40 protein-coding genes and 1 pseudogene are annotated in these 54616 nt (G+C 34.7%); 23 read left to right on the forward strand and 18 right to left on the reverse strand.

Features of this window, described 5'->3' with window-relative positions:
• On the forward strand, window positions 1-463 hold a 463-nt coding region (locus Q0800_RS02190; protein ID WP_299127217.1), incomplete at its 5' end, for a carboxymuconolactone decarboxylase family protein.
• 94 nt (window positions 464-557) lie between these two features.
• Here Q0800_RS02190 and murF read toward each other — a convergent pair.
• Both murF and gldJ read right to left on the reverse strand, forming a co-directional pair.
• The gene (gene murF / locus Q0800_RS02195; RefSeq protein ID WP_299127219.1) at window positions 558-1838 is read right to left on the reverse strand and encodes a UDP-N-acetylmuramoyl-tripeptide--D-alanyl-D-alanine ligase; all 1281 of its coding nucleotides are present in this window, start codon (window positions 1836-1838) and stop codon (window positions 558-560) included.
• 153 nt (window positions 1839-1991) lie between these two features.
• A complete protein-coding gene (gldJ, locus tag Q0800_RS02200; RefSeq protein ID WP_299127293.1) occupies window positions 1992-3677 on the reverse strand; it encodes a gliding motility lipoprotein GldJ in 1686 nt (561 codons plus the stop codon).
• Window positions 3678-4000: 323 nt separating this feature from the next.
• On the opposite strand from gldJ, the gene porU reads away from it, so the two are divergent.
• From porU to Q0800_RS02260, 12 genes and pseudogenes are all read left to right on the forward strand, one after another.
• The gene (gene porU, locus Q0800_RS02205) at window positions 4001-7852 is read left to right on the forward strand and encodes a type IX secretion system sortase PorU (RefSeq protein WP_299127220.1); all 3852 of its coding nucleotides are present in this window, start codon (window positions 4001-4003) and stop codon (window positions 7850-7852) included.
• Between the two features lie 63 nt (window positions 7853-7915).
• On the forward strand, window positions 7916-9166 hold the full coding sequence (gene porV / locus Q0800_RS02210) for a type IX secretion system outer membrane channel protein PorV (protein WP_299127223.1): 1251 nt from the start codon (window positions 7916-7918) through the stop codon (window positions 9164-9166).
• Window positions 9167-9245: 79 nt separating this feature from the next.
• Complete coding sequence (gene cdd / locus Q0800_RS02215) at window positions 9246-9728, forward strand: cytidine deaminase (protein WP_299127226.1); 483 nt, start codon at window positions 9246-9248, stop codon at window positions 9726-9728.
• 88 nt (window positions 9729-9816) lie between these two features.
• Window positions 9817-10818, forward strand: a pseudogene (gene pdhA, locus Q0800_RS02220) (pyruvate dehydrogenase (acetyl-transferring) E1 component subunit alpha).
• Between the two features lie 3 nt (window positions 10819-10821).
• Window positions 10822-12498: a pyruvate dehydrogenase complex dihydrolipoamide acetyltransferase gene (locus Q0800_RS02225; RefSeq protein ID WP_299127229.1), complete on the forward strand. Its 1677-nt coding sequence runs from the start codon at window positions 10822-10824 to the stop codon at window positions 12496-12498.
• Between the two features lie 114 nt (window positions 12499-12612).
• Entirely contained in the window at window positions 12613-13638 is a 1026-nt protein-coding gene (locus Q0800_RS02230; protein ID WP_299127231.1) for a M28 family peptidase, read from the forward strand.
• Window positions 13628-14314: an SDR family oxidoreductase gene (locus tag Q0800_RS02235; protein WP_299127234.1), complete on the forward strand. Its 687-nt coding sequence runs from the start codon at window positions 13628-13630 to the stop codon at window positions 14312-14314. The genes Q0800_RS02230 and Q0800_RS02235 overlap by 11 nt, the downstream gene beginning before the upstream one ends.
• Window positions 14314-14958, forward strand: coding sequence for an HAD family hydrolase (locus tag Q0800_RS02240; RefSeq protein WP_299127236.1), 645 nt, complete (start codon window positions 14314-14316; stop codon window positions 14956-14958). Before Q0800_RS02235 ends, Q0800_RS02240 begins: the two co-directional genes overlap by 1 nt.
• Window positions 14959-14990: 32 nt before the next feature.
• Window positions 14991-19025 carry an FG-GAP-like repeat-containing protein gene (locus Q0800_RS02245; RefSeq protein ID WP_299127237.1) on the forward strand — a complete coding sequence of 1345 codons (4035 nt, stop codon included), beginning with the start codon at window positions 14991-14993 and terminating at the stop codon, window positions 19023-19025.
• 24 nt (window positions 19026-19049) lie between these two features.
• Window positions 19050-19643 carry a SprT-like domain-containing protein gene (locus Q0800_RS02250; protein ID WP_299127238.1) on the forward strand — a complete coding sequence of 198 codons (594 nt, stop codon included), beginning with the start codon at window positions 19050-19052 and terminating at the stop codon, window positions 19641-19643.
• Window position 19644: 1 nt separating this feature from the next.
• A complete protein-coding gene (locus Q0800_RS02255) occupies window positions 19645-20730 on the forward strand; it encodes a mannose-1-phosphate guanylyltransferase (protein WP_299127239.1) in 1086 nt (361 codons plus the stop codon).
• 72 nt (window positions 20731-20802) lie between these two features.
• The gene (locus Q0800_RS02260; protein ID WP_299127241.1) at window positions 20803-22326 is read left to right on the forward strand and encodes a DUF389 domain-containing protein; all 1524 of its coding nucleotides are present in this window, start codon (window positions 20803-20805) and stop codon (window positions 22324-22326) included.
• Here Q0800_RS02260 and Q0800_RS02265 read toward each other — a convergent pair whose 3' ends face one another.
• Window positions 22327-23094, reverse strand: coding sequence for an ATP-binding cassette domain-containing protein (locus Q0800_RS02265; protein WP_299127243.1), 768 nt, complete (start codon window positions 23092-23094; stop codon window positions 22327-22329). It lies immediately after the preceding gene.
• Window positions 23094-23831 carry an ABC transporter permease gene (locus Q0800_RS02270; protein WP_299127245.1) on the reverse strand — a complete coding sequence of 246 codons (738 nt, stop codon included), beginning with the start codon at window positions 23829-23831 and terminating at the stop codon, window positions 23094-23096. Before Q0800_RS02270 ends, Q0800_RS02265 begins: the two co-directional genes overlap by 1 nt.
• A gap of 106 nt (window positions 23832-23937) precedes the next feature.
• On the opposite strand from Q0800_RS02270, the gene pafA reads away from it, so the two are divergent.
• Window positions 23938-25593 carry an alkaline phosphatase PafA gene (gene pafA / locus Q0800_RS02275; RefSeq protein WP_299127246.1) on the forward strand — a complete coding sequence of 552 codons (1656 nt, stop codon included), beginning with the start codon at window positions 23938-23940 and terminating at the stop codon, window positions 25591-25593.
• A gap of 8 nt (window positions 25594-25601) precedes the next feature.
• Complete coding sequence (locus tag Q0800_RS02280; protein WP_299127247.1) at window positions 25602-26408, forward strand: DNA/RNA non-specific endonuclease; 807 nt, start codon at window positions 25602-25604, stop codon at window positions 26406-26408.
• Between the two features lie 53 nt (window positions 26409-26461).
• Here Q0800_RS02280 and Q0800_RS02285 read toward each other — a convergent pair whose 3' ends face one another.
• From Q0800_RS02285 to gcvP, 4 genes are all read right to left on the reverse strand, one after another.
• Window positions 26462-27313, reverse strand: coding sequence for a glycosyltransferase family 2 protein (locus tag Q0800_RS02285; protein WP_299127248.1), 852 nt, complete (start codon window positions 27311-27313; stop codon window positions 26462-26464).
• A gap of 3 nt (window positions 27314-27316) precedes the next feature.
• Window positions 27317-28213, reverse strand: a complete 897-nt coding sequence (locus Q0800_RS02290) for an FkbM family methyltransferase (RefSeq protein WP_299127249.1) — start codon at window positions 28211-28213, stop codon at window positions 27317-27319.
• 11 nt (window positions 28214-28224) lie between these two features.
• On the reverse strand, window positions 28225-29283 hold the full coding sequence (locus Q0800_RS02295) for a ketoacyl-ACP synthase III (protein ID WP_299127251.1): 1059 nt from the start codon (window positions 29281-29283) through the stop codon (window positions 28225-28227).
• Window positions 29284-29389: 106 nt separating this feature from the next.
• Window positions 29390-32239 (reverse strand): aminomethyl-transferring glycine dehydrogenase, encoded by a 2850-nt coding sequence (gene gcvP, locus Q0800_RS02300; protein ID WP_299127252.1) that lies wholly within the window; start codon window positions 32237-32239, stop codon window positions 29390-29392.
• Window positions 32240-32360: 121 nt separating this feature from the next.
• Between gcvP and Q0800_RS02305 the strand changes: the two genes are divergently transcribed.
• On the forward strand, window positions 32361-33194 hold the full coding sequence (locus Q0800_RS02305) for a hypothetical protein (protein ID WP_299127254.1): 834 nt from the start codon (window positions 32361-32363) through the stop codon (window positions 33192-33194).
• Here the strand turns inward: Q0800_RS02305 and Q0800_RS02310 are convergent.
• From Q0800_RS02310 to Q0800_RS02350, 9 genes are all read right to left on the reverse strand, one after another.
• Entirely contained in the window at window positions 33177-33434 is a 258-nt protein-coding gene (locus tag Q0800_RS02310) for a hypothetical protein (protein WP_299127256.1), read from the reverse strand. The two genes, Q0800_RS02305 and Q0800_RS02310, sit on opposite strands and share 18 nt — an antisense overlap.
• Before the next feature lie 31 nt (window positions 33435-33465).
• Window positions 33466-34020, reverse strand: a complete 555-nt coding sequence (locus tag Q0800_RS02315; protein ID WP_299127258.1) for a sigma-70 family RNA polymerase sigma factor — start codon at window positions 34018-34020, stop codon at window positions 33466-33468.
• Window positions 34021-34084: 64 nt separating this feature from the next.
• Window positions 34085-34960 (reverse strand): class I SAM-dependent methyltransferase, encoded by an 876-nt coding sequence (locus tag Q0800_RS02320; protein ID WP_299127259.1) that lies wholly within the window; start codon window positions 34958-34960, stop codon window positions 34085-34087.
• Window positions 34961-34971: 11 nt separating this feature from the next.
• Window positions 34972-35406 (reverse strand): hypothetical protein, encoded by a 435-nt coding sequence (locus Q0800_RS02325; RefSeq protein WP_299127260.1) that lies wholly within the window; start codon window positions 35404-35406, stop codon window positions 34972-34974.
• Window positions 35403-35732: a hypothetical protein gene (locus Q0800_RS02330; RefSeq protein WP_299127261.1), complete on the reverse strand. Its 330-nt coding sequence runs from the start codon at window positions 35730-35732 to the stop codon at window positions 35403-35405. The genes Q0800_RS02325 and Q0800_RS02330 overlap by 4 nt, the downstream gene beginning before the upstream one ends.
• A 60-nt stretch (window positions 35733-35792) precedes the next feature.
• Complete coding sequence (locus tag Q0800_RS02335; RefSeq protein WP_299127263.1) at window positions 35793-36296, reverse strand: ArsR family transcriptional regulator; 504 nt, start codon at window positions 36294-36296, stop codon at window positions 35793-35795.
• 108 nt (window positions 36297-36404) lie between these two features.
• The gene (locus Q0800_RS02340) at window positions 36405-38435 is read right to left on the reverse strand and encodes a M3 family metallopeptidase (RefSeq protein WP_299127266.1); all 2031 of its coding nucleotides are present in this window, start codon (window positions 38433-38435) and stop codon (window positions 36405-36407) included.
• 181 nt (window positions 38436-38616) lie between these two features.
• Complete coding sequence (gene purE, locus Q0800_RS02345; RefSeq protein ID WP_299127269.1) at window positions 38617-39096, reverse strand: 5-(carboxyamino)imidazole ribonucleotide mutase; 480 nt, start codon at window positions 39094-39096, stop codon at window positions 38617-38619.
• A 3-nt stretch (window positions 39097-39099) separates the two neighbouring features.
• Complete coding sequence (locus Q0800_RS02350; RefSeq protein ID WP_299127270.1) at window positions 39100-40254, reverse strand: 5-(carboxyamino)imidazole ribonucleotide synthase; 1155 nt, start codon at window positions 40252-40254, stop codon at window positions 39100-39102.
• Between the two features lie 155 nt (window positions 40255-40409).
• Here Q0800_RS02350 and Q0800_RS02355 point away from each other — a divergent pair, with 155 nt between their 5' ends.
• The 3 genes from Q0800_RS02355 (at window position 40410) to Q0800_RS02365 (ending at window position 43166) form a co-directional block, all read left to right on the forward strand.
• Window positions 40410-41522 (forward strand): adenylate kinase, encoded by a 1113-nt coding sequence (locus Q0800_RS02355; RefSeq protein ID WP_299127272.1) that lies wholly within the window; start codon window positions 40410-40412, stop codon window positions 41520-41522.
• A gap of 82 nt (window positions 41523-41604) precedes the next feature.
• Window positions 41605-42603 carry a GTPase ObgE gene (obgE, locus tag Q0800_RS02360; protein WP_299127274.1) on the forward strand — a complete coding sequence of 333 codons (999 nt, stop codon included), beginning with the start codon at window positions 41605-41607 and terminating at the stop codon, window positions 42601-42603.
• Window positions 42604-42644: 41 nt separating this feature from the next.
• Window positions 42645-43166: a DUF4136 domain-containing protein gene (locus Q0800_RS02365; protein ID WP_299127276.1), complete on the forward strand. Its 522-nt coding sequence runs from the start codon at window positions 42645-42647 to the stop codon at window positions 43164-43166.
• 593 nt (window positions 43167-43759) lie between these two features.
• Here Q0800_RS02365 and Q0800_RS02370 read toward each other — a convergent pair.
• Entirely contained in the window at window positions 43760-49963 is a 6204-nt protein-coding gene (locus tag Q0800_RS02370) for an MG2 domain-containing protein (RefSeq protein ID WP_299127279.1), read from the reverse strand.
• A 150-nt stretch (window positions 49964-50113) separates the two neighbouring features.
• On the opposite strand from Q0800_RS02370, the gene Q0800_RS02375 reads away from it, so the two are divergent.
• From Q0800_RS02375 to Q0800_RS02390, 4 genes are all read left to right on the forward strand, one after another.
• Window positions 50114-51067, forward strand: coding sequence for a tetratricopeptide repeat protein (locus tag Q0800_RS02375; RefSeq protein WP_299127281.1), 954 nt, complete (start codon window positions 50114-50116; stop codon window positions 51065-51067).
• A 117-nt stretch (window positions 51068-51184) separates the two neighbouring features.
• Window positions 51185-51877, forward strand: coding sequence for a TetR/AcrR family transcriptional regulator (locus Q0800_RS02380; protein WP_299127284.1), 693 nt, complete (start codon window positions 51185-51187; stop codon window positions 51875-51877).
• Entirely contained in the window at window positions 51864-53525 is a 1662-nt protein-coding gene (locus tag Q0800_RS02385) for an ATP-binding cassette domain-containing protein (protein ID WP_299127287.1), read from the forward strand. Before Q0800_RS02380 ends, Q0800_RS02385 begins: the two co-directional genes overlap by 14 nt.
• Window positions 53526-53536: 11 nt before the next feature.
• Window positions 53537-54616, forward strand: a 1080-nt coding sequence (locus Q0800_RS02390) for a biotin/lipoyl-binding protein (protein ID WP_299127290.1), incomplete at its 3' end; no start/stop codon positions are given.

The following is a 54616-nucleotide window of genomic DNA, read 5'->3' on the forward strand; positions in this document are numbered from 1 at the left end:
ACCTAACCTTTATGCAACATACGCATACTCAGAAAATGCATTGAAAAACTATCTAGACTTTTCAGGAGCTAAGACATCGCTTAAAGGAAAAGAAAAAGAAGCTATAAGTCTGGCGGTAAGTCAAGCAAACAATTGTGAATACTGTCTTTCTGCACACACGGCTTTAGGAAAAATGAACGGTTTTACAGATGACCAAATATTAGAACTAAGAGCTGGTAAGGCGTCTTTTGATAGCAAACTAGATGCGCTCGCGAGATTATCAAAGAATATCACAGAAAATAGAGGAAATACAGATGCAACGGTACTTGAAAACTTTTTTAACGCAGGATGGACTAAAGAAAATTTAATCGATACTATTTCCATAGTAGGTGATAAGACCATTTCAAATTACATAAACAACACAACGCAAATACCTGTAGATTTTCCTGTAGCAGCACCACTTGAAGCAGAATTAGCCTCCTAAAAACAGTAATTTTTTAATAGTAGATTTCGATGAGAAAGGCTCGTTTTAATTAATATAAACGAGTCTTTTTTTATTATAATCATTTACCAAAGTATTAAATAAACTCTAAAATACGTTCTAAAGCCATGCCACGAGAGCCTTTAATTAGTACTGTGGCATTTTCAAGATTAAGTTTTTTTAATTCGGGTTGTAGGTCTTCAAAAGATTCATATTGGCTTGTAGATGCTTTAGTTTTGGTCTTAAAGAAATTTTGTCCTACTAATATGATATGTTTACTAAAATTATCTTCTGCAAAATCTACTATAGTTTGGTGTTCTTGCTTTGCTTCATTGCCTAATTCAAACATGTCACCTAAAAAGAGGTACTTATGTTTCGTATTTAATTGTACAAGATTTTTTAATGCCGCCAACATGCTTGTAGGATTTGCATTATAGGCATCTAAAATTATTTTTGTGGTGCCTTTATTAATAATTTCAGAGCGGTTGTTGTCTGGTTTATAACCTTCAATGGAGTTCTTAATAGTCTTTGGCGAAACATTAAAATATTGACCTATAGCAATGGCTACAGCTATATTTCCAAAATTATAATCTCCAATAAGTTGACTTTTAATGTTTAAGTTCATATAATCTATTACAACAAATGGGTCTGCATGCTTAAATTCAACAATACAGTCATTCGTTTGACGTTTACCAAAATTATAGATATTGTTGTACTCTCCAATTTGCTTTAATTGTTTATGGTCATCTGTATTGATAAAAGCTTTGCGATTATTTTTTTTGAGATAATCATACATTTCAGACTTACCCTTAATTACGCCTTCTACACCACCAAAACCTTCGAGATGTGCTTTGCCAAAATTGGTAATTAACCCATAGTTTGGTTCTGCTATGCGACACAAAAATTCTATTTCTTTTCGGTGGTTGGCACCCATTTCTACAATACCAAAGTTTAATGCGCTGTTAAATGATAGAAGTGTTAATGGTACACCTATATGATTATTAAGATTGCCAATAGTGGCACTAACGTTGTATTTAGCGGCTAGTACAGAATAAATAAGTTCTTTAGTTGTTGTTTTACCGTTACTGCCTGTTAACGCTATTATAGGAATATCTACAATAGATCTATGATAATTAGCAAGCTTTTGTAATGTGGTAAGGACATCATCTACTAAAATACATTGGTCATTTATTAGTGCATCTTGTTGGTCTAAAACACAATACTTTGCGCCATTATCAAAGGCTTTTTGTGCAAAGTTATTGCCGTTAAAACTAGCGCCTTTAAGGGCAAAGTAGATACAATCGGTTGTAACTTTGCGCGTGTCAGTAGATACACCTGCACTATCTGTAAATATTTTATATAATAGCTCTAATTCCATCGTTTTAATTTCTCGTTAGATTATTAATAGGTTTTAATTGGTGTTGCTATTAGTTTGCAAAAGCTATCTAAATGAGGTACAACTTTAATGGCTTAAAAATAAAAAAGTCCTGATAATTTTATCAGGACTTTTTAAAATATCATTTCTTACTTTTTAATGACGTTTCTTTCCAGCTTTTTGGGTTTTAGATCCTACTCTAGACACGGCACATCTAAAGCCGATGTAATCTGTTGCCATGTCTTGTGGGAAATAACGACGCTGCGCTGGGTCTATCCAGTATGCTCTGTCTCTCCAAGAACCTCCTTTAAAAACTCTAACCTCATCGTTTATCAACGATGTTCTGTTGTTAGACTTATCGTATTGTCTCACCATTTTGTATTGTCCGTCTAAAGAGTCCATTTCTACTCTGTGGTCTGGTGAGTTATACATTTTACGTGTCGTATTGTTTCTTTCATCTCCTTCATCAAAGCTCTCTCTGTAATATCTAGAAGAACGCTTATCTCCATCTCTAAAGTTTCTGTTGTCACTCTTATCAAATTGTGTTCTTAAATAAGTGTCTTTGCCATCTACAGGAATTTTAGCAATTTCTCCTGGTAAATTTCTAGCTATGATTTTACCATTACTAAGTGTGTCGTAAACAATTTCGTCAACAGTAACCACTTTTACAGTACCGTCTTCGTTTAATGCATTTTTAGTGTAGACGTTACCTCTATAGTAGTTAAAATCATTAAACTCATCATCTACAATAGGACGATAAACGTCTGCTACCCATTCTGCAACATTACCAGCCATGTCATATAAACCAAAATCGTTTGGTTGATAAGACTTTACTTCTGCTGTAATATCTGCTCCATCATCGGACCATCCTGCTATACCGCCATAATCACCTTTACCTTGCTTAAAGTTTGCAAGTTGATCTCCACGATTAACACGTTTCCCAGATCTGGTGTATTGCCCATCCCATGGGTATTTTTTACGTCCTCTGTAAACATTAAACTCTCTAAGTTCACTTAAGCCTAAAGCTGCATATTCCCATTCAGCTTCTGTTGGTAGTCTGTATTTAACAGGGATTAAACCTGTTTCTCTATTAGCATAAACATTTATAGGATTTCCATCGGCATCAGTTTGTGGTCTACGTTTACCTCCTTCTAATACCTCTGAGTTACCACCATAAGTTTGCGTTGGAGCATTTGTATAGGTATCTACATCAAAAGTACTTTCTGCACTTAAATCTGTATACTGAGCATCTCTTTTAATATAACCAGACTCTTGTAATGACATTTCTGCTACACGGTTAGATCTCCAATTAGCATACTCAACAGCTTGGATCCAACTTACACCAACAACAGGGTAGTTAGCATAACCAGGATGACGTAAATAATTTTCTGTCATCATTTCATTATAACCTAAGCGATTGCGCCACACCAAAGTATCTGGTAATGCTCCTTTATATATTAAGGCATAATTTGGATCATCTGGTGGGTAAACACTTTTTAAATAATCTAAATAGAATAGATAGTTTAAATTGGTTACCTCATTTTCGTCCATATAAAACGACTGAATATGTTGTTGGTTTGGAGTATTATTCCAATCGTGCATAGGATCATCCTGCACCTTTCCCATTGTAAAGGTTCCTCCCTCTACAAAAGCTGTTCCAGGTGGTGTTTCTTGTTCTTTAAAGTTTGTGTTGTATTGAAAGCCACCTTGCTTGGCGTTAATCTTCCAGCCTGTAGCGCTATCTACGTTGCCAGAATTAGATGAGCGTTTACAACTAACAATGCTTGCGCACAGTGCTAACGCTACTAATAATTTTAAGTTTGAGACATGTTTCATATCCATAGGTTTAAGTAAGCTCATTAATTTAGTCCTGCAATATAGTAATTAAAGGTAAACTGACAACTTTTTTTTACATCTAAATGCAAAAAAATGTGTATTTCATCCCTTTTTTTATACATAATAACGGATTTTTTGCCCTTTATCGATGTATTTTGCTCCATTAATAACGACGATTAAAATGAAATATTGTTGTATTTTTGAAATTAAAATGAAATCATCATAATAACGCACAGTAAAGGGCGTTATTTTAGTGTTAGTGTTAAATTATTTGGTTAGAAATAATTTAGATACAAACACAAACATAAAAACAACCAATATCTTAATTGATGAAAAATTGCTATATTTTTCTCTTACTAATTTCTTTTGTGTCTTTTGGCCAACAAAAATCCTTTAAACTTAATTGGGAGGGTGTACGCACACTTCAAACTGAGTTTAGTAAAATTGAAGTGCCAAATTTTGATACTAACCATTTTAGTTATGATGATAAGGACGGTCTTGTTTTTTTTGCAGAATGGGATAATGGTGCAGGTGTAGTTAGCAAAAAGTCTACAACCTTAAGTAATGTGGTTTATCAGTCTATTAGTGCTTCAGAGTTAAAAGATCTAGATCCAAAACTCATTCCCAATAAACTTGTCTTTAATATTTTTAATACAAATGCTAGAGGAAAACAAGGTGTATCTTTTAAGTTAAGTCCTATTATTAAGGACAATGGTAGATATAAAAAAGTGATGTCTTTCACCATTAATTATAGTATAAGCAAAAAATCATCTAACCTAATTGCTAAAAACGCAATTTCTAATTCGGTATTAAGTTCGGGTAATTGGTATCGTTTTTACATAGAAGATACCGGAGTGTTTCAATTAACTAAAGCGTTTTTAAATAGATTAGGTGTTAACACTAATGCTGTAGATCCAAGAACAATTAAAATCTATGGTAATGGCGGGCGAATGTTACCCTTGCTAAATGCTGTTAATTACCCTATAGACCCAGTAGAAAATGCGATTAAATTTATTGGTGAAGAAGATGGTAGTTTTGACAACGGTGATTATATTTTGTTTTACGGAGAAGGTCCAAACACTTACAATGCAGAAAGCCAAACTAATATTAACCTTTATACAGATAAAACGTATTATTATGTCAATGTGAGTCCTGGTAATGGTAAGCGTATAGAGGCTATGCCAACAATAAATGCTTCTGCAGATTTTCAGTTAGATACGTTTCAAGATTATCAATTTTATGAAGTAGATGAGTATAACCTGGCAAAGTTAGGTAGACGTTGGTTTGGTGATAAATTTGATATAGAAAATGAACGGACTTACGAATTCTCCTTTCCAAACTTGGTAGCAACAGAGCCTGTAAATTTTGGTATCGAAGTGGGTTCGATCTCGGAAACTCCAGGTACGGAAATGAAAATTTCGATTAACAATAATGTAGTCTCTACCTTAAATCTTGGTATTATTAATCCTGGTTCTGTTTTAGGAACAGCGAGATCTTATAATGAAAGTATTAATATATCTGCCGATGATATTGAGGTAACCATTGACTACAATAACAACGGTAACCCTTCATCTAGCGGTTACTTAGATTATATTAACATAGAGGCCACGCGGCAATTACGTTACGAGGGTGAGCAGTTGCGCTTTAAAAACAGGAGCGTTAACACCACTTCGGGTATAGCGGAATATGTAGTGTCCAATGCGGCAGCGGTAAGTGAAATTTGGGATGTTACGGATCGCTTTAATGTTACTAATGTTATAAATACAGATAATTTAGCAGCATTATCCTTTAAAGCACAGTCTGGTGAAGCACGGCAATACGTTGCATTTTCTAACAGTAATTTTTTGCAACCTATTAGAGATAATAGATCTTCAGTAGCAAATCAAAATCTTAAAGGCACTATTTTTAATAGCCATCAAGGAGGGTTTCAAGATATCGATTACCTTATTTTAACACCAAGTGTTCTACGATCTCAAGCTGAGCGTTTGGCTCAAATAGATAGAGAACAGTACGGTTTAACGGTTAAGGTGGTAGAACTACAAACCATTTATAACGAATTTAGTACAGGGAGCCAAGATATTGCAGCGCTTAGAAACTTTGTAAAGTATGTTTATGACAATGCAAGTACACCAGATAATAGACTGAAATACCTTTGTTTGTTTGGTGAAGGGTCTTACGATTACAAAAACCGAATACGAAATAACACCAACTTAGTACCGTCTTGGTATTCTACAGGGAGTTTTAATTTAACGAGTTCTTTTGTGTCTGACGATTTCTATGCTATGATGGATGATAACGAAGGCGCTATGACTACGGCAAATAGAATGGATATTGCAGTGGGTAGAATATTAGCCGAAGACGTACAACGTGCCAAGGATATGGTAGATAAAATAGAATCCTATTATCAGCCAGAGGCTTATGGCAGTTGGCGAAATAATGTACTTTTAGTGTCAGACGATGTTGATATACAGTGGGAGCGCATTTTACAAGAAACCACAGATGGTCTAGGAACAACCTTAGAAGGAGCAAAACCGTTTTTTAATGTTACCAAGCTGCATACAGATGCTTTTGAACAAGAATCTTCTGCCGCAGGTAATCGGTATCCTAAAGTAAATAAAGCGTTTAGAGATGCTATTGAAGTTGGCGCTTTAGTCGTTAATTATTTTGGGCATGGAGGTGAAAGTGGACTTGCGAAGGAGCGAATTTTTGATCAGTTTGATGCCCAAGAAGTAAATAATGTTTGCAAGTTTAACCTCTTTGTAACCGTAACATGTGAGTATACTAAGTTTGATGATCCTGAAAGAGATACAGCTGGTGAATTTACATTTTGGAACAAAAATGGTGGAGCTATAAGTTTAATCACTACTACACGACAAATTTTTGTAACAACGGGTGTAATCTTTAATAACGCATTAGATAATTATTTGTTTGCTTTTGGCTCTAACGATTATCCAGCAATAGGTGAAGCATTACGACGCGCTAAAACAGACAATAGCATCGCAAATCTACCACAAAAGCGATTGGTATTCTTAATCGGTGACCCTGCAATGAAACTTGCATTTCCAAAACCAAATATTACATTAACTAAAATTAACGACGTAGAAATTACACAGCAGGTTGATGTATTAGAAGCTTTAAGTTATGCTAAATTAGCAGGTGAAGTTACAGATGAAAATGGTAATATTTTATCCAATTACAATGGCACGCTTACGGCCACAGTTTTAGATAAACAAATAGAACGACAAACTTTAGCTAATGATGGTATTGAGGATAGCAGTGGTAATGCCATTGTTTTAGATTTTACAACTTTGGGAGAAGTTATTTTTAAAGGCCAAGCGAGTATTACAAACGGCCAGTTTGAGTTCGATTTTATTGTACCAAGAGATATTGGTATACCTGTGGGTAATGGTAAAGTGAGTTTTTATGCACAGACCGCAAATTCAACCTCCGATCAAACAGGAGCTAATTTTGATATCCAAATCGGTGGTATAAACGAAAATGCACCCGAAGATAATATTGGGCCAGTTATCAATTTATTTATGAACGACGAAAACTTCGTCTCAGGTGGTATAACTAATGAGTCACCGAGCCTACTGGCAAAATTACGAGATGATAATGGTATTAATACAGCAAGTGGTATAGGTCACGACATTACCGCAATTATAGATGGAGACGAAACAAACCCTATTGTATTAAACGATTACTACCAAGCCAATGTAGACGATTATACTAACGGAACCGTATCGTATCCGTTTAGAGATTTAGAACCTGGGCTGCATACGCTGACTTTAAAAGCTTGGGACGTTTATAATAATTCGTCAACGTCAGAAATTCAGTTTACAGTGTTCGATCAAGATGAAGAACTCGTTATAAATAATGTACTTAATTATCCAAATCCTTTTGTAAATTATACAGAATTTTGGTTTAATCATAATAGTATAGAGCCTTTAGACGTCTCAGTACAAATATTTACAGTGTCTGGTAAATTGGTAAGGACTTTAAATGGACAAACAAGTGGTGGTAGTAAGTCCGTAAGTTCGCTATCAAAAGATATTATTTGGGATGGTAGAGATGATTTTGGAGAAAAAATAGGAAAAGGAGTATACATCTATAAACTAAAAGTAAGATCTAATCGTTTAAATAAACAAGTTGAGAAGATTGAAAAACTTGTCATACTCTAATATTAAATTATATTTGTTAACGAATTAATGCTAGTATTTAGGCATTAAGAATCAATAGTAAACATGAAGAAATACGCATTAACTCTAATTACATTTATTCTAATAACTAACCTGTCTTTTGGGCAAGAAACCGTGCAGTTAGTGCCAAATGATAATGATAGTAGAGTCATAACAACAGGCTTGCCCTTTATGCTTATTGCGCCAGATGCAAGGTCGGCTGCTTTAGGAGATATGGGTGTGGCAACTTCTGTCGATGGATTTTCACAACAATACAACCCAGCAAAATATGTTTTTTCCGAAGCTAAATCTGGAGTTGGTTTAAGTTATACTCCCTATTTAAGTCGATTAGTAAATGACATATCTATAAGCTATGCTACATATTTCAATAGAATTAATGAATTTAGTGCTGTTTCAGCAAGTTTTAAATACTTTTCTTTAGGAGAAATAACGTTAACCCAAGACGAAAATGATCCTGGTATAAACGTTAAACCAAACGAGTTTGCTGCTGATGTAGCTTATACGTTAAGATTAGCGGATCAGTTTGCTATGTCGGTAGCCTTAAGATTTATGCGATCTGATTTAAGAATAAATCAAGTAGATCCTAATGCCAACGCTGCAAATACATTTGGCGCAGATATAACTGGCTATTACCAGAGCGAAGAAGAAGCTTACAATGATTTTAATGGAAGATGGAGAATGGGATTTGCAATACAAAATTTAGGGCCAAAATTTACTTATGATGATGGTGGTAGAGAAAATTTTCAACCAACAAACCTTAGATTAGGTGCTGGTTTTGATTTTATTTTTGATGAATATAGTAAACTAGGACTCACAGCCGAAGTTTCAAAGCTTTTAGTGCCAACACCACCAATTACTGGTGATAGATTGGTATTTACAGATAATAATGATAATGGTGTTTTTGATGCAGATGAGGACGATCTTAATGAAGAGGCTACGCAACGAAATATTATATTAGAAGGCCAGGACAATAATGTTGGTTTCTTAAGCGGTATATTTCAATCATTTGGCGATGCGCCAGGTGGTTTTAGTGAAGAGCTTAGAGAGTTTACTTGGTCTTTGGGAGCTGAATACACCTATCAAGAAAATTTTGCATTTAGAGCAGGATATTTCAATGAGGCAGAAGATAAAGGAGCTCGTAAGTTTTTTGCATTGGGAGCAGGTTTTAAGTATACTACAATCAATTTAGATTTATCTTATTTATTTTCAGCGTCAAGAGTACAAAGTCCATTAGAGAATACACTACGTTTTTCATTGACCTTTAATTTTGGTGATGGTGAGTATGATGAGTACTAGAATTTTAAAACAATAACGAAGATATATAAAACTATTGCTGGCTCAGTGATAGTTTTTTTGTCTCATAACATCTCAAATAATGAAGGCAGTTAAAATAGAAACCACACTAGAGATTTATAATACCATTAAGGATCTTCCACAAGAGATTCAAAATTTAATGGAAGCTGCCGTAAAAGCAAGAGAAAATGCATATGCACCCTATTCTAATTTTAAGGTAGGAGCTGCTATTCTTTTACAAAATCAAAAGGTGGTTACCGGTAGCAATCAAGAAAACGCATCGTATCCTTCTGGTCTGTGTGCGGAGCGTACGGCAATTTACTATGCAGGCGCTCAATATCCTAAAGCTAAAATGCTAAAAATAGCAGTAACAGCTTCCTCTCAAAATCAAATTACAGACACGCCAATTCCGCCATGTGGGGCGTGTAGACAGGCCATAGCAGAATATGAAATAAAGCAAAATCATCCCATTGAAATTTATTTTATGGGAGTAAAAGGTAAAGTTGTAAAATCAAATTCACTAGCTAATTTATTGCCTTTAGCATTCGATCACAGTTTTCTATAACGTTTTCGGTCAAAAATTACCTTTATCAGTTTTATCTTTAATGTGTAATATGTTATTTTTGTTGTTTCGATTAAAAGAAATTATAACCATGCAAAAAATAACTAAAGAAGTTTACCTTAAATGGTACGAAGACATGTTGTTTTGGCGAAAGTTTGAGGATAAACTTGCAGCTGTATACATACAACAAAAAGTAAGAGGTTTTCTTCACTTGTATAATGGCCAAGAAGCGGTATTAGCAGGAGCTTTACATGCTATTGATCTTACAAAGGACAAGATGATTACAGCCTATCGTAATCACGTACAGCCTATTGGTATGTGAGTAGATCCTAAACGTGTTATGGCAGAATTGTACGGTAAAGCTACCGGAACCTCACAAGGTTTAGGTGGGTCAATGCACATATTCTCTAAAGAGCATCGTTTTTATGGTGGTCATGGTATCGTTGGTGGACAAATACCTTTAGGAGCTGGTATCGCTTTTGGCGATAAGTACCACAATAGTGATGCTGTAACGCTTTGTTGTTTTGGTGATGGAGCTGCCAGACAAGGCTCATTACACGAAACGTTTAACCTAGCAATGTTATGGAATTTACCAGTAGTTTTTGTTTGCGAAAACAATGGGTATGCAATGGGAACATCTGTAGAGCGCACTGCAAACCATACCGATATATGGAAATTAGGGTTGGGTTATGAGATGCCTTCTGGTCCTGTTGATGGGATGAATCCTATTAAAGTTGCAGAAGCATTTGATGAAGCCATTCAACGTGCAAGAAAAGGCGGAGGTCCTACTTTCTTAGAAGTAAAAACATATCGTTACAGAGGGCATTCAATGTCTGATGCGCAACACTACAGAACCAAAGATGAGGTTGCAGAATATAAAAAGATAGATCCAATAACACAGGTTAAGGATATCATTCTTGAAAAGAAATATGCTACCGAAGAAGAGATTAAAGCAATAGATAAACGTGTTAAAGCGAGAGTATCTGAATGTGAAAAATTTGCGGAAGATTCCCCATACCCAGATAAGAGTGTGATGTATGATGCTGTTTACGAACAAGAAGATTATCCATTTATAGACCATAAAATCAAATAAGCTATGGCAGAAGTAATAAATATGCCGCGTTTAAGCGACACCATGGAAGAAGGAACCGTTGCTACTTGGTTAAAAAAAGTTGGTGATAAGGTTGAGGAAGGAGATATTTTGGCCGAGATTGAAACGGATAAAGCCACTATGGAATTTGAATCCTTTAATGAAGGAACATTGCTGCATATTGGTATTCAGGAAGGGGAAACAGCTAAGGTAGATTCACTTTTAGCTATAATTGGAGAAGAAGGAGAAGATATTTCAGGATTATTAAATGGCGGTGACTCAGATGATGAAGATTCAAAGGAAGAAGCCAAAGCTGAGAATGATGAGGTAGAAAATGAGAACAAGGCATCTGAAGAAGAAAGTAATGGAGGTGATAATAATTCAGATTCTGCTAAAGAAGCTGAACTACCAGAAGGTGTTACAGTGGTAACCATGCCACGTTTAAGTGATACTATGGAAGAAGGAACTGTGGCAACTTGGCTAAAGAAAGTAGGTGATGAGGTAGAAGAAGGAGATATCTTAGCAGAGATTGAAACCGATAAGGCGACTATGGAGTTTGAATCTTTTCAATCTGGTACATTATTACACGTAGGTCTGCAAGAAGGTGAGTCCGCAAAAGTAGATGCGCTTTTAGCAATAATAGGACCTAAAGGAACCGATGTTTCAAACATAGCTAAAAACTTCAAAGTAGGAGGGGCTGAAGCTAAACCAGAACCTAAGAAAGAAGAAAAGAAAACAGAGCCTAAGAAACAAGAAGCTGTCATTTCGACAGAGCGTAGCGACGAGAAATCACATTCGAGTTCGACTTCAGTTTCATCTTCAACTTCAAACGGAAGAATTTACGCTTCACCATTAGCTAAGAAAATGGCCGAAGATAAAGGCATTAATTTAGCTCAAGTTAATGGCTCTGGTGAAAATGGAAGAATAGTAAAACGCGACATTGAGAATTATACGCCAAGTGCAGCAGGTGCTGCGGCAGCTAAGTTTGTGCCAACAGGTCAAGAAGATTTTGATGAAGTGCCAAACTCAAATATGCGCAAAGCCATTGCTAAGAATTTAGCTAAGTCTAAGTTTACAGCACCACATTATTATTTGAATGTGGAATTTGACATGGAAAATGCGATGGCATTTAGAGCACAGTACAATTCTATACCAGACATTAAAATTTCTTATAATGATATGATTGTTAAAGCTTGTGCGTTGGCATTAAAGCAACATCCGCAAGTAAATTCGCAGTGGTTCGACGATCGTATGAAATTAAATAACCATGTGCATATTGGTGTTGCCGTTGCCGTACCAGACGGATTAGTTGTACCAGTTGTTAAATTTGCGAATGAGCAAAGCTTAACGCAAATAGGAGCTTCTGTAAGAGACTATGCAGGTAAAGCAAGAAATAAGAAGTTAACTTTAGACGAAATGGAAGGCAGTACCTTTACTATTTCTAATTTAGGAATGTTTGGTATTGAGAGTTTTACATCTATAATTAATCAACCAAATTCAGCAATTTTATCAGTAGGTGCTATAGTTTCTAAACCAGTGGTTAAAAATGGTGTTGTTGTTCCTGGTAATACCATGAAATTAACAATGGCATGCGACCACAGAACTGTCGATGGTGCTACTGGAGCACAATTCCTTCAAACTTTAAAAGGGTATATTGAGAACCCAGTGACAATGTTAGTGTAATGTATTTTTTTCTGATCCTAAATGTTGGGAGTAATCAGAATCCTATCATATTTAAAACCTGATTTGAAATATTTCAAATCAGGTTTTTTTATATTTAACCAAAATAGTTTTATTATGAAAAAAATCCTTTTAATAGTCAGTGTAATAGTTATAGTGTCTTGTGCAATTAAACAAAAAGGTTTAGATGGAAAAGATGGAAAAGATGGCAAGGACGCAATAAGCTCCGAGATAATCACCATTACAGCTAATGATGTTAAAGAAAGTATGAATTATTTGGCTTCAGATGAATTGGCAGGTCGTGCTACTGGTACTGAAGGCATTGAAAAAGCTGCTATCTTTATTGAAAACTACTTCAAAAAAAATGGTATAAAACCTTATTTTCAGACCTATAGAGATACATTTCAGATTGAGACGATAAAGAATCAAACCAATCAAAAAGAGATAGAAGCAATAATTGGTTACAATATTGTTGGAATGATAGAAGGTAACGACCCCAAACTAAAAAATGAATTTGTCATATTAGGTGGTCATTACGATCATATTGGGAATGGAAAAGTAGTTGAAGGTGATAGTATTGCCAATGGAGCTAACGATGACGCATCAGGTACCATTGCAGCTATGGAATTTGGTAGGTACTTTTCAAAATCTAAAACCAATAAACGTAGTATTTTAATAACACTTTATTCTGCAGAAGAAATGGGTTTAAAAGGTTCAGCACATTTAGCGCAACGCCTTAAAGCTGCCGGTCTAGATGCCTACACCATGATAAATTTTGAAATGATTGGTGTGCCTAGGGCAGCAGATCAACCTATGGCTTACATTAGTGGTTTTAATCGTTCTAATTTTGCGGCAATACTCAATAAATATGCAGGAGGTCAAGTGGTAGGATTTTTTCCGAAAGCCGAAGAATTTAAGTTGTTTTTTAGATCAGACAATTACCCGTTCTTTGAAGAATTTATTATGCCAGCACACGCTATCTCTACCTTCGATTTCACCAATTTTGACTATTACCATCATGTTGATGATGAAGCGGATAAAATGGATTATCAGCACATGACTACATTTATAAATAAAATGATACCTGCCTTGGAAGGTATGATGAACGCACCCACTAAAGAAGTAATTTTAAATGAACAGTAAAAACATAATTATTACAGGAACAAGCCGAGGTATAGGCTTTGAGTTAGTCCACTTATTTGCAAATCAAGGGCATAATGTTTTAGCACTATCTCGTAATGCACAACCCGTAAATAATCTTCATTTTGAGAATATAAATTCGTTTGCATTTGATTTGTGTGAAAAAGCAGACTATAAATCGGTTGAGGACTTTATTTCAGAAGAGTGGAAACACGTAGATATTCTTATTAATAACGCAGGTATGCTATTAAATAAACCATTTTCTGAAACAAATTTTGAAGATTTTGAGCAAGTTTATAAAACAAACGTCTTTGGAGTTTCCGAATTAACACGTGTTGTATTGCCATATATAAAACCTAACGGGCACATTGTTACCATAAGTTCTATGGGAGGTATACAGGGTAGTGTAAAATTCCCTGGTTTATCGGCCTATAGTTCAAGTAAAGGCGCTGTAATAACCTTAACAGAGTTATTGGCAGAGGAATATAAAGAAACAGGTCCACAGTTTAATGTACTAGCTTTAGGTGCTGTGCAAACAGAAATGTTAAAGGAAGCTTTTCCAGATTATGAAGCACCAACAACAGCTAAGGAAATGGCAAGTTATATCTGTGATTTTGCCCTCACCGGAAATAAATATTACAACGGTAAAGTTTTGCAAGTTTCTAATTCTACACCCTAATGCCTAATTATAAGTGTGTCATTTTTGATTGCGATGGAGTCCTTGTAGATAGTGAACCTATAAGCAACCAAGTTATGGTGGATTTAGCAAATCTTGCTGGTGCTAATATTGATATAGATTATGCCTACCATCATTTTAAAGGAAATTCTCTACAAAACTGTATGATTAAAATTACAGATTTAATCGGTAAGGAGATGCCTTTTGATTTTGAATACAAATTTAGAAAACAATCGTTTGAAGCTTTCAAACATAAAATTCAACCTATTAAAGGAGTAAAAACAGTTTTACAAAATTTAGAGGTACCCTTTTGTGTGGCATCGAGTGGGCCAGTAAATAAAATAAAACTCAATTTAGAACTCACAGGGTTAATATCTTTTTTTAAAGAAACCAGTATTTTCAGTTGCTACACGGTAAACAAATGGAAACCAGATCCGACAGTGTTTTTATGGGCGGCAGAAACTATGGGTTTTTCACCGAAGGACTGTTTGGTTGTAGAAGATAGTCCTATTGGTGTGCAGGCAGCTGTTAAAGGTGGTTTTGATGTTTTTGGCTTTACTGCACACGATTATAAAAACGAGCTTCAATCCATGGCAACTAAGACATTTGATGATATGTTAAAGCTATCTTTGTTAATTAATAGTTAAGGCATTTTTTTATATTTATCAAAAATTGATGAATGGAGAAAGCCTTTATAAGAAAAGAAACGCTACTCACCTTTTTATGTTTAGCTTTTACAGGTTTAACCGTATTCGGCCAGACATTTCAGCGTATTGATTATAGTGTTGGTATAAGTGCCAGTGAAGAAAATAATGCGGTTGCTTTTGCTGATTACGATAATGATAACGACTTAGATATTTTTATTGTTGCTAAAGCCAAAGATAATCCTGAAGATCCCAAAACCTTAAGCCGCTTATATCGTAACAATAATGATGGATCGTTTACAGATGTTACTGAGCTTTCGGGTTTAAATGAACTCTTAGCTGAGGATGAGGGAGGTGAAGCTTATTTTGGATTAGATGGATTTAAAAATGGGGCATCTTGGGGAGACTATAACAACGATGGATTTCCAGATTTATTTTTAACGTATGCTCTTAAAGTTCAATTATGGATAAATTTGGGTAATGGCACGTTTGCAAATGTTACCCAAGGGGCAGGATTTAGCTCGGTTAATACGTGTAGAAATACAGGATCTACTTGGTTTGATTATAATAATGATGGCTTGTTAGATATCTATATAAATGATTATAGTGGTTGTGGTAACAATCAGCTTTACCACAATAATGGCAACAATACATTTACAGAAGTTACCTCTACGTTAGGTTTAAATAATACAGCTAATTTAGCAAGTTACTGCGCATTTCCATTTGATATTAATAGCGACGGATTTATGGATTTATATGTCTCCAATAGTGAGGGTGGTGCAAATAATCTTTACATAAATAACAATGGTTCTTCATTTACAGATCAGGCAGAAATGTTTGGATTTGATTTTAATGGTAATGACGCAAGTATTTCTATTTGCGATTACGATAATAATGATTTTTTCGATGTTTTAGTGACCGATAGCGATAATAATTCGTTTTTAGTAAATAACGGCGACAATACGTTTACAGAGACGGCAGATGCATTAAATCTAGGAAACAGTCTATGGGCAAGAGGATCAACTTTTGCAGATTTTGATTTAGATGGTGATGAAGATTTGTTTATAGCTACTGGTTTTGTTACAGATACCAGAAATGCTGAGCCTAATTTTTATTATAGAAACCTAACGAGTGAAGGTCAATCAATATTTGAAGATGCATCAGCCGCACTAAACCTTAATGAGACAACAGTAAGTGTTACTTGTGTTGATTTAGATTATGATAACGATGGCGATTTAGATCTGTTAGTCACTAACAGTAATGGTGTGTCGTTTTTTTATGAGAATATGCTCTTAAATTTTGATGACGTCACAATAACATCAAACTGGTTTAAGGTTCAGCTAGAAGGTACAACATCAAACAGAGATGCAATAGGTGCTATTATTTCGCTAACTACAACAAATGGAACTCAAAAAAGCTATTATTCAGGTGTAGGGTTTTTAAGTCAAAGTTTGCAAGCGACACACTTTGGTCTTGATGGTGCAGATCTCATCAGTGAATTGCAAATACAATGGCCATCTGGTCTAGTGGAAACTTATAACAATCTAGATTCTAATATTACGGTAAAGGCTATTGAAGGCCTAGGCATAGAAATTTTAAATATTCAACCTAGCCAAAAAGTATATGGTTGTAAAGATCCTGCATCATGCAATTATAATATAAACGCAACCGTAGATGATGGATCGTGTACTTACATACCTTCGCAAGCAATTATCGGAACTACCAATGCATCATTTTTAAGCGCAGAAACTTACAGTTACACCATTGGTAGTAATTCTACAGCCAATTGGGAAGTTGTAGGTGGTGAGATTTTGAATGGTCAGGGTACGAGTTCAATTAATGTTCATTGGAATATCGAAGACTCAGGGAGCGTAGCGGTAATAGAATCTGATGACCAATGTTCAAGCCAAGGGGTATCAATAGATGTAGTATTAGGAGCAGCTAATCTTCCTGATGGTATTTCAATTGCTAGACTATGGAACGAAGCGCTGTTAAATGCTATCCGAGGAGACTTTGCAAGACCAACGGTACACGCACGTAATTTATTTCATACCAGTGTTGCAATGTATGATGTTTGGGCAATTTATAATGCTGAAGCTTCACCCTATTTAATAGGTAATACGGTTAATGGTTTTACGAGTACATTTCAGAATTTTATACCTAACGAATCTGAAGATGAGTCTTTAAGAAAAGCCATAAGTTATGCAATGTATCGTTTATTAATGCATCGTTTTCAAAATTCACCAAGTCAAGAACGCTCAGTGTCAATCTTTCAACTAGTTATGGATGCCTTAGGTTATGATATTAATTTAACCGCATTAATGTATGAGGATGGTGATGCAGCCGCTTTAGGTAACTTTGTAGCACAAACTATTATAGATTATGGCTTGCAAGATGGGTCTAGAGAGGCGACCGGATATGATAATGCTTATTATGAACCAGTGAATCAAGCTTATGCATTAGATTCTAACGATAACCCACCAATAAATGACCCTAACCGCTGGCAGCCACTAGGACTAGATACTTTTATAGATCAAGGTGGTAATATTGTAGGTGATAATATTCCACCATTTTTAAGCCCAGAATGGGGTAATGTATTTGGTTTTGCACTTTCGGATGAGAATATGATAACCTACCAGAGAGCTGGTAATGTTTATAATGTGTTTCATGACCCTTCAGCGCCACCACAAATTAGTTTAACAGAAAATAATGTAGATAGTGATGCTTATAAATGGGGATTTTCTATGGTCTCGGTTTGGCAATCACATTTAGATCAAAATGATGGTGTTATGTGGGATATATCTCCAAACGCAATAGGTAATGTAGATATCAGCACATTTCCAACCGACTATGCTGATTATCCCAATTTTTATGACTTTTTTAATGGCGGATCTAATAGTAACGGTCATACCCTAAACCCAGTTACAGGTAACCCTTACGAGGTTAATATGGTACCTAGAGGAGACTATGCAAGGGTTTTAGCAGAATTTTGGGCTGATGGGCCAGATTCTGAAACACCACCTGGGCATTGGTTTACCATACTAAATTATGTAAACGATCATCCACAATTTGAAAAACGTTTTGAAGGAACTGGGGAGATTTTAAATGATTTAGAGTGGGACGTAAAGGCTTATTTTATTCTAGGTGGAGGTATGCACGATGCTGCAATATCTGCTTGGAGTGTAAAAGGTTGGTATGATTATATTAGACCGATTTCTGCCATTCGGTCTATGGCAGAAAAAGGACAGAGTACAGACGATACTTTAGATAACTATAATGTTGGTGGAATCCCCTTAATTGATAATTATATAGAAATAGTCGAAGAAGGTGATCCTTTAGCGGGTTTTGTAAATCAACATGTTGGAAAGATAAAACTCTTTACATGGAGAGGTCATGATTTTATTAATAATACCGAAACAGACCAAGCAGGTGTGGGTTGGATATTGGCGGAGGACTGGTACCCTTACCAAAGACCAACATTTGTTACACCACCATTTGCTGGTTATGTGTCTGGGCACTCTACGTATTCTAGAACAGCAGCAGAACTTTTAACTAAGATAACAGGGAGTGAATTTTTCCCTGGTGGATTAGGAGAATTCACAGCAAAAGCTAATGATTTTTTAGTATTTGAAGAAGGGCCTTCTGTAGATGTGGTCTTACAATGGGCAACCTATAGAGACGCTTCCGATCAAACAAGTTTGAGTAGAATTTGGGGAGGTATTCATCCTCCTGCAGATGATATTCCAGGGCGTTTTATTGGACAAGTTGTTGCCCAAGACGTTTTTAACTTTGCCGTTCCGTATTTTAGTAATACTCTCAGTATAGACGAGCAAAACTCGCCAGCTACTATTTACCCTAATCCTACAGAAAATCATCAAATATTTCTGACCAATACAGATGGTACAGAACGTATAAGTATCTATGATATTAGTGGCAGAAAGATTAAAGTCAGTAAACAGGTCTATAATGAACTCTCTAACACAACACTTATTAAACTTCCTGAAAATACAGACGGTTTATACGTATTACAAATCAATGAAACTAGTAAGATTATAGTCGTTAAAGATTGATAGGAATACGCTATTTTTACAACAATGCAAACAAAGCTTTTAGATTACATTCCTAGTGAAGCACATGCTCAGGTAGAAGCCTTATTGAGCCAAACCAATATCGTTGTTAAAGTAAAAAAAGAACGTAAAACCAAACATGGAGATTATAGGCCTTTACCAAATGGTAAACACCAAATTACTGTAAATGGAAACCTGAATCCGTATCGTTTTTTAATTACATTAGTCCACGAGATAGCTCATTTTAAAGCTTTTGATACCTATGGACGTTTTATAAAACCGCATGGAAAGGAGTGGAAACACACCTTTCAGTATTTAATGTTACCTTTTTTAAGACCAGAAGTTTTTCCTGTAGACTTATTACCACTTTTGGCAAAGCATTTTAAGAATCCAAAAGCATCGAGCGATACAGACGCGACACTCGCCTTAGCTTTAAAGCAATTCGACGAACCTAACAATAAAAATTACGTATTTGAAGTAAATTTTAACCAAAGATTTAAGCTTTATAATAATAGAGTTTTTATTCGTGGAAATAAAAGAAGAAAACGCTTCGAATGTGTTGAAGAAAACACAGGAAAGATTTACCTTTTCAACCCAAATGCCGAAGTAGAAATATTATAAAATGAAAAACAAAAATTATTATGCCATACTAATGGCAGGAGGAGTAGGGTCACGGTTTTGGCCAGTAAGTACGCAGAGCTATCCAAAACAGTTTCATGATATGTTAGGAACTGGTGAAACCTTAATACAGAAAACATTTAAGCGTTTAACAAATCTTATTCCAGAAGAAAATATTTTTATTTTAACTAACGAACGTTATAATAATTTGGTATTTGAGCAATTACCTACGCTTACAAAGCGCCAGGTAGTTTTAGAGCCTACAATGCGCAACACAGCACCATGTATTTTATATGCCTCTTTAAAAATTCAAAAAGAAAATAAAGATGCACTGATGATAGTAGCACCTAGTGATCATTGGATTGAAGATGAACAAGCGTTTTCAAATAATGTAAAAACTGCTTTTGATTATTGCACCTCTAGCGATGCGCTAATGACCTTGGGTATAACACCAACATTTCCAAATACGGGTTATGGATATATTGAATTTGATAAAGAAGAGTCGTTGAGCGAACTACAAGTGAAATCTGTTAAACAATTCCGTGAAAAGCCAGATTATGAGACCGCTAAATCTTTTATAGATCAAGGTAATTTTTTATGGAATGCAGGCATTTTTATGTGGAGTGTAGCTTCGGTTATTTCAGCCTTTAAAAGAAATCAGCCAGAATTATATAAACTGTTTGAGTGTGGTTATAATGTTTATAATACGGAATTTGAAGACGACTTTATTAGAGATAATTATGGCAAGTCAGAAAATATTTCTGTAGACTATGCTTTAATGGAAAAGAGTGATAATGTGTACGTCATTTCTGCAACTTTTGATTGGAATGATCTTGGCACTTGGGGAAGTCTTTATGATAAATTGGATAAAGATGGCCATAACAATGCCATTTTAGAAGCTAAAAGCCTAGCTGAAAATGCTGAAGGAAACATCGTTAGAGCGCCAAAAGATAAACTCGTTGTTATTGATGGTTTAAATAATTATATTATTGTAGATCATAGAAATACACTTTTAATTTATCCTAAGGATAAGGAACAAGATATTAAGCAAATACAACAACGCATAAAAAAAAAATACGGTGATTTGTAATATCACCCTTAGCTCAATTAAAAAATAAGACGTTTTTATTTTTTATATTAGGCTTACTATTAAACTTTAGCAATGGAAGAAAGCAAATTTAATTTCTCTGATGAAGATCAGTCACAGAAGACTAACGAAATGAATAAAGAGGCGGCTGTTGAAGAAAAAAAGCAAGCCGTAAAAAAAGATGCACAAGGTCTTTTTGCAAGTATTTCTACCTTTCTTAGTGAGCTTTTAGATTTTAGAGACGATACAGACCGAGATGCTACAATTGCCGCAATAAAGGCCGATATTTCTTTTAAAGGAGCCACGGCTTGGATTTTGGTTTGTTCCATCATGGTGGCTTCAGTTGGTCTAAATGCAGATTCTACAGCTGTTGTTATAGGTGCCATGTTAATCTCACCATTAATGGGACCTATTTTAGGTATAGGAATGTCTATAGCACTAAATGATATTGATACGTTAAAGAAGTCTCTAATTAACCTTGCAATAATGATTGTGCTTAGTTTATTAACGGCATTTTTATTTTTTAGGATTTTTCCAACTGCCGAAATTATTACCGGTGAATTAGCAGGGCGTACAAAACCAGATATCAGAGATGTACTCATTGCCTTTTTTGGAGGTTTGGCATTAATTATAGCAAGAACAAAAAAAGGAACTATTGCGTCTGTAATTTTTGGTGTTGCTATAGCAACAGCATTAATGCCACCCTTATGTACCGCAGGATATGGTCTTGCTAATGGTGTGCGTGGTATAGAAGGTGGTTTTGATAACTTCCTAGGTGCCATGAATTTATTTACCATAAATACAATATTTATTGCTTTGGCCACTTTTATAGTATTGAAACTTTTACGTTTTCCAATGCTAAAATATGCCAATTCAAAAAAGCGAAGACGCATTGCGCAATTAGCCTCGTTAATTGCTATTATCGTTATGATTTGGCCAACGGTGAGCTTCGTTAACTTTATTACAGATACCCGTGTTAAAGCAGACTTTAATGCTTTTATTAAAAATGATATTAATAGTAATCCAAACCTTTGGTACCAAGAACGCGATGAAGATCTAGATGCAGTTCATAAAATTATTAATTTACATTTTAACGGTGATGTGAGCGATGAAATGATTTCTGCTTTAGAAAACAATAAAAAGAAATATAAAAATATTAAAGATTTTGAACTCATAATTAATGCCAATAAAACGAGAAGTGCAGATATGTTAAACGCATCTTTAAATAGAGCTTACGCAGATTTAGATCAAAAGGATATTGTTATTAAAAGTCTTCAAGACCAAATTAGTAAGTTGGAGCTAAAGGTAACGGATCTCAATAAGGTTCTAGAGTCTAATGCTACAGACAATAACAATAACTCTGTGTCTTTTACAATGCTTTCTAAAGACGTAAAGATTCGATTTAATGAATTAGAAGCATTTGGTTATGCCAAGTTTTTAGAGTCTAAAGATTTTGTTACTATAGATACTGTAGATGTAGCTAATGTAAGATGGAAATTAGATTTAAATGATAGCCTTGTATTAGATCGAGAGAAAAAACTACAACTTTGGTTAAAAAACGAGTTAAAAGTAGATACCGTTTATATAAGAAGGCACTAATTATTGATTCTCATTTAAATACATTTTTCGAACTTTTTTAAACAGTTCAGAAGAGTATACAAAATTTGTAACAGCTTCGTTATCGGTTCTAAAAATGGTCTCTTTTGTGCCTTCCCATGCTTTTAAGCCATCTTTGAGAAAGACAATTTTTTCGCCAATTTCCATAACAGAATTCATGTCATGAGAATTGATTACTGTAGTTATTTGGTATTCATCTGTAATTTCTTGGATGAGGTTATCAATAACAATAGCCGTTTTAGGATCTAAACCAGAGTTAGGCTCATCACAAAACAAATATTTTGGATTATTAACAATTGCTCTTGCGATAGCAACTCGTTTCTGCATGCCTCCAGAAGCTTCACTTGGCATTTTGTGATGGGCACTATCTAAATTAACACGTTTAAGTACAAGATCTACACGATCTTCCATCTCACTTTTACTCTGTTTGGTGAACATTCGTAACGGAAACATAATATTTTCAGCAATGGTCATAGAGTCAAACAGAGCACTGCCTTGAAAAACCATTCCTATTTCTGATCTAAGTGATGTCTTTTCATCCCTAGTTAGATTTTTAAAAATTTTTCCTTCATAAGAAATTGAACCACCTTCGTAATCAAAAAGACCTAATAAACATTTTAGAAAGACAGTTTTACCAGATCCACTTTGACCTATAATTAAATTGGTTTTTCCTTTTTTGAAAGCCGTGGAAATTCCTTTAAGAATTTTAGTTTCACCAAACGATTTATGTAGATCTTTTACCTCAATCATTAGCCCAAAAGTAAACTAGTTAATAAGAAGTTTATTAATATAATAACCACACTGGTCCAAACAAACGATGTTGTACTGGCTTTACCAACCTCTAAAGCGCCACCCTTCATAAAATAACCGTAAAACGAAGGAATAGTGGCCAAAATAAATGCAAACACTAAGGTTTTAATAAAGGCATATATCATATGAAACACAATAAAATCGGTTTGCACGCCTTCAATATAATCTTCTAAACTGCCGTAGCCACCATATACGCAGGCTGCTAAACCGCCTAATATACCCAAAAACATAGCAATAGAAATTACAAAAGGGTATAAGGTTAAGGCTATAAATTTGGGAAAAACCAGATAATTAATGGCATTAATACCCATCACTTCTAGCGCATCAATTTGCTCAGTAACGCGCATTGTTCCTATACTAGACGTAATAAATGAACCCACTTTACCAGCCATAATTATAGAAATAAAGGTTGGTGCAAATTCTAAAATAATGGATTGGCGAGTTGCAAAACCCACAAGATATTTAGGGATTAAAGGGTTGTCAATGTTTAATGACGTTTGTATGGCCACAACACCTCCAACAAAAAATGCAATAAAAGAAACAATGCCTAAAGACCCAATAATAAGATCTTCAATATCTTTTAGGATTAGTGTTTTAAGCACAGACCATTTTGTTGGTCTGCGGAACATATCCTTAATCATTATAAAGTAGGTGCCAATATTATGAAGGTACTTCATACAAGTTTTCTTAATGCTAAAGTATGAAAAAAGATGAGTTAATTAATGTTAATTTAAGATAAGCGAAAAGCTGTATTTTTGAATATCGAAATTTCTTGTATTTATAATGAAAAAAATAGTCATTTTTATAAGCATATTAGCCTTAGTTTACTCATGTGGTTCTCAAGAAACGCCAATGGCTGAACGTAATTTAGAATTAACATCAAAACCAAAGCTGGTTGTAGGTATTGTTGTAGATCAAATGCGTTACGATTATTTAACGCGCTTTGCGTCTAAGTTTGGTGAAGGTGGTTTTAAACGCATGATGCGTGAAGGATTTAATTGCAAAAACAATCATTTTAATTATGTGCCAACCTATACAGGTCCTGGTCATGCTTCAGTATATACTGGTACTACACCAAAATACCATGGTATTATTTCAAATTATTGGTATGATAAAACACTAAAAGAAACCGTGTATTGTGCCTCAGACACTAATGTTGAATCTGTTGGTACCAATAGTGATGCAGGTAAAATGTCTCCACGTAGAATGTTAACAACAACTTTTGCGGATGAGAATAGGCTGTTTACACAAATGCGAGGAAAAACTATAGGTATAGCTATAAAAGATAGAGGTGCTATTTTAACAGCGGGTCATACAGCAAATGGCGCGTATTGGTTTTATGGTAAGGATGAAGGGGCTTGGATAACAAGTACATTTTACAGAGATGATCTTCCAAAATGGGTTAAGGATTTTAATACATCTAACACTGCAGCGTCGTATTTAAAAGTTTGGGATACCTATCAACCTATTGAAACGTACACAGAAAGTGGTAGTGATTTAAATAATTTTGAAGCTGGTTTTAAAGGGAAAGACACAGCCACATTTCCTTATGATTTAAAAGCTTTAGAAAAAGAAAATAATGGTTTCGATATTCTAAAAGCAACAGCCTACGGAAATAGTTTAACTGTAGATTTTGCCATTGCTGCTATAGATGGTGAACCCTTAGGCACTAATGAAGCAACAGATATGTTAGCCGTAAGTTTTTCGAGTACGGATTATGTAGGGCATAATTTTGGGGTAAACTCTAAAGAGATACAAGACACCTATATAAGATTAGACCGTGATTTAGAGCGGTTTTTTAATCATTTAGATAAAACTGTGGGAAAAGGTAGATACACGGTCTTTTTAACCGCAGATCATGGAGCTGTTGAGGTACCTGCATATTTACAATCGGTAAATATTCCTGCTGGGTATTTAGACTATAATGAGAGAAAAGCGCGCTTTACAACATTTTTAGAAGCGACGTATGGCACTAATGCTATTGTTGAAAATGTGAGTAATAATCAGATCTTTATTAATAAAACTAAACTCAAAGAATTAAACTTAAATATTCATGAGGTAGAACAAGCACTTGTTGACGAGCAAATTAGTTATCCCAATATAGCAAAGGTCTATACAGCAACAGCCATGAATAGTACTAATTTTACAACAGGAATAGAAGCCTTGTTGCAAAATGGCTTTAACCAAAAACGTTCTGGCGATGTTATTGTTGTAGATGATATAGCACATATTGCCTATAGTAAAACAGGATCTACACATGGTAGTGGATTAAATTACGATACCCATGTGCCTTTATTGTTTTTTGGAGCTGGCATACAAAAGGGAGAAACACATACCAAAACTGTAATCCCAGATATTGCACCAACAATTTCTGCCCTTTTGGGTATTAGTTTTCCTAATGGAGCAACAGGTGATGTTTTGGAGTTTGTAATTGATTAAGATTTATTTTGAATAAAAAACAACTATATTCATTTATTGCCATTATTATTTTGGTGACTATTTATGTTTTTGAACATTACATAGATTCAGAAAAAGAGTCAGCAATTGTTGAAGAAGGCAAACTACCTAAGATAGAAACCAACGAATATTTTTTACCCAGTAGTACAACTGGTCAGGTCGTACATCATCAAAACTATTCGTTATCGTATAATGAACCTTACGAACAAGCAGAATGGGTAGCTTATGAGCTCAAAGCCAAGCATTTAAGTTCAGTAAACCACAAAAGACCATATTTTAGAGTTGATGAAAGCGTAAAAAGTGGAGCTGCACATTGGCGAAACTATAAGCAATCTGGTTATGATCGAGGCCATCTTTGTCCTGCAGGCGACAGAAGGTTTAGTAAAGCAGCACATGACGAAACCTTTTTAACTAGTAATATTAGTCCTCAAGAACATCAATTTAACTCTGGTATTTGGAATAGATTAGAACAAAAAGTGAGGTATTGGGCCAAAAAATACGATGGTGTTTTTGTGGTTACAGGTGGAATCTTAAAAGATGGATTAAAAACCATAGGTGAAGAGGGTGTTGCCGTGCCAAATCAGTTTTATAAAATTGTGTTAGATAATACCAACGGAAAACCAAAAGTATTGGCGTTTTTATTGAGTCATAAAGACTCAGATTTACCATTATATAGGTTTGTTGTATCTGTTGATGAAATTGAAAAGTTAACAGGTATAGATTTCTTCCCAGAGTTAGATGACGCTAATGAAAATAAAATTGAAGCCTCAAGTAGTTACAAAAGTTGGGCATTCTAGGAATTTAGTTTATACCCAATGTAATGAATTATAAGCATCATCTTGCAGTAAGTTTATTTTATGAATTTTGATTTTATCCCCTTCCACCGAAAACCTCTAATAAATTTGCCTTCGTCTTTAGAAACTAAAAAATCTATTTTTTTTCCTCTCGCCCTAAAATAACCACTCAAATAATCTCTAAATAACCTGAGATTCTTTTTTTTATAGGCCAATTTTAAAGCTGAAATCAGCGTAATCCAAAACCCACAACGCATTTTGTACATGGCCTCACCTTGCAAGTATTTTGAGGCCTTGTTATAAGATTGGCCAGTTGGTTTTAGATGTTTTACATGGAGCGATTCGTCAGTAAAAATTTGCCAACCGTGGTACTTGGCTAAAAGTTCATCTACCGTGTCCCAACCCATTGATGGTTTGAGTTGCCCAATTTGTAGAAAGCATTCTTTTCTATAGGCTTTTAGTGCACCTCTTATATGATCTTTGTTGGTTAAGTTTTCTAAAACCCATTGTCCATTTTTTTCAATATAACAGAAACCAGAGACCATACCGAGTTTTACATTGTTTTTGTAATGTGCTGCAATAGATTCCAAATAGTTATTTGGAAAAATAAGATCGGCATCAAACTTACACATAACCTCATAGTTATCATCTAAAGTTTTTAGACCTTTATTGAATGCATTAATTATTTTAGAACCAGGTAGGTGTTGGTCTGAGGAGGTTGTATTAACTAGTGTAATCCAGCTGTGTTTTGATGTAAAGGCTTTAACTATTTTTTGAGTTTGGTCTGTAGAATTATCATTGACTACTACCAATTGCCTTGGGAGAAGCGTTTGCTCAACTAATGATTGAAGAGTTTTACCTATATAACTTTCTTCGTTGTGGGCTGGTATGATGATGTAGAAATTCATAGTCTAAACTACAAATTCTTCTATTAAGTTGATTTTATTTTTTGGAACAAAAAAGCAATTCCTAACACCATTATCTTTTGTACGCTTAATAGTTTCAACCCTTGTTAGGCCGTTATTGGTATAATTGTAGAAAACGTAATCTAAATTTTTAAAATAGTCTTCTAATTCATTTTCAATAGTGCTAAATAATGTTTCGCATATAACTATTGGTTGATACTTTCTAATAGTATTTAAACCAGAATTTAAAATGTCAATTTCCGTGCCTTCAGTATCAATTTTCATGAGATCTATTGACGGTATATTTTGTTGTTTAACAAAATCATCTAATGTTTTTGCTTCAAGTTCATTTTTAACAAAATTTCTTGAAGTTTTCTTTGTGCCTGCATTTCCTTCTCCAGCTAGATTATACTTAAGATATTTGTATTTGAAGCTTTCAACTTCATAGAAATCAATTGCTCCATTGGTATCGGACAATGCCAAATCAACTGCTGTGATGTTGTGGGATAAGTTATTAAGAATTATGTTTTTATTTAGGTAGAACTTTGGGCCATGTGCAGGTTCAAATGCATAAACTCTCATATTTGGATTAGATACTACTCCCAATAAAGCGTAATAGCCAATATTAGAACCAATATCTAAGAACGTATTTGTCTTTTTAGAAAGTTTTTCGAAAATATTTGAGTATTCAAAATTTTTATAACCGTTCCAAAAAAGAAGCTGTGTTAAGTAGCTGGTTTGGTTAGTAGCTAGTTTAATTATACCCGAATCTGTTTTTAGCTTTAAAATACCTGAAGGAGGTAGCTTTATTTTTTTTGGAAGTAAAGTGTGCACGCTCCTATTTAAATTACGAAGTATGAAATTTAAATAGGAGTTGTAAATAATTTTGTAAAAATTTTGCAAAAAATGAATTGTTAATATCTATAGGTAATTGCATTAATATGCATGCCTGCACCAACACTCGCAAATATAATAACATCACCTTTGTTGATTTTATGATCATTTAATTTCTTGTTCCTAATTAAATCAAAAAGGGTAGGTACTGTAGCCACAGAGCTATTACCCAATTTATGAATACTCATTGGCATAATGCCTTCTGGTGCTTTGGTTTTATATAATCTGTAAAAGCGTTTTATAATGGCTTCATCCATTTTTTCATTAGCTTGGTGGATAAGGACTTTCTTAACTTCAGATATATCAATACCACTTTTATCTAAACAATCTTTCATGGCTTTAGCAACGTTGGTTAATGCAAATTCATATATCTTACGACCATGCATTTTTATGTAGCGCGTATCTCTGCATAGGTCTTTGTTGTAAGAATTTCCAAAAAATAAATAGTACACTTCATCGTGAGTAAACGATGCCGACTCATGTGCTAAAATACCGCCCTCAGTCTCACTGATTTCAACAATACTAGCACCTGCACCATCAGAGTAAATCATAGAATCTCTATCATGCTTATCAACGACACGAGAAAGTGTTTCTGTGCCAATAACTAAACAACGTTTTGCCATGCCTGCCTTAATATAAGCTTGGGCTTGTATTATACCTTCTACCCAACCTGGGCAACCAAAGAGTATATCATAGGCAACACACTTTGGGTTTTTAATGCCGAGTTTATGTTTTATACGAGCGGCTAAACAAGGTAAAATATCACTCTGTATGGTGTTGTGTTTTACATCGCCAAAATTATGGGCGCAAATGATATAATCGATACTTTCTGGATCAATATTGGCATCGTCAATGGCTTTTTGAGCTGCTAAAAATCCTAAATCAGAACTTACCAATTCATTATCTGCATAACGGCGTTCACTAATTCCTGTAATGGCTTTAAACTTTTCTACAATAACTTCGTTTGGGTAGTCAATTGACGAACCATCTGCGTTAAGAAAAGCATGTTGATGAAACTCAACATTTTTTTCAATACGATTAGGGATATAGCTTCCTGTTCCTGTTATTTTAATGCTCATAAATATGGTATTCTAATCACTATTTGATCTAAAAGTAGCAATGTAAGGGTAATTTAGCAAAAAACTAAAAATACGTTATGTTGCTTTACGATGTTCAAAACCTTATTTATGCTTCTGCATAGGCTTCAATTGGCGTACAACTACAGATTAGATTTCTATCTCCATAGGCGTCATCTACGCGTCTAACACTAGGCCAAAATTTATTGTCTTTTACGTAATCTAACGGAAAAGCAGCTTCTTCTCTGGTGTATGGTAATAACCATTCGTCAGCGGTAAGCATTGCCATAGTGTGAGGGGCGTTTTTTAATACATTATTTGGCTCGTCTTTAGAAGCAGCGTCTATTTCTTTTCTAATAGAAATCATAGCATCGCAAAAACGATCCATTTCTGCTTTATTTTCGCTTTCCGTTGGTTCTATCATCATGGTACCTGCTACTGGGAAAGATACTGTTGGCGCATGGAAACCATAGTCCATTAAGCGCTTGGCTATATCCGTTACTTCAATGCCTTTTGTTTTAAAATCGCGGCAATCAATTATCATTTCGTGAGCTGCTCTTCCATTTTCACCTGTATAGAGCGTATCGTAGTAGCCTTCTAAACGTTCCTTTATATAATTGGCATTTAAAATAGCCACCTCTGTTGCTTCTCTTAGCCCTTTAGCACCTAACATTGTTATGTAACCATAGGATATGATGCATGCTAGTGATGATCCAAATGGTGCTGCGGAAATTGCAGAAATAGCTTGGCGCCCACCTGTTTTAATAATTGGGTTTCCTGGTAAAAACGGAACTAATTGCTCTGCAACACAAATTGGGCCAACACCAGGTCCGCCACCTCCATGAGGAATGGCAAATGTTTTGTGTAAATTGAGGTGGCAAACGTCTGCGCCAATATTACCTGGATTGGTTAGACCAACTTGTGCGTTCATATTAGCACCATCCATATAGACTTGCCCGCCATTATCATGGATGATTTGAGTAATTTCTTTAATTGCGGATTCATAAACTCCATGCGTAGAAGGATAAGTAACCATTAATGCAGATAGGTTGTCTTTGTGCAATTCTGCTTTTTCTCTTAAGTCGTCAACGTCTATATTGCCGTTCTCCGAAGCTTTGGTTACAACAACCTTCATACCTGCCATAACAGCACTTGCAGGATTGGTTCCGTGTGCAGAGGACGGAATTAAACAAATATTTCTGTGATGGTCTCCACGAGATTCATGATAAGCTTTTATAACCATAAGACCTGCAAATTCTCCCTGTGCTCCAGAGTTAGGTTGTAATGATGTGGCTGCAAATCCTGTGATTTCTGTGAGTTGATTTTCGAGCTCGTTTAACATTAATTGGTAACCTGCAGCTTGGTGTTTTGGTGCAAAAGGGTGCATATTTCCCCAGTTGCTCCAACTTAAGGGTAGCATTTCGGACGCTGCATTTAACTTCATGGTACAAGAACCTAGAGATATCATAGAATGGTTTAGTGCTAAGTCTTTACGCTCTAATCGCTTAATGTAACGCATAAGCTCTGTTTCAGAATGATAGGCGTTAAAAACATCAACGGTTAAAAATTTGGAGTCTCGCTTTAAGTCCTCTGGAATTGTATTAGAGGAAGTGATAGAGGTAATTCTATCGGTTTCGGTTTCTGTGGCCGCTTCAAAAATTTCAATAATTTCATTTAAGTCTGAAATTGTTGTAGTTTCATTTAGTGAAATTGTAACCGTATTATTATCTGGGTAGTAGAAGTTAACTTCTCGTTTTTCGGCTTCATATTTTACTTTAACAGAATCTGCTTTAATTTGGATGGTGTCAAAATAATGGGTATTTACTTGCTCTAAGCCTAATTTATCTAATGCTACAGCTAAAGTACCTGTTGCATTTTGCACATTGCTTGCTATAAAATCTAGGCCTTTTGGTCCGTGATAAACGGCATACATGCCAGCCATTACTGCTAATAGAACCTGAGCTGTACAAATATTTGAAGTGGCCTTATCGCGCTTTATATGTTGTTCGCGTGTTTGTAAGGCCATACGAAGGGCTCTATTGCCATTACTATCTTTAGTGACACCAATAATACGACCTGGTACATCTCGTTTGTAAGCTTCTTTTGTTGCAAAATATGCAGCATGAGGGCCACCGTAACCCATAGGGATTCCAAAGCGTTGCGTAGTGCCGAGTACAACATCTGCTCCAAATTTACCAGGGGCTTCTAATTTAACTAAGCTTAATATATCAGCGGCAACGGCTACTTTTATATTTTGAGCATTGGCTTTTTCAATGAACGATTTAATATCTGTAATCTGACCATTTTTACCAGGATATTGAAGTAAAGCTCCAAAATAATCTTCGGATAAATTATATTCTGCTTCATTACCAATTTCTAGTTCAATACCAATAGGAGTAGCACGTGTTTCTAAAAGGGCTATGGTTTGCGGTAAGACTAAATCTGAAACAAAAAATTTATTAACTCCTGCTTTTTTCTGAGCACGCTCTCTAACTGCAAATAATAAGCTCATAGCTTCTGCAGCTGCAGTACTCTCATCTAATAACGATGCGTTAGCAATTTCCATACCTGTTAAATCAATAACCATGGTCTGAAAATTTAATAAAGCCTCTAAGCGTCCTTGAGCAATTTCTGCTTGATAAGGTGTATAGGCTGTATACCAACCTGGGTTCTCTAAAATATTACGTTGTATTACAGCTGGTAAGTTAGAAGGGTGGTAGCCTAAACCTATATAAGATTTATAAACTTTATTGAGTTGCGAGAGTTTGTATATATGGTTGAGATATTCATGCTCACTCTTTGCTGGATCTAAGTCTAAGTCTTTTTTAAGACGAATACCTTTGGGTATGGTCTCAGAAACTAATTGATCTATACTTGTAACACCTATAGTGTTTAACATGGCTTTTTGTTCTTCTGAATTTGGGCCAATGTGTCTTAATGCAAAAGAGGTTGTATTCATCGTAAATCTAGCTATTTTTTTGATATGCAAAAATACGGATTTAGCCTATTTTTTTTGTTAATAGATACCAAAGTTTTTAACCGAAATTTACGGTTATTAACACATTAGTTATTTTTGTGAGATGAAGTTTATAAAGCCTGTTTTTAACTTTTACCTTAATAGTAGTATTCATGTAGCTTTGGCGGCCTACGCGCTAACTTGGATTACTATAATGGAGTTTGATATTAGTTATGATGAACATCTACTTTATTTTGTTTTTTTTGCGACCATTACGGGTTATAATTTTGTGAAGTTTTTTGGTATTGCACAATTTCATCACAGAAGTTTAACGGATCGGTTAAAGGTTATTCAGATTTTTTCGTTTTTTGCTTTTGTAGCGTTATGTTATTATGGAGCCCAGTTGCAATTAAAAACCTTATTGGTTATTAGTGTATTAGGATTAATAACATTTTTATATGCAGTGCCTCTCATTCCGAAAAAAATATTTATTGATCCTAAGAAAAATTTAAGAGCAGTTGGTGGGCTAAAAATATATCTTATAGCTTTTGTGTGGACGTTTACTACAGTGATTTTACCTTTGGTTAATAATGATGTGTTTATTACTACAGATGCTATTATTACTTGTATTCAGCGTTTTTTATACACCATGGTGTTGATGTTGCCTTTTGAGATTAGAGATTTTAATTATGATAGTATAAAACTTGCCACCATTCCTCAGAAAATTGGCATAAAAAAAACCAAAATTATTGGTGTTTTATTATTGATGGTATTTTTTTTTCTAGATTATTTTAAAGATAACTTGTCTGGCAAATCTATTATGGTAATGTTAATAGTTACCTTTATAACATTACTTTTTTTAGTATTCTCTAGTAAAACTCAATCGAGATATTATAGCGCCTTTTGGGTAGAGAGCTTGCCAGTGATTTGGCTCACAATTTTATTGATGCTTCGCTAATTCTTCTTCGAATTGCTTTTTAATGTTATGACGTTCTTCTTTTTTAAGACAGTTTAAGTCAGACTTTTCTACTAATTCGGTTAACTTATTGTTTTTCTTAACATAAGCCTGTGTTATGCGACACCATGATCGTCTTATGCCCAATTTTAAACGTTCCCAACTAGTGGCTTCTTGGTATTGTGTTTTGTCGCAAATATGTTTTGCTTCCTCACAACTAATAAATAAAGTACTTATCTTCATCTTCTAACTCCGTATAAACGGTATTTGTATTTTAAAACCAATTTTTTTCCATGCAATCAGCTAAAGCAGTTCTTGCTCTGTGAATGATTACCCATAAGTTAGACGCAGTGATATCTAGTCCATTACAAATAGTTTCGGTGTCATGCCCTAAAATTGTTTTCATTTTAAAAACTTCAGCTTGTTTTTTAGGTAACTTTTCTAAACAGTTATGTATAGCGTTTCCTAATTCTGAGTTTTCTAACTTGTCTTCTGCTGTTTTGTCAAAAGGATCTGCGACACGTTCTTCCATCCAATCTCCTTCTGTTTCGGTGTCGCTATTGTAATTCATTCTAACTTCAGCTTTACCTTTGTTAGAATTTATTTTGCGATAGTAATCTATAATTTTTCGTTTTAATATAGATACTAACCAAGTGCGTTCACTAGCTTCACCTTTAAAATTAGCCATGGATTTAAGTCCTGCAAGAAACGTTTCGGACACTAAATCTTGTGCCATATCTCTATCGTTAACTCTAGAGATGGTATAGTTAAATAGGTAGTCTGAATATGATGATATCCAGTTGTTTGGGTTTATATGATGCTTAGCCATTTAAATTTTTCATTGCGGAGCAAAAATACTATAAAAATCCGAAATTAAACTTTGTATGCACCTTTCATTTTGTAGCACTGATGATGTAGTAACCAAGGCTTTTAAGATGTAGTCCAGATAATAAGGCGTAAAAAGATCCTTTTAGGTTATGTAAACTTTCTTTTTTCAGACCTTTTAATCTTAGAACCTTTTTAAGAATAAAACCAGTAATGGCAAAAGGTACATGCAGCACGGAGGGTGCTACTTTAAATGAGGCATCTTCAATCTTAATGGTTTTAAAACCAAGATCTTCAAGCTGTGCTTTTATGTAATAATATGGTTCTAATTTTTCGAGATTCCAATGATTACACAAGTTGTGATAAGCATATGTTCCACCTTTACAAAGGTCATTTCTATCTCTCTTTAAAAAAGCATCTGCAATGACCAATCGTCCACCTGGTTTTAGAATACGATATGCTTCCCTTAAAGACTTATAATTGTGACCAGAATGACAAAGGCTTTCTATGGCAACAGCTGAGTTAAATGAGTTAGACTGAAATGAAGTATCGTTATAATTTTCTTTTAAAATAATTCCGTTTTTACCGTTTAGTAACTCGTTACCCTGTTTTACTTGGAAGTTAGACAAAGTTACACCGTAAGCTATTACGTTTTTATAGTGCTTAAGTGCATGGCGCATGGTGGCTCCCATACCACAGCCTAAATCAATAAGTCGATTTTTTTTGCTCCCAATGTTCAGACGTTTCAATACTTGGGCATTCATTTCATTAAGCATAGAGTCGCGCTTAAAGGGATTGGTTTTAAACGGAATAAAATAACCAAAATGCATATTGTAGTCGTTACTCCAAAATTTATAATCTTCGGTAGCTTCATTATAGAAATCTACTATTTCTATTTGGTTTTGCTCTGAGTGATTTATGAAAGGAATAGTTTGAGTTGTCATGGGTTATTGATTTAGATTGTAGAATATATATTGTAAATAACTAACCAGGTGTATACTACTGCAAAAAGTGTAAAGAGAAAATTCATAAAATAACTTCCCACTTTAAATAATAGCTTTTGAGGGATTTGATACATTGGATAGTAAGCAATTTGAGTGATGACTTTACCTACCCAGTATGCAGCGATAAGACCAGTTAGAGCGATTGCTAATTTTGATCCATTTTTTAAATCTTCAGTAAGAAGAATTGCAATAATTCCAAAGGAAAAGTTTAAGCCTTGAATATAACGACCATAGGTTTTAGCAATTTCTTGATTTAAGGACTTTAGTTGCTTAACATCATTATACCAATCAAATACTTTATGTCTTACATAAGGATAGATAAGTGCGGTGAAGATTTGACCACATCCACCTGCAATGATAAGCCAATTTGGGATTTGAGTTTTCATGGTTTCAGAGTTTTAATGTTATTAAGAAACCATACAAAGTATATAGCAATAGACATTGGGATAAGTATTATGCCAAACCACCAAAGATCATTAAGGTCGATTTTTAAATACCATCCAAAACCATATGTAAGAACTAAAATCCAATACAATGCAAATTGCCTTTTGTGTTTACTATTGAATTTGTTCCAAAAGAAGGCTAGACCAATAGCACTTATAATTTGAATGCCACCAAGAACGACTTGCGCATATAAACCTAATACAATGGTTAAGTAAAGAACACCTGTAATGATTAAAGAAATTTTGTTGAATTGATAGAGTTTTGTCATAATATTGTAGTTTTAATACTTTCAATAAATATTGAAAGTATAGTTTAAAAAAATAGAGTCTTACTTTATCAGCTTAAAAACAGACTTTGTTAACCAGTTCTGTTTTTGATTCACTAACTTATTCATAAGGGTATCTAAATCGTCCGATAATTCTTTTAAAGCTTTGGTTTGTTTTATAAGTTCTTTTGTTTTTTCTGTACCATCATTTTCAATAGAAGAGACCTCATCTAATACTTTAATAACAGGCTTTATTTCTCTACGGCTGCGCTCTTTTGCAACAATACGCGCTAATTCTTGAACGTCTTTTTCAGTGGTAAAGAATTCTTTGCGCTCACCAGATACTAAAACCTTTGTCACAATGCCCCAATCCATCAGTTGCCTTAAATTCATACTTGTGTTGCCGCGAGATATTTTTAGGTCGTGCATAATATCTTCCATAGATAAGGGCTTGGTAGAAATAAAAAGCAATGCTTGTATTTGAGCCATTGCTTTATTTATGCCCCAAAGTGAGCCTAAACTTCCCCAAGTACTAATAAACTTATCTTTTGCTTCTTGATATTGCATAGTACAAAGATATAATAAATTTTAAACTTTCAGTAATTATTGAAAGTTAAATTTTTGAAAATAATAAGGTGTAACGAAAACTGAGGCTAAATATTATGTTAATGTTTTTTATTTTAAAAGCCCAGCACGTCTCAATAAAGCTTCGGGCTTAGGTTCTTGGCCTCTAAATTTTTTGTAAAGCGTCATTGGGTTTTGTGTACCGCCTTGTGATAAAACATAAGTCTTAAATTTATCGGCAACGGTTTTATTAAAAATACCTTCTTCTTTAAAATATTCAAAGGCATCGGCATCTAAAACTTCTGCCCATTTGTAACTGTAGTAGCCAGAAGAATAACCACCTTGAAAGATATGTGCAAAAGCAGTGCTCATGCAGTTCTCTGCCACGTCTGGATAGAGGTTAGTTTCACCAAAAGCTAAAACTTCATAAGCTTTTACATCTTTTATTTGAGATGGATCTACACTATGCCAAGCCATATCTAATAGACCAAAACTCAATTGGCGCAGTGTTTGCATCCCTTCATTAAATGTTGCGGATGCTTTAATCTTTTCGATTAATTCCATAGGAATAACTTCACCAGTTTCATAATGTGTGGCAAACAGCTTTAAGGTCTCTTCTTCGTAACACCAGTTTTCTAAAATCTGACTGGGTAATTCCACAAAATCCCAATATACATTTGTGCCAGATAAACTTGGGTAGGTTGTATTGGCAAGCATGCCATGTAAAGCATGGCCAAACTCATGAAATAAAGTTGTAACCTCATTAAAAGTTAGCAAAGAAGGCTTGCTCTTTGTGGGTTTGGTAAAATTACAGACTATAGAGACGTGTGGTCTTTCATTAACACCGTTTTCTATCTTTTGAGATTTATAGGAGGTCATCCAAGCGCCATTGCGTTTTCCTGCTCTTGGAAAGAAATCCGCATAGAAAATAGATACGAGATTGTTACTAGAATTTACAACTTTATAGGTTAAAACATCGTTGTGATATTTGTCAATAGCATCGACTTCTTCAAAACGCAATCCAAATAATTTCTCAGCTACAGTGAATGCACCATCGATAACATTTTCGAGTTTAAAATAGGGTTTTAATTGCTCGTCGTCTAGGCTGAATAATTTTTGCTTTAACTTTTTGGAATAATAAGCCGAGTCCCATTTTTGTAATTGGTCAATTTGGTCTAAATCTTTTGCAAAGTCTTCGAGCTTTTTAAATTCTTTTTTTGCGGCTGGTTTCGCTTTTTCTAATAGCGCTTTTAAAAACGAATTTACCTGTTCTGGCGTTTCTGCCATGCGTTCTTCTAATACAAAATGTGCATGTGTCCTATAGCCTAGCAATTGTGCACGCTGAAAACGTAAATTTGCAATTTTTAAAACAATAGCTTGGTTGTCTAAGTCATCGTTTTTAAAGCCTTTACTGCCAAAAGCTTTAGATAGTTTTCTTCGCAATTTGCGGTTATCTGCATAAGTCATAAACGGAATGTAACTTGGATAATCTAAGGTGATTAACCAACCGATTTTTCCTTTGCTTTCTGCTAATTGTTTTGCGGCTTCTTTTGCACCTTCTGGTAGTCCAGATACTTCAGACTCTTTAGTTAAGAGCATTTCAAATTTGTTAGTTTCGGCTAAAATATGCTCACCAAACTTTAATTTTAATTGACTTAATTCTTTATCGATGTTGCGTAACTTTTCCTTTTCGGTTTCAGTTAGATTGGCTCCATTTCTAGAAAAACCTTTATATTTTTTATCTAATAGCGTAGATTGTTCGGTGGTTAATTCTAACTTAGATTTAGAATTATAGACTGTTTTTACACGTTTAAATAAATCTTGATTTAATGTTATATCATTACTAAATTCTGATAGTAATGGTGATACCTCTTGTGCTATTTTCTGAATAGCATCATTAGTCTCAGCAGAATTAAGATTAAAGAAAATACTAGAAATTCTGCTTAACTCTTCGCCAGAATAGTCTAAGGTTTCAATGGTGTTTTTAAATGTTGGGTGCTCACTATTGTTAACAATAGCATTAATTTCTAACTTGGCTTTTTCTATAGCGGTTTTAAATGCAGGTAAAAAATCTTCAGTCTTTATCTTAGAGAAGGGTGCTGTGTTATATGGTGTATGGAATACTTTATTTAAAATTGACATGTTTAAATTTTCTTATGAATTTTGATGGCTGAATTACGTTTTAACTCTATTTTAAGTGTTAAAAAAGTTGAACAGTTATTAAACAATTGTTATTTTTATAGACTGTTTGAACAAAATTACCATGTTCTAATGGATTGGTTAATAGCAAAAAAAAGCCTTAATAGATAATGTTAAGGCTTTTTTAGAGCCCTTTTGCAGAATCAATCACCTTAGCTTTTAATCCCTCCTTGTATAGTATTATTTTGTCTAAAACACATTGGTCTGCACTACCTAAAATCTGTGCAGCTAAGATACCAGCGTTTTTAGCTCCATTTAGAGCAACAGTAGCTACAGGCACTCCACCTGGCATTTGTAGGATAGATAAAACAGAATCCCAACCATCAATAGAGTTGCTACTTTTAACAGGCACACCAATAACTGGTAGTGGTGATAACGAAGCTACCATACCAGGTAAATGTGCAGCACCACCTGCACCTGCAACTATAACTTTTATGCCTCTTGTATGTGCGTTTTTTCCGTAATCGAATAACTTATCAGGTGTTCTATGGGCAGAAACTATATCAACTTCTACTTCAATATCAAATCCTTTTAAAATGTCTATAGCGTCTTGCATTACAGGCAAATCGCTTTTGCTTCCCATGATGATTCCAACTTTACTCATGCTTTATTTACTAATTACTTCGATTGTTTGTTTTACTTTTTCGGCTACTTCACGAGCTTTATTAATATCCTTATTTACAATAGTTACGTGTCCCATTTTACGAAACGGGCGCGTTTGTTTTTTACCGTAAATATGCGGTGTAACACCATCCATGGCCATAATGGAGTCAATGTTCTTATAAAGCACATTGCCTTTATGGTTTTCAGCTCCAACCAAGTTTACCATAACTCCTGCAACCTTGCTTTCGGTTTTACCAAGTGGTAAGCCTAAAATGCATCTAATGTGTTGCTCAAATTGATCCGTGTAACTAGCTTCTATACTATAATGACCAGAGTTGTGAGGTCTTGGTGCTACCTCATTAACTAAAATGTTATCATCTTCAGTTTGAAACATTTCTACAGCCAACAAGCCTGTATGCTTAAACGATGCTGCTGTTTTTAGTGCAATCAATTCTGCTTTTTTCGCTATTTCGTTAGGTATTCTTGCAGGACATATTACATATTCCACTTGATTAGCTTCTGGGTGAAATTCCATCTCAACAACCGGATAGGTTTTTAAATCACCATTGGTGTTTCGGGCCACAATAACGGCTAATTCATTCTTAAATGGAATTAAGTCTTCAGTAATACACTCTACGTTTGGTAGATCTACCAAATCGGCTTGGCTTCTCACAACTTTTACACCTTGCCCATCGTAACCAAACCGTGCGCTCTTCCATACAAAAGGGTAGTTGAGTCCGCCATTTTCCGCAGCATCTTCTATTTGCGAGGTGTAAGCAAATCTCACAAAATCTGCTGTGGGAATGCTGTTGTCTCGGTAAAATAATTTTTGTTGTGCTTTGTTTTGTATAATACGTAATGTTTTTGAGGCCGGATAGACTTTAATGCCCATATCTTCTAAGGCTTCTAAAGCATCTACATTAACGTTTTCTATTTCAATGGTTAAAACATCTACAGTTTTCCCAAAATTAATTACAGTATCGTAATCTAGTAAATCGCCAACCGTAAATTCATCACAAGCTAATCTTGCTGGTGCGTCTTTGTTAGGGTCTAAAACACAGGTATAAATATCATATTTGCGCGTGTGGTAAAGCATCATCTTACCGAGTTGTCCACCACCTAAAATACCGAGTTTAAAGTCTGAAGAAAAGTAATTCATAGTTATTTCCCTCCAAAGCGGGAATCTGTTATAAAATTCAACATTAAAATTCCACTACAAAAATAAGCTAATTCTTGCATAAAGTTCTAAAATTAGAAACCAAAAATCTACAAACGTCAATCAATTCATTATCTTTGCATTTCTAAAATAACAACATGCTTATAAAGCTTCACGATTTATATTTTAAACCTTTTATTTCTGAAAAAGAAATAGGCACTATTGTGAAAAATATGGTGGATGCTATCGCAGAAGATTTAGGCGATGAGATGCCTGTGTTTGTAGGTGTTCTTAACGGTTCATTTATGTTTGTAAGTGATTTTGTTAAAAAATATCCTAAATCTTGCGAAGTAACTTTTATAAAATTAGCCTCTTATGAGGGAGTTAAATCTACAGAAGATATACAGCGACTCATTGGCTTAACGCAAGATTTAACAGACCGAACAGTTGTTGTTTTAGAAGATATCATAGATTCTGGTAATACTTTAGAAGAAGTTCATCGTATTTTTAGAAATGAAAACGTAAAGAACTTAATAATTGCAACACTTTTTTATAAGCCAGAAGCCTATGCTAAAGATTTTAAACTTCATTATGTTGGTAAGGAGATCCCAAATAAATTTATTGTAGGTTATGGTTTAGACTATAACGGTTTGGGAAGAGATTTACCAGCCATATACCAATTAAAAACTACACAATACATGATAAATATTGTACTATTTGGCCCTCCAGGTGCAGGAAAAGGGACACAAGCTGAATTTTTAAAAGAAAAATACGACTTGGTTCATATTTCTACAGGTGATGTATTTAGGTGCAACATAAAAAATGAAACGGCCTTAGGTATGTTAGCTAAATCTTACATGGATAAGGGTGCCTTGGTGCCAGACCAGGTAACCATTGATATGTTAAATAAAGAGGTGGAGAAAAATACCGATGCTAACGGCTTTATTTTTGACGGTTTCCCAAGAACTGATGCCCAAGCTAAAGCATTAGATAATCTTATGGACAGCAAAGATTCTCAGATTAACGCTATGGTAGCATTAGAGGTTGATGATGAGGTTTTAGTGCAACGTTTATTAAAACGAGGAGAAACTAGTGGAAGAGCCGATGATGCCGATGAAGGTATTATAAGAAATCGTATTAAGGAGTACTATAATAAAACCGCGATTTTAAAAGATTACTATTCTGAACAAAACAAATATTTTGGGGTAGATGGAGTAGGAAGTATAGAGGCTATTACGGAACGATTGAGCAATGTTTTAGACAAGCTATAATCTGTTATTCCTACCAAGGAAGGAATGCCATGAATTATTCGAAATTTAATTAAAAAGATTCCTGTTTTCACGGGAAGTAATCATGACTGAAGGAAATTTTGTTGATTATGTAAAAATGCATGTCTCTTCTGGGAACGGAGGTAAAGGTTCTATGCATTTGCATCGCGAAAAATATATACAAAAAGGTGGGCCAGATGGTGGAGATGGTGGTCGTGGAGGTCATGTAATTATTAGAGGAAATCCTAACCTCTGGACCTTAATTCATTTAAAATTTAAGCGTCATATCAAAGCTGGTCATGGTGCGCATGGAAGCTCTGGTAGAAGCACAGGTGCAGATGGTGAAGACGCTGTAATAGAAGTGCCACTTGGTACTGTTGTAAAAGATACCGAAACTGATAAGGTTCTTTTTGAAATTACTGAAGAGGGAGAAGAAAGGATTGTAGCAGAAGGTGGTAAAGGTGGCCGAGGCAATTGGCATTTTAAAAGTTCTACAAACCAGACACCACGCTATGCACAACCAGGCATTCCTTTAGAGGAAAAGGATATTACAATTGAGTTAAAAGTATTAGCAGATGTTGGTTTAGTTGGTTTTCCTAATGCAGGAAAATCGACCTTATTATCGGTTTTAACGTCCGCAAAGCCTAAGATAGCTGATTACGAATTTACAACCTTAAAACCAAATCTAGGCATTGTAAAGTATCGCGATTTTCAATCCTTTGTTATGGCAGATATTCCTGGGATTATAGAGGGAGCTGCAGAAGGTAAAGGTCTTGGTTACTACTTTTTAAGGCATATAGAACGTAATTCAATCTTATTATTTTTAATTCCGGCAGATGCCAAGGATATCGTTGAGCAATATGAGATTTTAGTGGATGAGCTTAGGCGTTACAACCCAGAAATGCTAGATAAAGAACGTTTTGTTTGTATTTCTAAATCTGATATGTTAGATGACGAATTGAAATCTGAAATTTCTACTATTTTAAATAAAGATTTAGAATGTGCGTATATGTTTATTTCTTCAGTTGCTCAGCAAGGTTTAACTGAACTGAAGGATAAACTTTGGAAAATGCTAAATTCTTAGAACCGCATAACTCTGCATAATTTTGTATCTTTAAAATAAAAATGCGTTCTCTAAAATTTACACTCTTATTTTTGCTAACAGTGTCTTGTGGTACACTAGTTAATTACGATTACGAAAAGTCAACAGATTTTAATCAATATAGAACCTATAACTATTTTGATGATATGGAGACAGGTTTAAGTCAGCTAGACTATAAGCGAATGATGCGCGCTATTGACGCTAAATTAGCTACTATGGGTTTAATACGTTCTGATAACCCAGATTTCTTTATCGATATACAAAGTGAGGACGTAATAAATAGAAATAACTCGACCGTTGGCGTAGGTGCTGGTGGTGGTGGAGGAGGTGGCTTTGGTGGTGTTTCTGTTGGTATTCCTATTGGTAGAGGTCAAAGCACAAGGCAAATTGTTATTGATTTTGTAGATAAGTCTCAAGATGAAAAATTATTTTGGCAAGCCATAAGCGAAAGTAGTTATAAGCCAAATGCATCTCCTGAAAAGCGCGAGGAAACCTTTGCGAAGCTCGTCGAGAAAATATTTGATGGGTATCCACCAAAAAAATGATGGTAGTCATTAATTAAGGTGTTTTAAGTTGTAATACTATTAGTCAAATAAGCATCTGTATTTGTCTCTGTAGCCAAATAAAACTAAAATATTTAATACCAACAAAATAGTTCCGTCTAAGATTCTGCCAAGATGTAAATAGCATGAAATAAAAAGGCATCTATAGAGACACTCATAAGAATAATGGCTAACAATGCACCATATTTATTGATCATAAACGCTAAGCCAATTGTAAATTCTCCCGATACCTGCGAGAATTAGTATTTTAGAATTTGATAAAGCTTCAAAATATGTTGCGGCATTACCATATAATTTAGGTATCGGTATAAAATTTATCAATTTGTTTAGTCCGACAATGAGTAAAAAAATGCCAAGTAAAATTCTAATAATCCTAAAAACTTTTAGACTTATAATCGTTTAACTTTCTGGTTAGTATGTTGCTTAGGTCGTGATGTAATAGAAGAACTGAGATTGATATGTCATTGCTAGGACGAAGGGTGCGGCAACCTTAAACAAACAGATTACTAAGCTTCGCTCTCAATGTCGATTTAAATTTTCATTGCTTGCACCTCTGCGAGAAAAACAAGAAAAGACTAGTCCACCACAACCCTAACGCCCTCAGAATGGCTGCTAAATTCTGGAGCATACATCGATTGAATTGTACTAATGCCACTACTCATATCACCAGCATTGTTTACTCTTAAGTCGTATTCAAAAACATAAACACCTTTTGTTAAATAGTCGATAAAAAAGTTTGTAGCAGCATCTTTAGTGCTTTCATAATAGCCTAAACCATCTTGCCATTTGTATTGTGATAACACATTTAGAGGCTCAAAACCAGCGGCACGCATATCCTTAAGATGTACAAATTCCATAGATCGATCCGTTCTCAATTCTATACGAACTCTTACTAAATCACCAACATGAAGTTTCGTATCTGTTGTGATTTCCGAGGTTTCTTCTCCTTTGTCAGTATTTGTTTTCAAGAAGAGTTTTTTACTTAGCTTCAATGGATTTTCTGTCCCGCTAGCTGTCGGGATAATTTTATCTAAGTCTTCAAAGTATTGCCAGTATAAAGCTCCCCAAGCAATACCCTTACCCTTTTTGGTAATGGTGACATTGGCTTGTTCAGGTTTAATGTCAGATCCTGTCCATGAGGTTTTATAATAACCTGTTCTGGCTTCAAGCTTTACATTTTCTAATGCTTCTGGTGATATGTTTTCATTACCAACCTTTACATCTACCATCTCTGTCACATCTAGCCAAGAGCTACCTTGTAACAGTAGAGCATAAACTGCTTCTGTAGTAGCTTTGGTGGTTTTCCATTGATTAGTCTGTTTATTTTTAAGCAACCATATTTTAAGGTTGTCCACAATTTTTGTAGTCACATTTTGCGCTTCGACTGCGCTCAGCGAGACATCGTAACTACCAACACCAATTTCAGAAAAGGCCTCAATCAAAAGTGCTTGGGTTTCAATAGGTGCTTGGTACCAATGCCATGAGTTGGTGTTGGCTTTCCAATACATGCCTAGTTCATCAGACGAGATACTATTCTCTTTAAGGGATTTTAAGATTTTACCAGCTGTTTTGTCATCGTTCATACGATACATAGTTAAACTCATAAGACCTTTGGCATAAAGTGATCGTTTTAACCAGTATTTTTTAACCTGGTCTTTATAATACTCCATGACTTGTCCTGCCTCTTTAGAAGACTTAACTTCTGGGTAAAAACTACGGACATATAAGTAATGTAGTTGTGTGTAGGATAGGTGGTCTTTACTTAAATCTATATCTTTATTGTACTTTCTAAGGTCTTTATATTCTTTTATAAATTCCTGATCTAGGTATTGGATAGCCTTGGTAACCATTTGCATCTCGACTGCACTCGATGTGACATTTAGGTGTTTCAAGTGACCAAACCCAGAAATAATGTGTTGTGTTATGTAACGGTTAGTTCTTCCGCCATTAAACCATGGCCATCCACCAGTTGGTGATTGATTTTGTTTCAGTTTTCTTAAGGACGAGCTAAGTTCAGCATTCATTTTATTAAGGTCGAAAAGTAAACCGATTCGCTTCTTTTGTTCACTTTCAGACTGTGCGTCACGTAACCAAGGTGTTTCTTGAATTAAAAGTGATTTTAATTCTTGATTTTTCTCAAGGTTTGACAAAAGACTTTTGGCTGAGGTACTCGAAGCCCACTGGTTAAAAACGGCTTCAATCTTTGGGTTGGATCTAACAATATGTTGCGCCAATGCATTGGCATAGTATCTTGAAAAAGTTTGCTCGTTACAGTCATAAGGATACTCCATGAGGTATGGCAAAGCTTGGACAGCATACCAAGCCGGATTAGAGGTCATTTCTAAGGTCAACTTATGATTGGTTAAACTTGTAGAATTATTGTTTCTGAGTTTGTCTAGTGTAAAGGTTTTTGATTCGTTAGAGCGTATCCACATCGGTAGTGTTTCAGTAACTAACATTCGATTAGATAATACAGGTAATACATTTTGCTCACCATCGCTGAATTCGCCAGCTTTAGCAATAACTTTATATTGTACGGCTTGAGTTCCTTTGGGAATAGTTAAATTCCAACGGACTTGTGTATTGCCTTTAGCTTCAACTGAAAAAGAAGCCCCTTCTAACTTCCACAGAGGGGAAGAACTGAGCAGTATTGCGGATAAATCTTTATCTGTAAATGGATCGGTTAATATTAGTTGTGCTACACCAGAAAGTGCTTTATCCGTAAGATTAGCAATCTTAGTACTAATGGTAATTTGGTCACCTTCCCTTAAAAAACGTGGAGCATTAGGTATGACCATTAACTCTTTTTGAGTTACTGCTTCCAATTGCGTTACTGCACTTTCTAGGGTTTTGGTATGTGCTAAGAGTTGTAATTTCCATTGGGTTAACGCTTCTGGAGCAGTAAAATTGAAACTTACATTACCTTCTGCATCGGTTTGTATTTTCGGGAAGAAGAATGCGGTTCCGTTGAGGTTTTTTCTAACTAATATTTCACTTGATAGATTAGGTAGTTTTTCTACCATACTAGCTATTATTTTACCATTACTCAATGTATCATATTTAATATTATCAATAGTTGTTTTTTGACCGTTGTCAGCTTTAATTTTACCCTTTGTATATACATTCCCTTTGTAGTTATTAAAATCATTGAATTTTTGATCAACATTAGCTTGAGGTGCTGCTAAATAATCAATACCAGCATCAGTTTCTTCAATTTCATATAAAACATTATCAGCAACTTTTATTGTTCTAATCATTTGATATTCAGTTAACCCAAAATAAAACCCAAACCAATTTAATTGGTCATAATTTTGATTAGAGTAGTTTCCTGCATAGACAAAACGATTAAACAATCTAAAACCAGTATTACCAAAACTTTGTCTAGCATTTTTGTTTATTCTGCCGAAATAAGAAGGTCTATTTATTGGGTTAAAGCTCCAGTTATGTGCTCTAAATTCATCCAACGATGCATCGTACATGCTTGCTAATAACTCAGCAGATACTTTATCGCCTTTAGGCCCTTTTATTTTAAAGCTCCAAGTTTCGTCTTGTCTTGGTTGTAGCTTATCTCTAAAGGTAGAAGTTTCAATCTCTAAATCTGTTTTTGGATAAGGTACATTAACCCTAAAACTTTGAGGTAAATAGGAGTTAAATGCTGCTGAGCTTGTGTGGACTTTAAAGCCACCTAGGTCATTCTCTGAAACTGGGATGCTTATGGTTTGTTTTGAGTCATTGAGTTGTACCAGTTGTGTCTTTATAATTTCACCATCTTTTTCAACTTCAACAGTCACTGTAATATCTTTTGCAGCAGAACCTAAAGTTAATTTGGCGATGTCTCCAGCCTTGTAACTTTCCTTGTCTAAAGACGCTTCAAACAATTGGTGGTCTGCAACTGTTTTGTCTGAGTGGCTAAATAAAGAGGTAATAGTTTCTGCCTTAACTGATTGCTCAAATTTGTCTTGGCTTTCTGCAATAATGATGTACTTACCAGACTCCCATTTCTTTATTTTTTTTAGTGTTATGGTCTTTTCTTTTTCTGTGTTAAAATCTTTACTAAAGACTTCTTTGCCTTTTTTCCAATTGGTTAATTGATGTTCATTATTATAAGGATCGTGTGGAAATAGCCGTTGAAATTCTTCTTTGGGAATAACTTGGTAATCTGGTGCATTCCAAGGTCTAGGTCTAAGTACATGATTTGGTGCATTAAGCTTAAAAACCTTTAAGGTGCCTTTTGCAGGAATGTCTTCTCCATTAAGGTTTTTTGATACTAACGCAATGTCGATTTCCTTTTTAGATTTATCAATAGTTTGAGCTGCTATAATATTCAGCGTCATGGCATGATAACCGACATTCACAATTGTAGATGTGCTTCGAGTTTCGCCATTTATGTCTGTAACATCTGCAGTGACTTCATACCTAAAAATTGGAAGGTTGTCTTTTGCGACACTTTCATCAGGAATGGCTTTAAAGGTGATTTTAAACTCACCTTTGTCATCTGTTGCCCCTTCACCAAAAGTGATTTCCTGAGCTTCCGAGTTATAGTAATTAGGGCGTCTCCAGTACCACCAATTAGGATATTGCACTTGGCGTTTTACACGATATATTACTTTTGCATCTGTAATGTTGCTGCCAGCAAATGCTATGGCTTTTCCTTTAACGGTAATACTATCGTTAACCTTGAAGGTTTGGGTAATGGGTTGAAACTCTGGTTTAAATTTGGGGCGTTTGTATTCTTCAACTGAAAAGTTGGCGTACCCTCTCGTTTTACAGATCATTTCTATTGAATAGTTACCTGTTAGCTCATCGTTAGGTAAGATAAATTCACCACTAACCGAACCATATGCATTTGTGACTAAAGGTAACTCATTAAGTACGTCTCCGTTTACATTTTTCAGCTTAACCGTTACTGTTTCATTGGCATAAACTTCTGACTTTCCATCTTTGGTTGTGGTTGCTATGCCTTTAAAATAAGCGGTTTGGCCAGGTCTGTAAATACTTCGATCCGTAAATAAAAAGACATTGTATTTTGTGTCGTTGTTTTGTTGTCGCTCATAGCTTCTGCCGATATTATAATTTCCAAAAAAGGCAATCTCATTTTTGTAGTCTGCTTTGATCTCTAATGCTCTGTAATAGTTGTTGTCTTTTTTAAACTGAAACGTTCCCAAACGATCTGTTGTTAGCTTTTTTGTAAACTGTTTGTTTCTATTGTTTGTGTAGGTGAGGTTAATAACAGCGTCTTTAATTGGTGCTCCATTAGTTCTATTGATAAGCTGATAGTTTACCATATCATTTTCAGCACTTTCAATTAAAGCCATGTCTATAACCTGTATGTGCGCCACAGCAAACACCTTTTCTTTGGTGTCTGTGTCTGCCTTGATGAGGTATAAACCGTTTGCTAATTCTGGAATAACAATTTCTGTACGATGTTCTTGATAATCGCCTTCAGATTTTAATGAACTAGAAAATGACTTAACTGGCTTAAGTGTTTTAAAGAATTTTTCTTGATCTTGCGCATTGTAACTTTTGTTGAATGTTTCGAGTTGGTTTCTGTCAACTTTATAAATCTTGCAATCAAGAGCCTCTAAGTTTCTGTAATTGACTAAAATTCGAGATGCGGTTTTGATAGGAATAAATGCTTCAGCTTGAAGGCGCAAACTTGGCAAAAGGATCTGTTGTTTTAAGACTTCGCATTGTTTGGCTCCATCACTTTTTGGATATTTTGAAATCACAGTATTACATAGTTCCAAGGCGTCTTTTAACTTCCAACGATGGGTTTCGTCAATTTCTTCCAGATCTGTGTTGCTGTTGTACTGACTTCCTAATGCTTTGTAAACTTTGGCGATCTCAAAATTGTATAATGCAGATTGTGGCAACTCTTTTAAAGCTTCGGCTTTAGTGTTCAAAGTCTGTATTAATAAATTGTTTTTGTTATTAAAAGTTGCATTTTGCTTAATAAATAGTAAGTGTTCTATATCTACTGAGACAAAGGCTTTAGAGCTCTGATCTTTACGATGAGATTTTAAAAGATTTTGGTAAACTTTTAAAGCATTAAGTTGTAATGATAAAGAATCTTTAGCGCTTAAGTTTAGATTGATGAATTGCTCACTATCACCAATTAATGCTTTGTCTTCAATTTTAAATTTATAGGAAGGCTGAGCGATGCTGTTTTCTGGAGTTTTATAGAATTGAAGTGCATTATGACTTAATAGATCAAATAATGTTGGTCTATATTCTTTGGAGTCTTTAGCTTCGTTTAAAAGTACGTTATACTGTTCTAAAGACTCTTGCTGAAGTATTAATCTGTTTTCTAACGAGCGCTGGTAATACACATTAATTTCCTTAAACAAGGTTTCTAAAGCCCAAGTTCTAAAGTCATCACTTAGCTTTTCTGAAGTTTTTGTTCTATTATAAAATTTATAGCGATTTTGTTGAAAATACTGCCAATATAAAGTTGCAAGTATATTTTCTAAAAGGTGCTTAGTTACAATATTCCCGGTCTGTTTAATTTTAGATTTAAAATTATTGACAATGCTAAGTTGTGCATCTTCTTCTAGAATAAGCATGTATTTGCTCTTGTAGAGTAAAGCCTTAATCTGCTGTTGCTCGTTATTAGTCTTAACGGCATCGTTGTAAATAGTGTCAACTAATTCTGAAGCGCTTTTTGTAAGGCCGTCCTTTTCGAGTTTTTCAACTTTTTTCCAGTCGTCTTTAAATCCTTTTTGGGCATTAGAGAAGGTAGCAAAGCAAATAAGTATCAGTGATGCGAGGTAAGTTTTCATGTTTGTTCAATTGTGTCTAAAAATACTTTCAAAAGGTATTCCAAAAAGTGTATAACATAGCTAAACTATGGTTTCAGTGAGTTAAGTTACGCAATTTGTGAGTGAAAGGCCTCGTTATTAAATTGTATTTTTACCGAAACGTACCCAATTATGAAAAGATGCTTCTGTATTTTGTTTATGACCTCATTTTGTTTTTCGCAGTCCACTTTGGATAATGCAAAGACCTATATAGATCAGAAAAAATTTGAGAAAGCACAACAAGAGGTGGAAACCTTTATAGCATCCCATCCTTATGATAAAGAGGCTATTGAACTTTTAGGAGACGCTTATGGACATCAAAAAAAGTGGGACGAAGCTATTATACAATACGAAAAACTTAAAAATAAAGAGCCTAATAATGCTGATTACCATTACAAGTATGGAGGAGCGTTAGGTATGAAAGCCCTCTCTATCAGTAAGCTAAAAGCTTTAGGTATTATAAGCGATGTAAAAGATGCATTTTTAAAAGCAGCAGAATTAGATCCAAATCATATAGATACACGCTGGGCTTTGGTAGAACTTTATGTATCGCTCCCTGGTATTGTTGGTGGAAGTAATTCTAAAGCCTTAAAGTATGCCAATGAGCTACAAAAACTTTCTAAAGTAGATGGTTATTTGGCAAAAGGCTACGTCTATGAATATGATGACGAACCAGAATTGGCAGAAAAATATTATAGACTTGCTATTAAAGTTGGTGGTTCGGTAACTTGTTATGAAAAACTGACCAATTTTTACCAAAGCCAAAACCAACCAGAGAAAGCTATAGGTACTATTGAAAAAGCACATCAGAAGCATCAGCGTAATGCCATGCATTATCAAATTGGAAAAGTATGTGCGGATTATAACCTTCAATTAAATAAAGGGGAGAAATGTCTTAAAGCGTATTTAAGTAATCATTCTGCAAAGGATGGTGTGCCTAAGGCTTGGGCTTATTATAGATTAGCTCAGATTCATAAACATAAAAACAATAAGACTGAAGCCTTAAAATGGATCAATAAAGCCATTGCTGGTCTGCCAAAGATCAAAGTCTTTAAGGAAGAGAAGACTTCTATTTCAAAACTTTAAGTCGGTATACATTACTATTAGTTATACAATCTATTAAAAATATTAATAGGCTAAATATTTGTTAAATTATCAATTTTGATAGTATTACTATTATCTTTGCGTTCAAATATTTTATGCATGATTAGTTTACTCTCTAATTTAAAAATAGCAGTACCAGATAAGATTTTCATTAAAGATCCTGAATCCTCAAATTTAGGTAAGCGCATTATAGAGCACAGTATTCTGTTAATTGACGATATTGGTTTTGATAGTTTTACATTTAAGAAGTTAGGTTCTAAGATTGGTTCTAACGAAAGTTCTATTTATCGTTATTTTGAGAGTAAGCACAAATTGCTTCTCTATTTAACGTCTTGGTATTGGGCTTGGATAGAGTATCAGTTAGTATTTGCTACGCATAATGTACAAGATAATAAAGAACAGTTAAATAAAGCTATTGAAGTTGTTACCAGAACCATAAAAGAAGATTTAACCTTTACACATATTAATGAGGTTGTTCTCAATAGGATTATTATTAATGAATATTCAAAATCTTTCCTAACTAAAGAAGTTGACAGCGAAAATAAAGAAGGATATTTTGTTGTTTACAAGCGTTTAATTAGACGCTTAAGTGAAATTTTTACAAATATAAATTCTAACTATGAATTTCCTCTAAGTTTAGCAAGTACTATCGTAGAAGGTGCTTTGCATCAACATTTCTTAAAAGCGCATTTTAGCTCTATTACTGATTGTGGCAAAGATGTAACGCCAACAGAGTTTTTTATTAACCTTACCCAAAACGTTTTAACGCCAATTACAAATGGATCAAAATAAACCACTCTTAACCCCTTGGCAACGATTTATAGGGATTCTAAAATTAGAAAAAAAGGATTTATTACAGGTTATATACTATGCCGTATTTTCTGGTCTTATAAGTCTTACGTTACCACTAGGTATACAAGCTATAATAAACTTAATACAAGGTGCCCAAGTCAGTACCTCTTGGATTGTTCTGGTTATTTTGGTCACCTTAGGAGTCGTCTTTGTTGGTATATTACAATTAATGCAAATGCGAATAATAGAAACGGTACAGCAACGTATCTTTATGCGTGCTTCGTTTGAGTTTACGTATCGTTTTCCAAAGATAAAAATGAACGAACTACGCAACTACTATCCACCAGAGTTGGCCAATCGTTTTTTCGATGTATTAACCGTACAAAAAGGATTAGCAAAATTATTAATTGACGTGCCTGCGGCTGTTTTGCAGATTGTCTTTGCATTAATCCTTCTGTCATTTTACCATCCATTTTTTATTGCATTTGGTGTATTGTTAATTGTATTAATATACATCGTATTTAAGTTTACAATACAAAAAGGTATGCAGACTAGCCTAATTGAGTCTAAGAAAAAATATATGGTAGCACACTGGATTCAAGAAGTTGCCAGAGCCATTACTAGTTTTAAGATTTCTGGTAGAACCTCATTGGCTTTAGAGAAGAATGACAAATTGGTAAATGGTTATTTAGAAGCAAGAGAAAGTCACTTTAAAATTTTAGTCATTCAATTTATTCAAATGATAGGATTTAAAGTTGTTGTTACCGCTGGTTTATTAATAATTGGAGGGCTTTTGGTACTTAGTCAGGAGATGAATATTGGACAGTTTGTTGCGGCAGAAATTATTATTTTATTGGTTATTGCATCCGTAGAAAAACTAATACTTGGGCTAGAATCATTCTATGATGTATTAACATCTTTAGAAAAAATGGGGCAAGTTGTAGACAAAAAAATAGAGCCACAAGATGGCATTAAAGTAGAAGACGCAGAAAGTCTAAAGATTGAGCTCGATAAGATTACCTATGAAGTACCAAATAGAACGCTACCCATTTTAAAGAATGTGTCTATGACGATTAATCCGTCTAGTCGCATATTAATACAAGGACCGAGTGGCTCAGGTAAATCTAGTTTGTTACGAATGATTTCTGGCATTATAGAACCAACCAAAGGACGGATTTATGTTAATGATGAATATATTCAAAATCTTCATCTTAATAATTACAGATCTTGTTTAGGGTTATCACTTGCAGAAGAAACACCATTTGAAGGAAGTATAAGAGATAACCTTACACTAACAAATACCAATATTAGCGACCAAGAAATTCATAATGTCATTGAGACCGTAGGGCTGAGAAGTTACCTCAAAGAAACAGAGCGAGGATTAGAAACTATAATCTACCCAGAAGGAAAGCAAATGTCGTTTACAATAGCTAAAAAAATGATCTTAGCAAGGGCAATTTTAAAGAAGCCAAAAGTACTTGTGCTAGAAGAACCTTTAGAGCATTTTGAAGCTACCGAGGCAAAGCGAATTATTAAAGCATTAACGGCACCTGAAAATCCTTGGGCTCTCATTGTTGCTAGTTTTAATAAAGATTGGACGAGTGAATGTACAAATGTTATTAATCTAAATAATGGTGAAATTATCTAAATTCTAAAGCTATGTTGAATATATCTAAAAACCCAATTAACCAACAGGTTGATTTATCAGATTACAACTCTAGCAAAAGAGTTTGTAATAAGTCCTATTATAAATATTTTAATCGTTTTTTACTTGCGTTTGCCATCATTGGCGTTATCATTCTGTTTTTGCCTTGGACACAAAATATAACCGGAAGAGGTAATGTTACCACCTTAACACCAGGTCAGAGGCCACAAACCATTCAGTCTCAAATACCAGGACGTATAGAGAAATGGTATGTAAGGGAAGGAGATCAGGTTAAAAAGGGAGATACCATTATGCAAATTTCAGAAGTAAAAAGTGAGTATTTTGACCCTAATTTGGTGGAACGAACTGCACAACAGCGCGATGCTAAAGCTTTTTCTGTAAAGTCTTATGAACAAAAAGTACAGGCTAATGATGTTAGAATTTCAGCCTTACAAAATGAAAGAGTACTTAAGCTAAAACAGGCTAGAAATAAGTTATTGCAATCCAAATTAAAGGTGCAGGCAGATAGTATAGATTTAGAAGCAGCCGATACTAATTTAAGAATTGCACTGACCAAATATAATCGAGCAGATACACTATTTGCAGACGGTTTTACAGCATTAAAAAATGTTGAAGATGCTAGAGTAAAGCTACAAGAGACACAGGCAAAGCGTATTTCGCAAGAAGCAAAGTTATTAGCAAGCAGAAATGAAGTTATTAATGCCCAAGTAGAAATTTCTAGAATTAGTGCTGAGTATTCGGATAAAATTTCAAAAGCACAAAGCGATAAGTTTACGGCCCAATCTAGCCAGTTTAATTCAGAGGCTGAGGTTCAAAAATTAGAAAATCAATACTCTAATTATAAAATAAGAAATAGCCTTTTATACATAACAGCACCTTATGATGGTTTTATAAATAAAGCCTTAAGAGGTGGAGTAGGAGTAACATTTAAAGAAGGTGAAGAATTAGTAGGGTTAATACCAGAAAAAGTAGACCTAGCTGTAGAAACCTTTGTAGAGCCTATAGATTTACCTTTAATTCATAAAGGAGAGAAAGTCCGAGTACAGTTTGATGGCTGGCCAGCCATAGTATTT

The organism is uncultured Winogradskyella sp. (assembly GCF_937958655.1).
Lineage (GTDB): Bacteria > Bacteroidota > Bacteroidia > Flavobacteriales > Flavobacteriaceae > Winogradskyella.

Coding starts and splice junctions, on each gene's coding strand:
- Q0800_RS02375 (WP_299127281.1), top strand. CDS start 50,114: ATGAAAAGATGCTTCTGTATTTTGTTTATGACCTCATTTTGTTTTTCG.
- Q0800_RS02350 (WP_299127270.1), bottom strand. CDS start 40,254: ATGAATTACTTTTCTTCAGACTTTAAACTCGGTATTTTAGGTGGTGGA.
- Q0800_RS02340 (WP_299127266.1), bottom strand. CDS start 38,435: ATGTCAATTTTAAATAAAGTATTCCATACACCATATAACACAGCACCC.
- Q0800_RS02380 (WP_299127284.1), top strand. CDS start 51,185: ATGATTAGTTTACTCTCTAATTTAAAAATAGCAGTACCAGATAAGATT.
- Q0800_RS02320 (WP_299127259.1), bottom strand. CDS start 34,960: ATGACAACTCAAACTATTCCTTTCATAAATCACTCAGAGCAAAACCAA.
- Q0800_RS02365 (WP_299127276.1), top strand. CDS start 42,645: ATGCGTTCTCTAAAATTTACACTCTTATTTTTGCTAACAGTGTCTTGT.
- porU (WP_299127220.1), top strand. CDS start 4,001: ATGAAAAATTGCTATATTTTTCTCTTACTAATTTCTTTTGTGTCTTTT.
- Q0800_RS02285 (WP_299127248.1), bottom strand. CDS start 27,313: ATGAATTTCTACATCATCATACCAGCCCACAACGAAGAAAGTTATATA.
- Q0800_RS02305 (WP_299127254.1), top strand. CDS start 32,361: ATGAAGTTTATAAAGCCTGTTTTTAACTTTTACCTTAATAGTAGTATT.
- Q0800_RS02385 (WP_299127287.1), top strand. CDS start 51,864: ATGGATCAAAATAAACCACTCTTAACCCCTTGGCAACGATTTATAGGG.
- Q0800_RS02325 (WP_299127260.1), bottom strand. CDS start 35,406: ATGAAAACTCAAATCCCAAATTGGCTTATCATTGCAGGTGGATGTGGT.
- Q0800_RS02370 (WP_299127279.1), bottom strand. CDS start 49,963: ATGAAAACTTACCTCGCATCACTGATACTTATTTGCTTTGCTACCTTC.
- Q0800_RS02250 (WP_299127238.1), top strand. CDS start 19,050: ATGCAAACAAAGCTTTTAGATTACATTCCTAGTGAAGCACATGCTCAG.
- Q0800_RS02225 (WP_299127229.1), top strand. CDS start 10,822: ATGGCAGAAGTAATAAATATGCCGCGTTTAAGCGACACCATGGAAGAA.
- Q0800_RS02355 (WP_299127272.1), top strand. CDS start 40,410: ATGCTTATAAAGCTTCACGATTTATATTTTAAACCTTTTATTTCTGAA.
- gcvP (WP_299127252.1), bottom strand. CDS start 32,239: ATGAATACAACCTCTTTTGCATTAAGACACATTGGCCCAAATTCAGAA.
- Q0800_RS02260 (WP_299127241.1), top strand. CDS start 20,803: ATGGAAGAAAGCAAATTTAATTTCTCTGATGAAGATCAGTCACAGAAG.
- Q0800_RS02235 (WP_299127234.1), top strand. CDS start 13,628: ATGAACAGTAAAAACATAATTATTACAGGAACAAGCCGAGGTATAGGC.
- obgE (WP_299127274.1), top strand. CDS start 41,605: ATGACTGAAGGAAATTTTGTTGATTATGTAAAAATGCATGTCTCTTCT.
- gldJ (WP_299127293.1), bottom strand. CDS start 3,677: ATGGATATGAAACATGTCTCAAACTTAAAATTATTAGTAGCGTTAGCA.
- purE (WP_299127269.1), bottom strand. CDS start 39,096: ATGAGTAAAGTTGGAATCATCATGGGAAGCAAAAGCGATTTGCCTGTA.
- porV (WP_299127223.1), top strand. CDS start 7,916: ATGAAGAAATACGCATTAACTCTAATTACATTTATTCTAATAACTAAC.
- Q0800_RS02315 (WP_299127258.1), bottom strand. CDS start 34,020: ATGGCTAAGCATCATATAAACCCAAACAACTGGATATCATCATATTCA.
- Q0800_RS02230 (WP_299127231.1), top strand. CDS start 12,613: ATGAAAAAAATCCTTTTAATAGTCAGTGTAATAGTTATAGTGTCTTGT.
- cdd (WP_299127226.1), top strand. CDS start 9,246: ATGAAGGCAGTTAAAATAGAAACCACACTAGAGATTTATAATACCATT.
- Q0800_RS02335 (WP_299127263.1), bottom strand. CDS start 36,296: ATGCAATATCAAGAAGCAAAAGATAAGTTTATTAGTACTTGGGGAAGT.
- Q0800_RS02295 (WP_299127251.1), bottom strand. CDS start 29,283: ATGAGCATTAAAATAACAGGAACAGGAAGCTATATCCCTAATCGTATT.
- murF (WP_299127219.1), bottom strand. CDS start 1,838: ATGGAATTAGAGCTATTATATAAAATATTTACAGATAGTGCAGGTGTA.
- Q0800_RS02310 (WP_299127256.1), bottom strand. CDS start 33,434: ATGAAGATAAGTACTTTATTTATTAGTTGTGAGGAAGCAAAACATATT.
- Q0800_RS02240 (WP_299127236.1), top strand. CDS start 14,314: ATGCCTAATTATAAGTGTGTCATTTTTGATTGCGATGGAGTCCTTGTA.
- Q0800_RS02270 (WP_299127245.1), bottom strand. CDS start 23,831: ATGAAGTACCTTCATAATATTGGCACCTACTTTATAATGATTAAGGAT.
- pafA (WP_299127246.1), top strand. CDS start 23,938: ATGAAAAAAATAGTCATTTTTATAAGCATATTAGCCTTAGTTTACTCA.
- Q0800_RS02245 (WP_299127237.1), top strand. CDS start 14,991: ATGGAGAAAGCCTTTATAAGAAAAGAAACGCTACTCACCTTTTTATGT.
- Q0800_RS02330 (WP_299127261.1), bottom strand. CDS start 35,732: ATGACAAAACTCTATCAATTCAACAAAATTTCTTTAATCATTACAGGT.
- Q0800_RS02255 (WP_299127239.1), top strand. CDS start 19,645: ATGAAAAACAAAAATTATTATGCCATACTAATGGCAGGAGGAGTAGGG.
- Q0800_RS02265 (WP_299127243.1), bottom strand. CDS start 23,094: ATGATTGAGGTAAAAGATCTACATAAATCGTTTGGTGAAACTAAAATT.